Raw genomic sequence first — 47,274 nt, forward strand, 5'->3', positions numbered from 1 at the left:
ACAAAGGGTACATTTTAAATTGAGTCGCCCTTTTTAATTAAGCTAGAATATGATATCCGGAATCAACATGTAGGTTTTCACCAGTCATTCCTCTTGATAAGTCACTGAATAAGAATAGTGCTGTATCTCCCACTTCTTCTGGTGTTGTTGTACGACGAAGTGGTGAACGTTCTTCAATGTCTTTTAAGATTGAGTTGAAGTCACTGATTCCTTTGGCAGAAAGTGTACGTATTGGTCCAGCTGAGATTGAGTTAACACGAATCCCATCTTTTCCTAGGTCGCTTGCTAAATATCTAACACTTGCTTCAAGGGAAGCTTTTGCCACACCCATCACGTTATAGTTTGGTAGGACTCTTTCTCCACCTAGGTATGTTAATGTTACAATGCTTCCGCCTTCTGTTAGAAGACCTCTTGCCTCTTTAGCCACAGCTGTTAATGAATAAGAGCTGATGTTTTGCGATAGTAAGAAACCTTCACGAGTTGTGTTTAAATACTCACCTTGAAGCTCTTCTTTGTTCGCAAATGCGATACAATGAGCAATACCGTGAATCACACCAACTTGCTCTTTAATTGTTGAGAAACATGTTTTGATTTCTTCATCATTTGTAATATCACAAGGTATTACAAGGGATTCGCCTTCTAAAGACTCAGCAAGGTCACGAACTGACTTCTCTAGACGTTCACCAGCATATGTAAAAATTAATCTTGCTCCAGCATTATGTAAAGAACGGGCAATTCCCCATGCAATACTACGTTTATTTGCTACTCCCATTACGACGATATTACGTCCTTTAAGTGATAAATCCATGTACATCCTCCTTAAATTAATACATGTTATTAGTACCTGGTTATAATTATAGCATTGATATCACAAAAGCGCTATTTCATAATTTCCATTGTTAAGACTTTTTCTATTGTATCGAACAAAATGCTTGTGTGGCATCTTTTGGTGACATAGCCTGGCTGATCGCACTGATGATTGCCACCCCATTTGCACCTGAATGGTAAACCTCACTGGCATTTTCTAATGTAATTCCACCAATTCCTACAATCGGCAAATGAATAAAGCCAGCTTCTCTTATTTGCGTAATAAGGAATGGCCCTACTACATCATGTGCATCTTTTTTTGTTTTCGTTGAGAACATTGGGCCGACTCCGATATAATCGGCTCCTTCAGCTACTGCCTTTTTCGCCTCCTGAACAGAATGTGTTGAAATTCCAATCCATTTGGTTGATCCTATCCTTTTTCTTGTGTAGAAAGGATCACTATCATCTTGTCCAATATGAATTCCATCTGCATTAAGTTCCAATGCTAAGTCAATATCATCATTCACAATAAATGGAATTCTATTCTTTTCACATAGCATTTTTAATTTTTTTCCTAAATAAACTTGTCCTTCACCTACTAAAGCTCCTTCGCCCTTCTCTCTATATTGAAACATCGTAATGCCACCCTTTATGGCCTCAGACAATGTTTTTTCCGGATCAAAGTTAAGACAATTCACAGATCCCATTACAAAATATACTTTTAGCGCTTGAGATACGTTCATTTTTTGCGCTCCTTTTTTGGTGGTGCCTGGCACCACCCGAATTTTGTCGATTAAACCCAAAAGGACTGACTCGAGCTATAACAGTTGCTACCTGTCATTTCTCATCTGTGAGTCAGTCCATAATCTTCATTTATACGGTTGTTATGTTGTTTTTCTTGAAAGCCCAATGATTGGTTGGACCGTGTCCCCCACCAATGCCTAATTGATCTTCAATTGCGGCTTGAATAAAGGCTTTTGCGGTTTTCACAGCTTCACGTACACTCTTCCCTTTACTAATTTCAGCAGTGATTGCAGCTGCAAATGTACAGCCGGTACCATGAGTATGTTTTGTTTCTTTTCGTACACCTTCGAACGTATCAAAACTCTGTCCATCATATAACAGGTCAATAACCACTTCACCGTTAGGATCATGACCACCTTTAATCATGACGAACGTTGCACCAAGATCAAACAGCTTTTTAGCTGCCTCTTTTTTTTGCTCAAACGTTTCAATCTTCATACCTGTTAACACTTCCGCTTCAGGGATATTTGGGGTAATCACTTTAGCCAACGGCAATAAGGAGGTAATCAAAGCCTCTACAGCTTCTTCTTGTAATAATGATTGCCCGCCTTTTGCGATCATAACAGGATCAACAATGATATTTTCCCAATTATAATAACGAATTCGCTCAGCAACAAGCTGAATCATTTCAGCATTAAAAAGCATGCCAGTTTTGACAGCATTTGGTTGTAAATCTACGGCAACTGAATCAATTTGAGTTTTTAACGCTTCTATTGTTAAAGGATAAACTCCTTGGACACCAAGTGTATTTTGAGCTGTAACAGCAGTGATTGCTGTCATACCAAATACTCCAAGCTCTTGAAATGTTTTTAAGTCCGCTTGGATGCCTGCTCCTCCTCCAGAGTCCGATCCCGCAATTGTTAAAGCACGAGATACCGTCATTTTATATCCTCCTTGCTACCCTATGTAGCGATGATAAATCTTCTTCGCTTCAGAAATATCTTTTGTTCCGTGAATCAGGGCACGACCGTCCTTAAATAGAACGATTCTGTGTTCACCAAACGTAAATGACATAAGAAATGGATTTTCTAAAAAAGCATCTGCGATCGGCTTTATACGCTCGGCAATTTGCTCAAAAGAAAATTGTTTACCTGAACTCGGTCTAATTTGCACAGTATCTCTTCCGCAAAGCACAGCTGCCTTTGTTTCCATTTCAGCTGTTAAGTAAGGAAAGACTGGATCACTACCACAAGTTGGGCATGCATCATTTTTCAATCGATCCATATTAATCGAAGAATATTGATTTTTCCATAAATCAAATGATACAAGCTTACCGCGCAAGTTTTCCATATCAGCTACGAGTATTTTTAGTGCTTCTGCTGCTTGATGTGAAGCAACCATACTAACAATTGGTGAGATCACCCCGACTGTGTCACAGGTCATTCCATCAAATGGGATATGCTTTAGTAAGCAATGTAAACAAGGTGTTTCGTTAGGAATAATGGTGAAAGATAAACCATAGCTTCCAACACACCCACCGTAAACCCACGGAATATTATTTTTTATTGAAAGATCATTAATCAATAATCTTGTTTCAAAGTTATCTGTTGCATCAATGATTACATCTACACCTTCGGCAAATTCCTCTATGTTTGCAGATGTTACATCTTCTACATATGAAATAACCTCAACCTCTGAATTTATTTTTTCAAGATGCTGCTTTGCTGCAACAGCTTTAGGAATCCGATTTATCGCATCATCTTCTATATAAAGCTGTTGTCTTTGCAAATTGCTCCATTCAACATAATCTCGGTCAACAATTGTTAATTTTCCAATACCCGCACGTGCAATCATTTCAGCACTAGCCGTTCCTAATGCACCTGCTCCAACAATCAATACATGTTTTTTTCGTATATTATCTTGACCCTTTTCTCCAATTGGAGTAAATAGCATTTGTCTTGAATAGCGTTCCATTAAGTCGTAATCATTCCTTCTGTTGGACTACTTGCAATAGCATAGTCTTTTTTAGCTATTCTACCAGCTTCATACCCTAGTCTTCCAGCTTCAATCGCTAGCTTCATCGCAACCGCCATTTTCACTGGATCTTTAGCAGCCGAAACAGCTGTGTTTAATAGAACTCCATCTGCACCAAGCTCCATTGCTAATGCTGCATCCGCTGGTGAACCAATTCCTGCGTCAATAATGACAGGCACTTTAGATTGCTCAATAATAAATGATAAATTAAGAGGATTTAAAAGTCCCTGACCAGAGCCAATTGGAGATGCTCCCGGCATAATAGCGTGAACACCTAGCTCTTCTAATCTTCTAGCAAGCACAACATCATCTGATGTGTATGGTAAAACGATAAAGCCCTCTTCTAAAAGCATTTCACTTGCTTTTAATGTTTCAACTGGGTCAGGTAGTAATGAACGATCACAGCCAATAACCTCAACTTTAATCATGTCACATAAGCCTGATGCTTTTGCTAGCTTAGCAATTCTCACTGCTTCTTCAGCTGTTTTAGCTCCTGCTGTATTTGGTAGCAGTGTATATTTTGAAACATCTAATTGTTCTAAAAAGTTAGGCTGTGATTCTTCAAAAATATTCATACGGCGTACCGCAAACGTTAAGATCTCAGCTTCTGATTGTGCAACTGCTTCCTTTTGAACTTCAAATGAAGGGTATTTTCCTGTACCTAATAATAATCTTGATTGAAATGTTTTATCTGCAATTTTTAACATAACATCATCCTCCTCCTACAAAATGAACTAATTCAATTTCATCACCATTTGAAATGGTTGTGTTTTCGTATTGATCTTTTAAAACGATTTCGCGGTTATGCTCGACAATAACAAGTCGATCTTCTAGCTTGTAAAACGCCAGTAGATGTTGAATTGTTTTAACATCTTGCTTTAAATCAACAAGTTCACCATTCAATTTAATACTCATGAAATCACCTCGCTGTTTGAGTAAGCTTTCTCGTTAAAGAAAAAGCATGAACATACTCTTCGTTTTGCTTTCTTTTTAAAATAAGATCTCTAATCATTGTTCCTGTTTTAGGGGCAAGCAAAATTCCATTTCGATAATGTCCTGCTGCAAAGTAGATGTTCTCATCAAGAGGATGCTGTCCAATATAAGGCTTTCCATCATCTGATTGCGGCCTTAATCCAGCCCAAGTATCTATCAATTTAGCAGAAGTAATACTTGGCATCATCGGAGTAATTTTTTCGATTAAAGACTGAATTCCACCAAGAGATGGAGTTGTACTCCAATCATTCTCAACCATTGTGGCCCCTACCACAAACCTTCCATTACCCTTCGGAACGATGTAACAATGATCATAGAAAAGAGTCTTTTTCAGATCTAAGTGGTCTCCTTGAACAGAAAGACATTCACCCTTAACTGGCTTCATACTGACATCAAGTCCTAATTGTTTAAAAAAGTGACCACTCCATACTCCATTCGCTATGACTACTTTGCTACAAAGATAATCTCCTTGTGGTGTTGATAGCGTGTATTCATTCGTAGCTGTTTTCTTAATAGAATGAACAGGTGTATTTTCTTTAAAGGTTGCTCCTAGTAAACTAGCAGATTTCGTAAATGCCGCACATACATGTATAGGAGAAACATGACCATCTTCTGGTATATAGAGCGCTCCTACGATCGAATCAGAAACATGTGGTTCATTTTGTAAAACTGTTTCTTTCGTGTGCCATTCTAATGTTTCGTAGGTATCAACAGCTTTCTTCAAAACTTTCGCTTCATTTTCTGTCATTGCTAGCTTATACATTCCTTTGTCAACTAGCTGAATATCTATCTGTGACAATTCTGAAAGTTCATCACGCAAAATGTGATAGTGTCTTTGGCTTTCTTTCGCAAACTGAAAAAAAGCATCATTGTTTTCCAATTCAGAATTTGCACCAAGCATGCCTGCAGCTGCACATGTAGCACCTGTACCACCTTTATGGCTATCTAATACAAGAACGGAGATTCCCTCTTTTGCAAGCTGATAAGCAATTGACTGTCCAATAATACCACCGCCAACAATTCCTACATCATATTGTTTTTGCATGGTAACCCCCCTCTTTTAAAGTGGTTAAAGCTCCGATTGGATCACTGGTCCCCATAACATAGGACATAACAGCAACACCATCAACGCTTACGTTGTTAAGCAACTTAATTGTATTAGGAGTAATGCCTCCAATCGCAATAACTGGAATGGTAATGTGCTCACAAATTTCAGCTAATTGTTCTACACCCCTTGGAGGTAATGCTGCTTTTGAATTTGTTTCAAAGATGTGACCAAATAACAGGTAATCAGCTCCCGCTTCCTCACATCGTAAAGCTTCTTCTAGCGAATGGACGGACCTTCCAATTCTTACGTGTGAATCAAAAGCTCTTACTACTTCAACAGGAAGGCCGTGTCCTGGTAAATGAACATTAGGGATATTATGTAATAAAGCAACATCAAGTCGATCATTGATCACAAGTTTTTCCTTCGGTACACCCCGCTGAAGCAAATTTGACACAAGTAACATGATGTCTGAAGCCGTTTTTTGTTTTTCCCGGATATGAATATAATCCACATCTTGATGGAGCATCGTAAGTTTCACTGTTAATTCATTTACCGTTTGCTTGCCATCTGTAATGACATGAAATTCCACTTTTTTCACCTTAATTCTTAGATAGTAAAGTTTTATAAGACGCAAAAAACCACTTTCCAATAGGGAAAGTGGTTTACATACACAAATAACCATGCTGTAGCCACTTCCCTACGCTGGTATCATCCAGATCAGGTTATAAGGGTCTTAAAGTCACACTTTAATCTCAGCCTCTATTTAAGGCTCCCCTAGCGGTTGTTTTGTTTCTCTCGTATTTACTTATTTCTATCATACCAAATGTTTGGAAACTTTCAAGAGTAAGATACCCTGATGTTTTTTAATTGATAAAAATTATATCAATTCCAACTCATGTTTAAGTTCATTTACATATTCTCTAGAGCCCGTCACAATTAGACGGTCTCCTAATTTCAGGTCTGTATCTCCATGTGGAACAATCGAATCTTTGCCTCTGAAAATACGGACAAAAATAATGTCTCCTGTAAACGGAAAGTTTCGTAGCAGGATGTTATCGTATTTTGCATTATTTAAGTTAATTTGATATAGAGTTGTTTCCTGATTTGTTAAGATTCTCATGACACTTGGCGCTTCAATTAAAGCACGAAGCATCGTTTTTGTTGAAAGAAGTGTAGAGAAAATATCAATACCTTCATCCTTTAATTGACTTGCTAAATCAGGTGAAGCCACACTGGCAATCACTCGGTCAACTTGCTCATTTTTTGCAGATAAGGCTATATCGGCATTTCGTTGTTCATCACCAGTAGCCACAACGATTAAGTCTACATCAAATGCGTTTTGTTCTTTTAATGTTTCAACCTGAAAATTATCAATTTCTCTAATTTCAAACAATGATTCAGAGATTTGTTTATCAATTTTATCTTGTTGAATATGATAAACCGTTGTTTCATAAAGATCTTGGTTTAGCTCTCTCGTAACAGGCAGTGACATTTGATTGGCACCAATAAAGGCAACCTTGATTTTTGTTGGCTTGCCATCGCTTTTTGGGAAGAGCTTTTTAAAGAAAATCGGAGTTACTATACTTGTAATAACAGCAACTAAAATAAGTGCACCTGACATTTCAGCTGTGATAATCTCCATTCTTTCCCCAATCGTAGCAGCAGCAATCACTAGAGAAAGCGTTGATGTTAAGAGAAAACCAGCTGCAAGTGTTGTTTTGCCATCATACCATCTTTTCAAATAATAAACAGGCAAAACCTTAGAAATCAGAAGTGCGATAAATAATAATGGAATAAGCAGGAAGATTTTAGGGTCTTTAAACAATGCCCAAATATCTAAATCAACTCCAACCATTACAAAGAAAATCGGAATAAGAAATCCATATCCGAAAGAATCAAGCTTTTGAACCATTTCTTTGTTAGGAGATAATAGCGAAACTAGCACACCTGCTAAAAAAGCTCCTAAAATATTTTCGGCACCAATTGTTTCGGAAATGGCCACTAATAAAATAATTAAGGTAAAAACAGCTCGTGTTCCAATTTGAATCGTCCCTTTTGACATTGTTTCGATGAATGAACGATTCATAAATGTTTTTCCTAAGAAATAGAGCCCAACACCTGCTCCAAATAGAACTAATAACAACCAGGTATTGTTGTCTCCACCACCATAAATGGAAGCAAAAACAGCAAGAAGCACCATTGTGACTAAGTCAGCTATAACAGCCACAAGTAAAATAATTTGACCAATATTTGATTTCATAATTCCTGCATCTTTTAATGTAGGAACTACTACCCCTAGAGAAATAGTCGAAATAATTAAGGTCATTAAAAACGCGTTATCCATTAACCCAATCCATACAAAGATGTAGGATAATAATAAGGATAGAGCAAAGATCCCTACAAATATGATGAGTGATACGAAAAACGCATTAGGTGCACCCTTACCCGAAGGAAGCTTTTCCTTTTTCTTTCCTCCTGCAAAAGCTGTAAAGTCTATTTCAAGACCACTAAGGAACATCAAGAAAATAAATCCAAGCATTGATAATGTCTCAAGCCACATATCCTGGTGGACAACATCAAAACCACTTTTTCCAATAATTAACCCAACGATAATTTCGGCTACGACGACTGGCATAAAGTTTAGCTTTAGTCGATGTAGCAAAATAGGGGTTAGAAATGCTGCGAGAATAACAATAACTAATGAAGTTACAGATGCTCCATGCATCGTATCCCTCCTTTATCTTAAATTCATGAACATATAAAAGTTAGTAATTCCAGCGAAGAATGTATACCTTCTATCATATACAACCTAGAACATAACTTGTAACAATATGCTCTAAAGCTGGAAACTAGTTAAATTAAATATTGCATAAACAATGTCGCCATACCAAAATAAATTAAAATACTAATAATATCATTTATAGTTGTAATAAAAGGACCAGATGCAACAGCCGGATCCACCTTCAATTTATGCATAATTAATGGAATAAAGGCACCAGAAATCGTCGCTACAGTTAGTGTAGCCAAAATTGAGATACCTACTAGTGCACCTAAAAATAGATCCCCTTGCCATACAAAAACAACAACAGTCACAACCGCACCACAAATGGCCCCTGTTATTAAACCTGTACCTGCCTCCCGAACGATCATCTTACTAAGATTTTGATCTTCAGTATCACCAAGTGAAATTCTTCTAACAGCAACGGCTAAAGCCTGTGTTCCTGTGTTTCCTGCCATACCGGCAATTAAAGGGATAAACACGGCTAAAATAGCAACTTTCTCTAATGTTGCTTCAAATCGACCAATTAAACTTGCTGTAAACATTCCAAGAAATAATAATATAATTAACCATGGCAATCTTTTTTTGGCAGCAGAAAACGGTCCTCTATCAGTGGAGTCAACGTCAGATACCGCAGCAAGCTTTGAATAGTCATCACTTGCTTCTTCATCAATAACATCGACGATATCATCAACAGTGATAATTCCTAGCAGATGTCCTTGAAAATCAACGACTGGGAGTGCAAGGAAGTTATAGTCTTTCATTTTTCTTGCAACTTCTTCTTGATCTTCCGCAACACTTACCGAGTAAACACGTTCATTCATAATATCTGAAATCATCGTGTCAGGCTCACTAATAATTAAATCTCTTAACGAAATAACACCAGCAAGCTTCTCATCTTCACCAACAACGAATACATAATAAATCGTTTCAGCATTAGGAGCTTCTTTCTTTAGTATTTGCATGGCAGAGTGCACCGTTTGATGAGCGTGAATGGAGATATACTCCGTTGTCATGATACTTCCAGCTGTATATTCTTCATAATGAAGCAATTCTCGAATTTCTTCAGCTGCTTCATCATCCATAATCGTTAAATAGCTTGCTACCTGATCTTTATCAAGCTCATTTAAAACGTCAACAGCATCATCTGCATACATCTGTGCAAGCATTTGTGCAGCAAACGTTGGATCCATTTCTGATAAGTAAGTTTGATACAGACCATCTTCATCTTCAATATTTTCAAAGACCGCTGCCATTTCTTCTGGAGAAAGAAAATGATAAACAGTCTGGCGATCTTCTGGGTCAAGCTTAATAAAAAAGCTGGCCTGGTCGTAAGGATGCTGCTCTAAAAACACGGAACGAAAATCATCCATATTTTTCTGAGTAAGTGCTGTAAGCAGCGTTCCTTCTTCAAGCTCAACTTGTTCTCTTTCTTCTGACAAAGTCTGTTCCTCCTCTCTTTGCCAAATATATTAAGGAAAACAAACGAATTTCCGACAAATACTTGAGTATTTCTACATATTGCGATTCATATTATAATAACTATAATATTCTATATGCATTTATTGAAGCAATAAGATGAACATTATTTACAAAAATAAAACATTTCCTTTTAGAGAGTTTTCTTCCATCAATTGTTTTATATTCTGGACCAGAAGTTAACTATCATCTAAAATTCACCCTAAGAATACAGCCATTATGAAATGGATCCTTTGCAAATCGTTCACAATCCATTAAGATGGTTAATGATACAATGACTATATAGAAAATTTCAAGTTTAACGATTTAGAAAGGGATCGACTATGACAAACGAAAAATCCCCACAACAACAAATAGATTACACATTAATTTTTATCATGTTTTTATTAGCTATCGTGAGTTCATTTGCGATAAACAGTGCTGAATCCACCCTTCCAGAAACACTAAAGGGTATAAATTTTTCAATGAAACAAATTCAATGGTATATTATCGGAGCATTTGCTGTTGTCGTTACTATGCTGATTGATTATGACCGATTTAAGCAGCTAGCCTGGTATTTATACGGCTTTGGTTTACTCCTTTTACTAGGTCTAGAAGTTTTACCACAAGGTATTGTTCAAACAATTAAAGGAGCAACAAGCTGGTATAGAATTGGTCCATTAGGAAATTTTCAGCCTTCGGAATTAATGAAAATTATTATTATCATTGTCTTGAGTAAGATTATTACAGATCATCGTGAAAAATACCCTAAAAATACATTAGCAGATGATTTTCTCTTAATTGGAAAAATTGCTGCAGCTGCAGCTCCGCCTGTCCTTCTTTTAATAAGACAGCCGGATATGGGAATGACAATGGTCTTTTGTGCGATAATCGGATCGCTTATTCTAATCTCAGGAATTCAATGGCGAATTATTGTTACAGCAGCCTCTACTTTTTTAATCGGAGCCGGAACGTTTATTTTCATCTTTATTAAATATCCTGATTTTTTCTTAAAATATATTTTACGCGGAGAAGAATATCAGCTAGATCGATTTTACGGATGGCTTAATCCTTGGGAATATTCTGGTGAGCAAGGATTTCAGCTTGTTAAATCTTTGCTAGCTATTGGATCGGGTGAATTACGTGGAAAAGGCTATCAAAATCTAGAAGTTTATTTACCTGAGGCACATACCGACTTTATCTTTGCGATTATTTCAGAGCAATTTGGATTTATTGGCGGTAGTATTGTTGTTTCATTGTTTTTCTTACTTATTTATCGCATGATTCATATCTCTCTAGAAAGCAATGATCCGTTTGGCAGCTTCTTATGCACAGGTGTTATTGGTATGATTACATTTCAGGTTTTCCAAAATGTAGGCATGACGATTGGGCTACTCCCAATTACAGGTCTGCCATTGCCATTTGTTAGCTATGGTGGAAGCTCTCTTGCCACTTATATGGTTGCTATCGGAATTGTTCTAAATGTCCGTTCACGAACAAGAAAATACATGTTTGACTAATCGAAGTGGTACCCTTATAAATAGGGTACTTTTTTTTACACTTTGACAAAGAGGCGATACATATGAAAATTGATGTTATTGGCGATATACATGGATGTTTTCGTGAATTTGAGGAGCTAACAAAAAAAATGGGCTATAACTGGACAACTGGAATTCCCATTCATCCTAATGATAGAAAGCTTGCATTTGTTGGGGATTTGACCGATCGCGGGCCTGAATCTATAAAAGTAATTGAGGTTGTCTACCAGCTTGTTCAAAAAGAAGGCGCACATTATTCTCCTGGCAATCACTGCAATAAGCTGTACCGTTACTTTCTTGGAAACAAAGTTCAAATTACTCACGGTCTTGAAACAACAGTAGCAGAATACGAGGAATTACCACCTAAAAAGAAAGCTGAAGTGAAAAATCAGTTTAAGTTTCTATATGAAGCAGCACCTCTTTATCAAATTCTTGATAACGGGAAGCTAATTGTTGCTCACGCTGGAATTAGGGAAGATTATATCGGAAAAAATTCAAATGCCGTTAAAACCTTTGTTTTATATGGAGATATTACTGGTAAAAAGAACCCTGATGGAACACCTGAACGTCGTGATTGGGCTCAACATTATCAAGGAAAGGCAATGATTGTTTATGGTCATACTCCTATTAAAGAGCCTAAACGAGCCAATCGAACGATTAATATTGATACTGGAGCGGTGTTTGGTAACAAGCTTACAGCATATCGTTACCCGGAAGATGAAGTGATCTCTGTTGAATCAAGCCTTCCTTATGATGAGTCACGGTTTCGGGAAAAGTAAAACGGATGAATGGCACAAAATTTTAATACCTATTTTTTATAGAAAAAAAGCTTCATCAATTAAGGGAAGTAATCCGATACTGTTGATAAAACCTAAAATATCAGTTGAATGATCATATAGCATGACAAATAACATATGTAAAACGCTTGGGTGTAATACCCAAGCGTTCTGTTTTTGATATCGTCTTGTTCAACTAAAACATATCATAAACGATTTGAAAAAGGGAAAGATGATAAATGGAGGTGTAAACATTGAGTAAAGAAAGGAATATCCCATACTATCTATTAAACAACAGCACTATAATTGGGTTAGTTCTATTACCCTTTGCCATCGTAAAACGTTCATTTAAAGATTGGGTAATTGTTTATCTAGTAAGCATTATAGGTAATTACTTTGCTGATAGTTATTTGGTATCAAAAGGGTATATAAAATACAAAAATAAGCTTTTTAAAAATGTTAAAATCCATTTACCTTTTGACTATATTCATTATCCCTTGTTGTTACTTTACTACAACCAATGGACACTTAACAGCAGACCAATTGGTATTTTTTTAAAAGCAATCATATTAATAACCCCTCAAATCATCTTAGAAACTTTAGCCGAAAGAAAAACAAAATTAATAAGATGGAAAAAAGGGTGGAGTTGGTATCACTCATTTCTAAGCATGATATTAAAACTGTTACTCTGCAGAAGTATCATTGCAATTATTAGAATAATAAACAAAGGGAAGATTTCTGTTTAATAAATAGAGAACCACTTTATTTTCTCCTTTGTTTTTTCAAACATGGACAAGGACAACCTATTCCCCTTCTTTCACTAACCTGCCGTTAGTTCAAGAACATTCCTTCATAAGCTCTAAAATTAATTTAACATAAAATCACAATGACAAAACTGATACAATAAAAATTCAACGTTGCAAATGGCAAAGCTATTAGCAAGTGACAACAGCTATTGTCGCGTTATATCGGTTGTGATTTTGTGTATGCAAATTCGAGTGTGTATATCTTATATCGTTGTTATATAGGTAAAAACGACTACAGACCAAATCTACGCGATTTGGTCTGTTAACTATTTTATGCTTCTTTCAACCGAAAAACGGACCTACTTACGCTTAAGATGAATCCTTTTCGCTAATTTCTCCATATCTTCCGGAAGTTTCGCTTGAAAACAAAGATCTTTTTCTAACAAGGGATGCCAAAATGATAGCTCTGAGCTATGTAAGGCTTGCCTATTAATATCTAGTTGATTTCCACCGTATAACGTGTCTCCACATAAGGGATGTCCTATTGATGAAAGGTGAACCCGAATTTGATGAGTTCTCCCCGTTTCTAACACTAACTTTACATGTGTTCTATCTTTGTAGGAGCGAAGCACTTGAAAATGTGTGACAGCACTCTGGCCATCGTCACATACCTCTCTCTCAATAATACTGTCTTTTTTTCGTCCAATAGGACTTGATATCGTTCCTTTTTGCTCCTCCATCACCCCATGCACAAAAGCTTCATACGAACGATGAATACTTTTACTTCTTTGCATATCTGAAAACAACGAATGAGCAAAACGATGCTTCGCAATTAACATCAACCCAGAGGTATCCTTATCCAAACGATTTACGATATGAATGGTGGAAGGAATATGATGCTCCTCATAATAATGAATTAACCCATTTGCTAATGTTCCCCTTACATGATCTCTCGATGGAATTGATGGTACAAAAGGAGGTTTATTAATAACCAAACAATGCGAATCTTCATATGCGATGCTAAAGGGAACTTGATCTGCCACAAGTCCTGACCCCTTTTCTTCCTTTGGAAAAATCACGGTTAAAAAATCATCTTTTTTTAACTGATATCGAACTGTAACATGACGATCATTCACGAGGATCTCTCCGCCATGAAATTTTATATCCGTTAAAGCTCGCTTTGATATTTTTTTCTCTTTCACAAAATCTAAAACGAGCTTCCCATCATCTTTTGATGTTATTTTCCACTCTAATTGAAATGTTGACTCCATTAACGATCTGTATCTCCAACAAAAGAATCACGAACTCTTTTCCAGAAAGGAAATGGCTTAAAGCGGGCAAAACGTACGTTTTCATTTGCCACACGACATTGAATTGATTTCACATCTTTATGTAACAGAGTAAGATGATCGATTGTAATCTGAAAGTCAACATCATTAACAGGTTTCAGCATACATGTATGATGTTCAGGCAAAATTAACGGCGATCCGATTGTACGGAAAACACGATTGTTGATAGAAGCCATTTCCGCCAACTGAATGGCACGTAAAGAAGGATGTAAAATTGCCCCACCTAATGCTTTATTGTAGGCTGTACTGCCTGATGGTGTAGAAATGCATAAGCCATCACCACGGAATGTTTCAAACATTTGCCCTTTAATCTCAACGTTCATGACAAGTGTTCCTTCAATACTTTTCACTGTACATTCATTTAGCGCTAGATACCTAGCCTCTCTTCCCCCGTCATTATGACGAATAATCACCTCTAAAATCGGGTATTCAACAATTTGATACGGAGTTTTAGCAATAGCAATCACAAGCTTTTCAATTTCTTCTGGAACCCAATCAGCATAAAACCCAAGATGCCCTGTATGCACCCCAATAAAGGCAGTTTTGTCTAATCTGCTTCGATAGCGATGAAAGGCGTATAAAAGGGTACCATCACCACCTACAGAAATAACAATATCCGGCTGATCTTCATCGTAATCCAGTTGAAAATCCAATAAGTAGGTTTTCATTTTTTGCATGATTGAATTAGAAACCGGATCTCCCTTGGATGATATGGCAAATTTCATAAAAATTACCCCTTTATCGTTTAAATTTAAAATCTCTGATCGATTTTATTTTTTGTCCGTCTTTCGTGAGAAAATAGCTTGGGCTTCTTGAATTTCCCCTCTAATTTGGGACATCTCCTCATCAAGTGAATATGCTGCTTCTGCTGCCCTTTTTAATCTTACTTTAATATTATCAGGAATATTTCCGCTATATTTATAATTTAACGAGTGTTCGATTGTCGCCCAAAAATTCATTGATAATGTTCTAATTTGAATTTCAACAAGTAATTTCTTTTCCCCAGATATTGTTTGTACCGGGTATTTTGCAACTAGATGATAAGAACGATATCCACTATCTTTTTGTGAGGTAATATAATCTCGTTCCTCAATGATCTCCAAATCATTTCTGCTTTTTAACATATTTACAACAAAACGAATATCATCAACAAATTGACACATCATTCGAATTCCCGCGATATCTTGTAGACCTTCCTCTATGTTCTCAAGGCTAATGTTTTTCCGCTTCGCTTTATCTAAAATACTGGCAATCGGCTTCACGCGACCAGTTACAAATTCAATTGGTGAATGTGAATGTTCAAGTTCATATTGCGAGCGTATTCCTCGTAATTTCACCTTTAATTCCTCAACTGCTTGGTTATAAGGAGCCAAAAATGACTTCCATTGTTCACCTTCCATATGCATCCCCCTAACACGACCACCTGTTGCTGTTCCAATAGACATGTTCCTATCATTAAAGCACTGTGAAACTAAGTTATTGAAATAAAGCCTAAGAGCCTCACCAACGTGTAAACGCTAGACTATGCTAAAGCAAAAATCTCAACAACTTTGTTTTCCATTTCTTCACCATAGTTTGCATTATCTTTGATGTTCTCTAACAAATAACTTAATTCATCTATAAGGTTAACTAGCTCAATCTGCTCATTGCTTAATTTTAGTTCTATCTTTATCTCTTTATCCAATGCTTCCTTTAAGTGTGGCCAAATACTGTCAGGTAAACTAGCATAGACAAATTCATCACCAGACTCTAATATGTAAATAAACGCTAAATGATCCGAATCAACAAGCATTTGTCCTTTCGCTTCTACATCCTGTAGTGAAGTTGGAGTTTCTGTTGCTTCTAATATAAGTATGTTGTTTTCTAATGTTGCTTTATTTAATTCGATTCTAGTATTCATAACTATCTCCTTCCATTACAATCCAAGATTATTTTACCATATTAAAAAGTCACTTGATAACATTGCGGTCTATTTAAATTCAAGAGATAATAGAAAGAGATCGTTTTTTGTCTTACGCTAAACTATTTGATAAGAGAGGTCTATCCTAAAATGTCACAAGAAATTGAAATAGAATTTAAGAATCTTCTAACAAAAGATGAATATTACAAAATAAAAGAAACATTTAAAATAGAGGAACATGATTTTTTCGAGCAAGAAAATCATTATTTTGATACACCTGAATTTTCGTTAAAAGCAATCGGAGCAGCTTTGCGAATAAGAAGAAAGCAAAATAAATTTGTTATGACTTTAAAAGAACCTGCTACAGTTGGCTTACTCGAAACACATCAAACGTTATCAGACGAAATGGCTGATAGCATGATGAAAACTGGTGAACTCGTAAATGGCGAAGTTGTTGATCGTCTGCTTCAATTAGACATCGATGTTAACAAAATAACTTATTTTGGCTCTTTATCAACACGCCGTGCAGAAAAAAATTATCAAAACGGTTTAATAGTTTTAGATCATAGCCGATATTTAACAGTAGAGGATTATGAGCTTGAATATGAAGCAAAAGATGAAGAAATCGGAAAAAAGGTCTTCCATCAACTTCTACATGACCTTCACATTCCAATTAGACTAACAAAAAATAAGATTCGCCGTTTTTATGAACAAAAATATAGTGAGATGGGGTAAGAATCTTGGATATTAAAGCAAGATATTATAAAACAATGCTTGAACTACAGGCATTGCAAAATTTCAATACAACACCAACCCAAACAAAAGATTCAACCTTTGATACAACTTTTCAGGATTTATTAAAATCTTTTATTAATCCCTCAACTTCAAGTGCAACAACAAATAATTCATCTGTTTTAGCAGATTTACCTAGAATGATCTTAAACTCACCAGTTGTAACAAAAACAACTTCTGTTAAAGAAACATCAGGGCCGATTGCATCTGGCTCTATCGACGAGATTATTCGTCAGGCTGCCACCAAGTACGGAGTAGATGAGAAATTAATTCGTGCAGTTATCAAGCAGGAATCCGGATTTAATCCTACTGCCAAAAGCTACGCTGGTGCAATGGGACTTATGCAATTAATGCCGGCTACTGCCCGCTCTCTTGGTGTAAACGATCCTTACGATGCGGCGCAAAACGTTGAAGGTGGAACAAAATATTTAAAACAGATGCTATCGAGATATAACGGAGATGTAAAACTTGCACTAGCTGCCTATAACGCAGGACCTGGCAACGTTGATAAGTATGGCGGTATACCTCCTTTTAAAGAAACACAAAATTATGTGCGTAAAATCACTTCTACTTTTCATGTATAATGAATTATTTAAAAGAGGCTCTGTTGAGTCTCTTTTTTTGTTTTTAGAACTGTTCTAGACCCCTTTAAATAAACACATACAATAACTCCAATAACATACAATAATGGTAAATATCCCATTATGAGAGCGGTTTGTTTGAGATATATAGAAGTGCTTGTTAAAATGAATTTACATAACGCAAGCTGAAATAGTCATATTATCCTAATAGCTGTGACATTCTTTACTATCTAATTATTCTTCTATTCCAAAAACAAACTTTGCGTTTATTACAATAACATTAGCAATTTGAAAAGGAGATATCAACGTGACGAATCAAAATCTAACACCCTATGAGGCGATAGGAGCAGAAACTCTTTCGCAGCTTGTTGATGCCTTTTATGGACACGTACAAAAACATCCGTTATTGTCTCCCATTTTTCCAGATGATTTAACTGAAACAGCACGAAAGCAAAAGCAATTTCTCACACAGTACTTAGGTGGCCCTCAAGAATACACCGAGGAACATGGCCATCCGATGCTCAGAGCAAGACATCTTCCTTTTGAAATCACACCTTCAAGAGCAAAAGCATGGATTGCTTGTATGGAGAAAGCAATGAAGGAAGTTCAACTCGAGGGGGAAGTAAAGGACTTTCTATTGCACCGCTTAAAACTTACTGCTGAACATATGGTGAACTCACCAGACAGTAAAGAGGGACATCTTGATGGGACATCATGAGAATAAAAACATCTCCCTCTTTTTCTCACATTGTAGTGGTCACCCTGATAAGCCATTGGAAATTTATATGTTTGTTGACCCTTTATGCCCTGAATGCTGGGCATTGGAACCAATCATAAAAAAGTTACAAATAGAATACGGACGCCTTTTCACGCTAAAATATATTATTAGTGGCCGTCTTGCAACACTAAACGTTTCAAAAAGAAAAAAACCTGAAAAGCTTGCACAGGCTTGGGAAAAAACAGGCAGTCGTACAGGAATGTCATGTGATGGAAATGTGTGGCTGAAAAATCCATTATCAAGTCCATACACAGCTTCACTAGCGATAAAATCAGCTGAACTTCAAGGACGAAAAGCAGGTCTTAAATTTATGAGGAAGCTGCAGGAAGTACTATTTATTGAAAGTCAAAATGTCTCAGATGAAGAAATTTTAATTGGAATCGCAAAAGATGTCGGACTTGACGTCAATGAATTCAGAAAAGATCTTCATTCAGAAAGCTCAGCAAAGGCTTTGCAATGTGACTTGAAAATCACTTCTGAAATGGATGTCCAGGAAATCCCTACACTTGCTTTTTTCAGTGAAGAGGTAGAAAGAGAAGGCTTAAAAATAACAGGCATTTATACGTATGATTTATATGTTCAAGTCTTAAAAGAAATGGTGGGCGATGATATTAAGCCTTCCCACACCCCTCCATTAGAAGCATTCCTAGCTCACTACCAATTTGTTGCCACTGCTGAAATAGCATCGGTATATAATATGACAATAGCTGATGTTGAAAAAACATTAAAAAAATTAGTTCTATCTCAAACTGTTGAAAAGGTACAAGCAAAACACGGTACTTTCTGGAGATATATAGGGTAATAATAAAAAGGAATGGTATGACGCCATTCCTTTTTTTGCGTCTGTTGTTGATGGAGCTGAACTTTTACAGGGGCAAACAATTGGTGAAATGACGCTTCTGCGTAAGAGAATTGAGCCCGGGATTATCTAATGAATGCAGCCTCCTGTTTTTCCAGAGCATCTATTAACCAGTTAGGGTGCATATTTAGTAATTCGTTTGGCAAATTAGAAGGTGGAAAGAACTTTATTTCTAAGGATTCTGACTCGTTTACTTCAAGCTCACCACCAGATATAGCCGCTGAAAAATAGGTGGTGATAAAATGAACCACTCGCCCATCTGGATAGTGAAAAACCTGTGAAGCTGGATCAGAATAAACGCCAATGAGCTTATCAACTTCAATATGTAAGCCTGTTTCCTCAAGTACTTCGCGTTTCGCAGCAGCCTCCACCGTCTCACCAGGCTCTACATGACCCGAAGGAATTCCCCATAACCCAACATCTCGTCGTTTTTGCAAAAGCACTCGACCTTCTTCGTCAAAAATAATCACAGCAACTGCAGGATGTATACTTGTTACTTCCATTGTTACGAGCTCCCTTCCCTCTTAAAACCTGATTTGATTTGATACTACTAGAATAGCAGAGTTATAAGAGAGCTGGCGAGGATGAAATGAGGGGGAGGGTGTGCAAGGAGGCCGTTACTTTATAAGGAGAATGCTCATGTTTTTATGTATTTCATGGATTTGTTTACGATATAGGGTTTATTTCTATTAAAATATAAGTGATTTCCCTCTAATTAGTTGATTGTTTTGGGTCTTAACCGCAATTTTAATAGGTTTATCCGCGGGTCTTGAGGTCTTATCTTCGGTTTCGAGTGGTTTATCTTCGATTTCGAGTGGTTTATCTTCGATTCTTGAACTTTTATCTTCGATTTGGGACGGTTTATCTCCGATTCTTAGACTTTTATCTTCGATTGCGAATGTTATCTCCGATTCTTGAACCTTTATCTTCGATTTTGGACGGTTTATCTTCGATTCTTAGACTTTTATCTTCGATTGTGAATGTTATCTCCGATTCTTGAACCGCTATCTTCGATTTTAAACGGTTTATCTTCGATTCCTGAACCTTTATCTTCGATTTTAAACGGTTTATCTCCGATTCCTGAAACTTTATCTACGATTTTAAACAATTTATCTTCGATTCCTGAACCTTTATCTTCGATTTCAAACGGTTTATCTCCGATTCTTATTTTCGAGGCAAAATAAAAAGACCCCATACAAAGTAAAGGGTCTTCTTTTTATGTCTTAACGACAACAAAGGGGATGGGAGAAATTTTTCACGGTCAAACAAAGGGGTAAATGTTTGTTTGTGATTAATTTCACATCTATAATATATCAAAATATGTCGACTATTGACAAGTGCGATACTTCTTTTTCACAAAAATGTCACAAAACCTATTATCTTAGAATAATTTCTACTTATATTGTTTTGTGCTTAAAAAGAACTCGTCTCAACTTAATGGATAATGTAGAAGATAAAAACATATACAATAATAAATAGAAAATAGACAAGGAGGATATATGTGAAGCTAAGATGGATTGTATTGCTCACAGTGCTTACGATTGTGTTATTCTTCATTAATGTATTAGGGTTCATGAATCTTGTCCCTCTTTATATCACATCTCCATTATTATTGATCTCAATTTTTGTTACACTTTATTTTATTAATCATAGGAAAACGTTTAGAGGCTTTTAATGGAAAAAGGAATGTGCACATAAATGGCACATTCCTTTTTCATGTAGCTTAATTATTGTTTAACCTTAGCCAATAGCTCTTCCATTTCATTTAATTTCTCTTCAAACACTTTACATGCTTCTTCAATTGGTGCTGAAGATGTCATATCAACACCGGCTTTCTTTAAAACTTCAATCGGGTAATCTGAGCTTCCTGCTTTTAGGAATTCTAAGTAACGATCAACTGCAGGTTGACCTTCTTCTAAAATCTGGTTACTTAGAGCTGTTGCAGCACTGTAGCCTGTAGCATATTGATACACATAATAATTGTAGTAGAAATGTGGAATTCTAGCCCACTCTAAGCCGATTTCTTCATCTACAACAATGTCATCACCAAAATACTTTTTGTTAAGATCATAATATGTTTTAGTTAGTAATTCAGGTGTTAACGACTCACCTTCTTGTGCCTTTTGATGAATAATATGCTCAAACTCAGCAAACATTGTTTGACGGAAAACAGTTCCTCTAAATCCTTCAAGGAAGTGGTTTAGTAAGTACAAACGTTTTTTCTCATCATCAATTGTATTTAAAAGGTAGTGATTTAATAAAGCTTCATTAGCCGTTGATGCAACCTCCGCTACGAAAATGGAGTAATTTCCATATGTATATGGTTGCTCTTTGCGCGTATAGTAGCTGTGAACAGAATGTCCAAACTCATGCGCAAGTGTAAATAAATTATTTACATTGTCCTGCCAATTCATGAGGATGTATGGATTTGTTCCATATGCTCCTGATGAGTAGGCACCGCTTCTTTTTCCTTTATTTTCATGAACATCAACCCAGCGGTTTTCAAAGCCTTCTTCTAAAATCGAGATATATTCATCACCAAGTGGCTGAAGTCCTTTTAGAATATAATCTTTTGCTTCATCATAGGTAACGTCCATTTTGACGTCCTTAATAAGAGGTGTATAAAGATCATACATATGAACTTCATCAAGGTTTAGTACCTCTTTACGAAGCTTCACATAGCGCTGAAGAAGATCTAAATGATCATGAATAGTACTAACTAGGTTTTCATAAACAGATTCAGGTATGTTATCACTGCTTAATGCAGCTTGTCTTGCAGATTCATAATTTCTTACCTTTGCACTGAAATTATCTTTCTTAACGGTTCCACTTAATGTACTAGCAAATGTATTCTTAAAATCACCATACGTTTTATATACGGCTTTAAATGCCTCTTCACGTACTCTACGGTCTTCGCTTTCTAAAAAGCGGATATAGCGGCCATGAGTAATTTCAACCTCTTCTCCGTTTTCATCTTTAATTGTCGGGAATGTTAAATCGGCATTGTTCAGCATTCCGAATGTATTACTTGCAGCGCCTAAGACATCTGATGCTTCTGCTAATAGCTCTTCTTTTTCAGCAGAAAGAACATGTGGACGTTGGCGATTGATTTCATCAAGAGCATGTTCATACAGCTTCAGTTCTTCTTTTTCTTCTAAAAATTGCTTTATCTTCTCTTCATCAATTGAAAGAATTTCAGGAACAATGTAAGAGCTTAAACTAGAAGCCTGTGTATATAAGCTTTTTGCACGATCATCTAGTGCCTGGTATTTGGAGTTTGTTGTGTCCTGGTCGTATCTCATATGTGCGTATGTATAAAGCTTTCCTAAACGCTCCATTACACCATCTTGATAAGAAAGTGCTTCATAGAGTGTATTGGCACTTTCACTTAGTTTTCCTTTGAATTCAGCCAACTTAGGTAAAGCTGCTTGTATTTCTTTGTACTCTTTTTCCCAAGCTTCATCTGTTTCAAAAATGTCCTCAAGTCTCCACGTGTCTTCTGTTTTTATTTCATTTCTAGAAGGTAATTTTTTCACTGCCGCTTGTTCTGACATACCATTTCCCCCTTTTAAATTAATGGCGTATGCGGAGCTTGTATTCATTGAGCTCATGAGTGTTAATGCCGTCATAATTGATAGCATTTTTTTCTTGTTCATACCCATCCCTCCCGAAGTTTTTTCTCCGCATGAGCCAATTAAAAATCTTTCCCAATATAATCGAAAGGATTTTCAGATGGATATGTTTGATTGTTACTACCTCTATCTTCACCCTGTGTAGCTTCTTTTGTCAAATAGTAAGCAGCTGCACCTACTCCAAGCATAGATGCCATAAATAAAACTGGATTACGTTTACGCTTTTTATTAAACATATGATCACCTCTTGTTGTTAATATCTCCCTTTTAATGTGTTCAAAAAAATAATTGCTATACATCATCCTCGTTTTAGCTCTTTCATTAACTCTTCATCCTGGTTTAGTAATTCATCAATAGTTATTACCCAATTAGTTGTCTGCTGTTTTATATATATATGGTGTTCTACCTTAGTGATAAAAGATAACTCTGAGAGCTTTTCAAGGTATTCATAAATAACTTGGGAATAGTGTACATTTATTTGTGGCAGAACCCGAACCGAGAGTAATCGATCTTTTACCTTTTTTTTGGTTCTTTCATAAATATAATGAAAGGTAAAGGTAGAGTTTAAAGGTACTTCATCAATAAACGTCATCACCCATCCTTGCCATACAAAGACAGGTGATTCTATTAAGTAGTTGAATTTAAGGGGTAGAAATGCGTGTGATGGAAGATAAAGAAGAGAAGTGTGCTTTGTTTGATATAGGAATTGATTTAGAGTACTGGCTTGCTTCGTAGTAAATGGAAAAGGCTTTAAGCGAAAAGTTCTAACTTTATGAAACCAATTTTCATAAAAATTTATGGGACAAAACTGCGGTTTTATTAACTGCGTAAACGATATTGTTTCTTTAGGAATAATTGACTGGTTGGCAAAAACAACTTGAGAAGAAAATGGGATGATAGTTCTTATAATGATAAACGCTTTTATATTAGAACAATAGGCATAGATCATAAGTGAGCCATCTTCCATTTTACTTGTAAAACGCCATTGAAACTGTGAGAGTTGAAATGATCTTTCTCCTGTTCTTTTGAGTAACTTCCCACCTAGAATCCATAGAAAAGGAATATTTGCTTTTTTATACATAACAGATCTCTTTTGAAGTATGTTTAAGTCAATTGGTGAGCATTGATACTCTATTGCTAGGGTTTGTTGATGATCGTTGATTAAAAGGTCTGGACGCTGCTTAATATCCGTTATAAAAGGTTCTAGTTCCACATGTATAACATTTTCATCTATTTGAAGCCAATCATATAATTCAAGCTTTCCTCTCATATGATACTGACTTTCAGGTCCTCCCTTACTAGACGGACAGTCAGAGTGCTTTTTATGAGCAAAGTGTGCTGATATGATTGAACCAATTTTTAAATCTAATTCGTTCTGACATTGAGGGCAAATAAAAGTGCTGTTTTCTCTTATCTTTCTTAACCTTTCAATTGTCCACTTTTTCTCTGCTACATTAAGTTGATTACCTCTTTGATCATTTGCTACAAACAAAAGCTTCCTCTCCTTTTTCTTTTTATTATCCACATAAAGAGAAATAGGACAAATCGTGAAAATTAAATTTTAGATCATAAAAAAAGAAAAAGCGCTGACCAATTAGGCAGCACTTCTTTCTAACTATAATAATGGCGACATAAGGCGTGCCGCTGATTCAAAAAGCTTTATAGCAAAAGACCGCTTCGCAAACTCTTCCATAATGATTTCTCTCGATAGATCAATATCATTCATATAGGCATCTACAAGTTTTTGTGTACTTCCAGTTCTATATAGAAATGCATTTACCTCGAAATTCAAGTGAAAGCTTCTCATGTCCATGTTCGCTGTTCCAATGGATGCAAGTTCATAGTCAACAATAACAATTTTACTGTGTAAAAATCCTTTTTTATACTCGTATACTTTAACACCTGCATCTAGTAGCTCTGGGAAATAAGATCTTGAAGCATGGTAAACAATCTTTTTATCGGGACGTTCAGGTACTAGCAGTCTTACGTCAATTCCGCTCAGTGCAGCCACCTTTAAAGCCGTTAGAATATCTTCATCAGGAATAAAATATGGAGATGCGATCCAGATTGACTCTTTGGCAGAAATAATCATCGAGAAGAATAAATTTTTAATAACATCCCACTTATTATCAGGACCACCGGCAATTAACTGAACTCCACCCGTTTCTTCCAAATCATCAGAGTTAGAGCTTAAGTAAGATTGAAACAACAGCTTTTTGTCTGTCATATAATACCAATCCTGCAAAAAGATCATTTGTAGAGTTCGAACAGCTTCACCCTTAATTAAAAGGTGGGTGTCACGCCAATATCCAAAGTAAGTATCCTTACCTAAGTATTCATCGCCAACATTTAAACCACCGACAAAACCCACTTCCCCATCTATAACAATAATTTTTCGATGGTTACGAAAATTAATTTTATTATTCAAAAAAGGAATCCGAACAGGCAGAAACGGAACCATTTCAATCCCAGCTTTCCCCATACTTCTAATGTATTCCTTGGAAAGCTTCCAACTTCCAACCGCATCATATAAAAACCTAACTTCAACACCCTCTCGAGCTTTTTCAATTAAAAGGTTTTTCAATTCATTTCCGACCTGATCATGACGGACAATATAATACTCAAGATGAATATGATGCTTGGCTTTTTTCAACTCACGAAAGATATGATCAAATGTTTCAATACCATCTGTTAAAGCCTTTGTTTTTGTAGCAAATGATATAGGACTATGTCCTAAACGATGGGCTAGTTTAAACAATAATTGCTGATGATTACCCATTCGATTGATTTTATCTTGATATGAATGATGGTTACCCTCAATTTCTAAAAATGCTTTTTCATCCAACAGCGCTTTTTTATCAAATAGACGTCTTTTCCTTATATTTCTTCCAAAAAATAAATAAAAGAAAAATCCAACTAATGGAAAACCACCTAAAACAACCAACCATGTAATAGTATGAGACGGATGTCTATTTTCAAGGAAGATCACAACACATATAAAGATAATTGAGAGTGTAAAAAGAACACTTACAGAACCAACAATCCAATCTCCCCAAAGACTTTTCGTTATTAAGATAATGGAAGCAATTAATGTGACAAATAATAGTATTCTGAATGTAAACTTCATTAGTTTCACCTGACTTATTTTTAGTCTTACTTCCCTTCATTCAAAAAAACGAAACATTGAGTCATCCTTTTGTCTTCACATGTCTCACTATTTTGTTACTTCGGCCTTGTTTTTACCCAAGAAAAGAACATATTTTTTACAATGAATAAAAAAAACCGATTTACATGAAATCGGTCTCTCCCAACTTTGATCTATTATGAAAAATGTTTTCTTATCACATTTAATGCATAGTCTTTTGCAATTAAGTTACCATATTCCTCAAGTCGATGAATGGTTACTCTTGATTCTTGTCCATATTCAAGTAGAATACTCAATGTATTCTCAATTTCCTCATCACTCACTTCGTCTTCAAACTCAACAAATAAATAGTAATTTTGGTCGAGTGAGAATAAGTGATTCGTCATTCCTGAAAGAGATGAATACTTAGACAAAGAAATAATATTTTCTAAATCATTAAACTTTAAGACAAACTGAAGCTGTTGTTCCAATTCTTCAATTTGATCTTCCTGTGAATCATTCGACTTATTAAAATGATGATCTAACAATGATTCTATATTTTCATCCACCGGGATTTCTTTAAGTTTATCGTCAGAAATAGGAAGCTCTAGCTTTTGTCCGTCTTTAGACACTTGAGCTTTCGTTACGATTACCTCAAGCCCTTTATCTAGTGCTTGAACTTGGATCCAAAGTGGACCTTCAACCATAAATTCTTCTTCTTCATGAACTTCATCCATCATTTCCCAGAAAAGTTCCTCACTTCGATCACGGTTATACCAGATTTCATCGCGATCAAAACCACGCTCTTCTATATCTAAATATGAGATATAAAACTTTACAGTATTCTCGTTTATACGTTCAATCTCCATTACTCAACCTTCCCTTCTATATAAGATGTTGAAGGGACAACCCCCCTCAGGGTAGTTGTACTTTACTACACTTTACCCAAATTTTCAACTATTTAACCGTGGGTAAAGGGAAAGTGTAAATATCCTCCAAAAAAAGCTAGAAAATCTTCACACTAGTGCTTTAGAACCTTCAATTATGAAAGAATCTTGTACTCCTATTTTATGATAAAAAGTACTTAAATGAAATAAAAAAACTCCGAATTTTCAAAAACAGTTATTTTACCTATATGATTCTACAAGCATATCTTATGAATGTTTTCATATAATTGTACGAGCATTAGAAAAGCGAAAGGCGCTAAGTTTTCGGCGACAAGCATAAGGGGAATAGGAATGGAAGGTGTTCTCTGCCTTCAATTCCTATTTGACTTATGACCTCGAGGCAGTCAAAAACGCGATGTCAATCGCAATGACTGCACTTGCACGTCCTGTGCTTCGACGATGGCGCCTGAAGCTAGACACCAAAAAAAATTACAAACTTCTATACTTTTTCTGCTGAAAAGAGGGTATTAACTATGGAACAAGATTTTCTTTTATCACTTCTCATGATCATAGGTATCGATCTAGTACTTGGTGCTGACAACGCTGTAGTCATTGCTTTAGCCTGTCGTAACTTACCCGTTTTGCAACGAAATAAAGCAATCATTTTAGGAACCATGCTCGCAATTGTATTTCGAATTTTCATTACTTTAATAGCTGTTTATTTGTTGAAAATACCTTTTTTACAACTGGTTGGCGGGGTTTTCCTACTTTATATTGCCTACAATTTGATTGCAGGTAAAGAAGATGACACAAGCAAAATCAAAAGTCATCCGTCACTATGGAGAGCCATCAAAACAATCGTTATTGCTGATTTATTAATGGGATTTGATAATGTTTTAGCAGTTGCTGGAGCAGCACAGGGTCATATGTTACTAGTAGCAATGGGGTTATTTATTTCAATACCTATTATTATTTGGGGAAGTAAAATAATCCTCGTCCTATTAACAAAGTATCCATTCCTTGTTTATATTGGTGGCGGTCTGCTTGCCTTTACTTCAGGGAAAATGATTGTAGAAGAACCGAAACTACAGGGAATCTTCTATTCACACCCAATGCTTGAAATGAGCATACCTTATATGACAGCCTCATTTATTATATTAGCAGGTGTTCTGTACCACCAAATGATCAACTTTCAGACTGCTCGCAAGGATTAACAAAGATTCACTAAATAATATAACAAACAAAGAGGCAAATGATTTGCCTCTTCAGTTTTCATATTTAATTAACTAAGCGCTGTGCTTCTTGTAGTTGATATGTGCGAACACGGCGTGGAAGAAAACGACGGATTTCATCTTCATTATATCCAACTTGTAATCTCTTCTCATCGATTATAATCGGACGGCGAAGAAGTCCTGGATTTTCTTGAATTAAATTATATAAATCTTGTAAAGGCATAGTTTCTAAGTTGATATTTAGCTTTTGAAAGATTTTAGAACGAGTAGAAATAATTTCATCCGTTCCATCCTCTGTCATTCTTAAAATTTCTTTAATTTCTTGAATGCTTAAAGGCTCAGAAAAAATATTTCTTTCAACATATGCAATTTCGTGCTCTTCTAACCATGCTTTTGCTTTTCTACATGAAGTACAACTAGGTGATGTATACAATGTAACCATGAACATTCACTCCTCTAAATATAGAATGAGTTAAAACTAAAACGTCTATATAATTAAAATTACTTTAAATAAGAATTACTAAATTGATTATACTATAAAAAAGTAAGTATGGATATAGATATTACGTTAAAAGTATGACAAAACGATTACAATCCTTAAAAAAGCTAGGAAAACTCTTGATATGTAGTGACTTAATATGGATAAGTTGTAATTATATCCATCCATATAAGTCAGAAAACCCATTCTCAATTAACTTAACTCATCGAAAATGTTATGTTTATTTTCCTCATCCATTGATAATACTTCATGAACAGGTTGATAAGATTCACCATATAATTCTTTATCTTTAAATGTATGAATAAGTTTATATGTTCTTTGCATTGCCTGAAATATTGTTTCCTCTGATTCATCATTTGGAGCCCAGTAAAGAATCTCTAATTTATTTACTTCATTTGTTGCAAGAGATCTTCTTTCATATCCGATTGTATTAGCATGTTTAAACCCTTGTCTTTGATAAAACTTAAGCCTTTTTGCTGTATCGGTATCTTCATAATTCACCGGTTCAACTTCGAGGATAATTGGTTTGTTTTTTTTCTTTAATTTATCAATTAGTTTGCTGCCTAGACCTTCTCCTCTTGCATCTTTTGATACAAATAGGTAATCAATGAAGATAAAATCATCTAGCTCAGCATACATCAAGACATGCTTTTTTCCTTCATCTTTATGGTAAATGTCACCTTTTTCTTCTAGTAAGGCCTCTATGTGATCTTTAGACTTCATCTCTTCGATGGGAAAATACTGATTTAACTTTTCATACCAGTTCATTTTTCTGCTCCTATCACCATTTAATAAATTCTCCCATAATTATCTATACCCTTCTTTTTTTTTATTAAACATATAAATTGTAGAACCTAACCTTCTGTACCCCTTTGTTAGTGTATGCATTTATGTAGATGTCGAATATAGGAAAAAATTTTTTAGCGAATGATGGTTGATTTGTACTTATTGAAGATTAAAGGACCAGCAAATCAATTCCATGTGGTTTAATTCAAGGACAAACCTACATATAAACAAAAAAAGACCATCAAACAGTCTACAATTTGATGGTCTTTTCATATTACATTATTGTGCCCTAGATAACGTAACCTATCTAGGCAGTCTCTCGATAATTATTTAGTACCATTTTCTTTTTGGTATTTTTCAAATTCAGCTTTTGAACACATAACAAAGTGTCCTGGCTTTACTTCTCTGAATTCAACCTCTTCGTCAGGTTTATAATTGTGCTGACTTGGGTCATAGGTTTTTCTCACACGAGTGCGTTCATAATCTGGATCCGGTAGAGGGATTGCAGATAATAAAGACTGTGTGTAAGGATGAATTGGGTTATTATATAGCTCATCAGCTGTTGCTAGCTCAACTAGTCTACCGAAATACATAACCCCAATACGGTCGCTTATATATTTAACCATTGATAAATCATGGGCAATAAATAAGTATGTTAATCCTTTATCCTTTTGAAGCTTTTTCATTAAGTTTACAACCTGAGCTTGAATAGATACGTCCAAAGCAGAGATCGGCTCATCGGCAATGATGAAATCAGGATCAACTGCTAGAGCGCGAGCAATTCCGATACGCTGACGTTGTCCACCACTGAATTCATGTGGATAACGGTTAGCATGCTCACGGTTTAAACCAACCGTTTCTAAAAGCTCGTAAACCTTTTCCATACGCTCTTTTTTCGTTTTAGCAAGACCATGAATGTCAATTCCTTCAGCAATAACATCAGAAACTTTCATACGTGGATTTAACGATGCATATGGATCTTGGAAAATCATCTGCATTTTACGGTTAAAAGCTTTTAATTCTTCTTTTGATTTCTTTCCATGAACGTTGACGCCATCATAAAGAACCTCTCCACCAGTCGCATCGTACAATCGAATAATTGTACGACCTGTTGTAGATTTTCCACAACCGGATTCCCCTACAAGACCAAGTGTTTCTCCTTTATAAATATCAAAAGAGATATTATCAACAGCCTTTACTTCATTCGGCTTATCAACATTAAAATATTGCTTCAAATTCTTAATTTCAAGTAATTTCTTTTCTGCCATTTATTTTCCCTCCTTGTTTCCAGGGAACTGACGTCTACGGCGTTGAACAGCTATAGGTGGCTCAACTTTAGGCGCATCTGGGTGCAACAACCATGTTGCAGCATAATGTGTAGGTGATACTTGATACATCGGTGGCTGTTGTTCTAAATCAATTTGCATAGCATATTCATTACGAGCAGCAAATGCATCACCAACAGGTGGATTTAAAAGGTCAGGTGGTGTACCTGGGATTGCATATAATTCTGCGTCTTCTGAATCAAGACTTGGCATTGAACTGATAAGTCCCCATGTGTATGGATGCTGTGGATTATAAAATACTTCATCCACTGTCCCAATCTCCACAATTTTTCCTCCATACATTACAGCCACTCGGTCAGCAACATTTGCTACTACACCAAGGTCATGAGTGATGAAAACTATGGACGTATCAATTTTCTTTTGAAGATCCTTCATTAATTCAAGTATTTGTGCTTGAATTGTAACATCTAGAGCAGTTGTCGGCTCATCGGCAATCAAAACCTTTGGATTACAAGCTAGAGCAATTGCAATTACTACCCTTTGTCTCATACCACCTGAAAATTGGTGAGGATATTGGTTGAAACGCTCTTCTGGTTGCGGAATTCCTACTAAACGTAATAAATCTATTGCACGTTCTCTTGCTGCCGATTTACTTAGGTTTTGGTGCTTTGTAATCGGCTCCACAATTTGTTTTCCAACCTTCATTGTTGGATTTAACGATGTCATTGGATCTTGAAAGATCATTGAAATATCTTTACCACGAATTTTTTGCATTGCTTTATTAGGAAGCTTTGCTAAATCTTTTCCATCAAATAAAATTTCACCTTTTTTAATTTCTGAATTAGATTCAGGTAAAAGGCGCATAATTGATTTTGTTGTAACTGATTTTCCTGATCCGGATTCACCAACGATTGCAAGAGTTTCCCCTTTGAATAGGTCAAAGTTTACACCTCGAATCGCCTGAACCTCTCCTCCAAATGTGTGGAAGGAAATGTGTAGATCCTTCACTTCTAATATTTTTTCCATGAACTATTCACCTACCTTTTAGTCGCGCATTTTTGGATCTAATGCATCACGTAGTCCGTCAGCAATCATGTTGAAACATACCATAATTAAACTGATGACAATCGCTGGGAACAACATTTGATAAGGATATAAACGTAATGTTCTAAAACCAGAATCAATTAATGTTCCTAAAGATGCTAAAGGATCTTGTAATCCCAATCCAATAAAGCTTAAGAATGCTTCGAAAAAGATTGCACTTGGAATCGTAAACATTGTATTGATAATAATGACTCCCACTAAGTTAGGAAGTAAATGTTTTAAAATGATTTTTGAATGACCGGCACCTAATGTACGTGATGCTAAAACGAACTCTTGGTTCTTAAACTTAAGAACTTGACCACGAACAACCCTCGCCATACCTACCCAACCTGTAATGGTCAAGGCAATTGTAATCGATACTATACCTGGTTCGAGCACTATGATCATCAAGATAACAACAACGAGGTTCGGAATACCTACTAATATCTCAATTATACGTTGCATAACAGTATCAACTTTGCCGCCAAAGTAACCCGAAATGGCACCATAAGCGACACCAATAATCATATCAATCACTGCAGCTAATACAGCAATATATAATGATACTTGAGTACCCTTCCAAACACGCGTGAAAATATCACGCCCAAGGCTATCTGTGCCAAACCAATAATATTCTTCTGTTGCATTCTTTAATTCATATGCGTTGTATTCTTCGCCATTCTTTTTTGTAAGTGTACCATCAAAAGGAAGCCAGCTAATATCTTCTAGGCCTTGTACTCTTGGTGGTAAGTTTGCATGTGTTGCAGTTTGAGTACTGTAATCATAATCATTTAAGAAAGGTCCAACTAAAGAAAGAATAGTTAACAAGATAAGTACAACCAAGCTTATAATAGCGGCAGTATTTTTTCTTACACGTAACCATGCATCCTGCCAATAAGTCAAACTGGGCTTTGAAATTTCTTCACTAGCTGAAGCATCAATATTAGCGGGTTGAAACAATTCTTTTGAAATTTCTTTTTCATGCTGTGACATTACTTCTTACCTCCCGCTAAACGAATTCGTGGATCAATTAGACCGTACAATAAGTCAACAACTAAGATAACGACAATAAACAATGCAGCGAATAAAATGGTTGTTCCCATAATAACTGGGTAGTCATTAACGTTAACTGATTTAACAAATTGTTCCCCTAATCCAGGAATACCAAAGATTTGTTCAATTACTAATGATCCTGTCATTAAACTTACTGTTAATGGCCCTAATACTGTAATAACAGGAATTAACGCATTACGTAAACCATGTTTAAAGGCAACCTCGAAAGCGGAAGCTCCTTTTGCTTTAGCAAGGGTAATATAATCAGAACCTAAAACCTCAATCATTTCTGTTCTCATGAAACGAGCAGCAATTGAAATCGGGAACATGGATAAAGCAATCGTAGGTAGAACTGTATATTCTGGCCCACGCCAGAAAGCTACAGGAAACCACCCTAATTTAACTCCGATATAATATTGAAGTAAACCAGCAAATACGAAAGAAGGAATCGACTTACCTATAACGGCTATAAATGTAGCGCTATAATCAACCCATGTATTTTGGCGGAGCGCCCCAATTACTCCAAGAATAATACCAATAATTGTTCCAAATAGCATAGCCTGGAAACCTAATAAAGCAGATGGTCCAATACGATCCATTAAAATATCTGTTACATTGGCATTATTGAATTGGAAAGATACACCTAAATCACCTTTTGCTAAATTTGCCATATACGTTAAGTACTGTACCGGCACAGGCTCATCCAATCCATACTTGTCTTTCATGATTGTTAACTGTGCTTCTGATAACTTACCTGCATTAGTAAAGGGAGTACCAGGGATTAATTTCATGAGGAAAAAAGTAAATGTGGCAATTAAAATCAGGGTAACGAGCATATAAAATACACGCTGGGAAATATACTTAACCATCAATAAGCACCTCCTAAGAAAACTAAATTTTCAACATTTTTCGACAATTCTTATACAGGGAAAAAGAGAGTATATCACCTATACTCTCTTCAACCCGTTAAATTATACCGACTTTAGGCCTTTTCGTAAACTATAAGACACCGACTCCCCAGGTGGTATTTTCACCCATTAAGAAAGAAGTATAGTATTACTGGATAAAATTATTTAATTTTAACCCACTTATAGCTGTACTCAGGACCAATAAAGTGATATGTGAAGCCTTCTACTTTATCTGCTACAAGAACGTTTGATGAACGTTGGTAAACCGGTGCAAGTGCTGCATCTTCTTCAAGAAGAATTTTCTCTGCTTGTTGAAGTGCTTCAAAGCGCTTAGCAGGCTCAGTAGCATAAGTGTATTGAGCATCTTCTAACAATTTGTCATATTGCTCGTTAGAATACGCCATTTTGTTGTTTCCACCTTCAGTGATCCATAAATCAGAGAAAGAAATCGCATCTTGATAGTCTGGACCCCATCCAGCAAATTGTAAATCATAATCCATTTTCACGTCACGGTCTAAACGTACGCTGAATGGAACAGATTGAACATCAACAGTTAAACCTGGAAGGTTTTTCTCTAATTGATCTTTAATATAAGCATCTGTTTTCTTAGAAGTTTCAGTGTCTCCACCAAGGTATACTAATTCAACAGAGTCAGTACCAAGTTCTTTTAAACCTTGCTCCCAAAGCTTTTTAGCTTCTTCAACATTGTAAGTTAAAAGATCGCCATTTGCTTCACGGAAATCTTCACCAGTGTCAGGGTGGTTAACGAAACCAGCTGGAACTGCATAGTTTGCAGGTACAGAACCGTTATTTAAAATGCTTGTTGCTAAATCTTCTTTGTTAAACGCAGTTGCAATCGCACGACGAATGTTTTCGTTTGCTAATGCTTCATTTTGTTGATTCATTTTGATCCAGAAGATTGTTGGCTCTAACCATTTAACAAGGTTAGGGTCACCTTCATATTGTGGTACGATATCTGATGCTAATTTACCAGTGATATCTGCTTCGCCAGTTTCGTAAGCGTTAGCAGAAGCTTGTGGATCTTTTAATACGTTGTATTGAATTGTTTCTAAAGATACTGTTTCAGCATCCCAATACTCAGTATTTTTTTCCATTGTCCATTCTGTAGCAGTTGTTCCACCCCAGTTTGTCATAACAAATGGACCATTATAAACTAATGTATCTTGAGAAGTTGCATATTTATCGCCTTGCTCCTCAACAAACTTTCTGTTTTGAGGATAGAAAGTACCAAATGCCATTAAAGATTCGAAATATGGTACTGGTTTTTCTAGAGTAATTTCAAGAGTTTTTTCGTCAATAGCTTTAACACCTAAAGTGTTAAGATCTACTTCTTTACCTGCCGCAGCAGCTTCAGTAATTTCTTTTGCTCCTTTGATTTTTCCTTCCATCATGTAAGGACCATAAGGAGAAGCAGTTGCTGGGTCAATCGCACGTTGCCATGCAAATACGAAGTCATCTGCCGTAACAGCATCTCCGTTTGACCATTTAGCATCTTTTAATTTAACAGTGTAAACAAGTCCATCTTCACTAACTTCCGGCTCACCATCAGCCATACCAGGAACAGGATTTTGATCTTGGTCTAAACGGTATAACCCTTCCATAGTATTAGCTAAAGCTGTAAAACTCGCAGAGTCTTGTGCCATAACGCTATCCATAGATGGAATTTCAGATGTTTCTAAAACCTTTAGTTCTTGCGCTACTGTTTCTTCAGCCGTATCTTTGTCGCCTTCAGTCTCAGTAGTTGTGTCACCACCGCCGTTACATGCTGCTAAGAACATGCTAAGTACTAGCGATAATGCTAAAAGTAGAAAAAATTTCGACTTTTTCACAAATTTGACCTCCCTTTTTTTAATACAAGTTTGCTTTACAGAGATTATTATACAAGTATTCAAACAATTGTGCATTTACTTTTTTAATAAAATTTACAGAAATGCAATAATAGTAAAGAAAATCGAATAAAAAATAGGTACATATACCTATGTATTTCATAAGAATTTTCTTAATCTTTTTAACATTTTTTGTAACAACACTTTAACGCGTTGACTTGTAAAGGGTTACATTATCTCACACACTTTTTTGGAGAATGTGTAAATTTTTTAATTTAACTTTTAACATTTTTCATGAAAATTTCTACTAATACTTTGTCTACTATAATAATTTCTCGACTTTTTCCCTTCCCCCTTTCTTCTGATATAATAATCGTTATGAAATTGTAGAAAAGAGTGAAGAACATGCCCGATAAAAAATCGTTTACGCTTGTTATTGTGTCTTTAATTTTGTCAATCTTACTATCGTTTTTTATTTACCAGAAATTGACGTTGCTTTCATTTATTAATATTTCTTTTTTCTTTGGAGCTGGCTTGCTTTTTATTGCCTTCTTAACACTTACTGTTAAAGGGGGATTCTTTGATGGAATAACATATGGATTTAGAAGAATGTTTGTATCAAAAGGAAAAGAATTATCAAAGCAAGAGGTAGATGAAATGACTCCTGTTTCGGAGCTGCTCACATTTAACCACTCCCCGTTTTTAATTAGTGGGATTATCGTAACTGTGATTATGACCCTAGCAACAATCCTTTATTATTTATAGAAACCATTTGCAAAGAAGAAAATCTTTACTTATAATAAGGAAAAAATAATTGGCTTTGAAAAAGAGTAGTACATATTAGGAGCATTTAAAGAGAGCCTGTGGCTGGTGGAAACAGGTAATGACCGATATGGAATGGACTTTTGAGCTTCTGTACAGAAAGTTAGTACGTACAGACGTTTTCTGCGTTAAAGATTAAGTGATTTCTACTATAGAAATAAGTAGGGTGGCACCGCGGTCCATCGTCCCTATCAATGGGACGAGTGGGCCTTTTTGTATGTTCCAAAAGAAGTGTGGCCAGCTTATCAAATACATGTTCACTATTTAGGAGGAAAACAAATGAAAACAATTTTTTCAGGAATTCAGCCTAGCGGCTCAGTAACGTTAGGAAATTACATTGGGGCATTACGACAATTTGTTGATTTACAGGATGAATACAATTGTTATTTTTGTATAGTCGATCAACATGCAATTACTGTTCCTCAGGATCGATTAGCTCTTCGTAAAAACATTCGTAGTCTCGCAGCCCTTTACCTTGCTGTTGGGCTTGACCCAGAAAAAGTAACATTATTTATTCAATCAGAGGTTCCTGCCCATGCCCAAGCTGGATGGATGTTACAATGTGTTGCCTATATCGGCGAACTTGAAAGAATGACTCAATTCAAGGACAAATCTCATGGGAAAGAAGCAGTTGTTGCTGGATTGCTCACATATCCACCACTAATGGCAGGAGATATTCTTTTATATAATACAGACCTAGTCCCAGTTGGTGAGGATCAAAAGCAGCATCTGGAATTAACAAGAGATATAGCGGAGCGCTTTAATAAGAAATACAACGATATTTTCACCGTTCCGGAAGTTCGTATTCCAAAAGTAGGTGCCCGTGTAATGTCACTCGCCGATCCTACAAAAAAAATGAGTAAATCAGATCCGAATCAAAAAGCATTTATTACTTTATTAGACGACCCAAAACAAATTGAGAAAAAGATTAAAAGTGCAGTAACGGATTCAGAAGGTATCGTCAAATATGATAAAGAAAATAAACCAGGTATCTCTAACTTATTATCAATTTATTGCATCTTTACGAATGAATCAATTGAAGAAATTGAAGCTCGTTACGAAGGAAAAGGATACGGAGACTTTAAAGCGGATGTTGCAAATGTAGTAGTTAATACACTTACACCTATTCAGGAAAAATACCATCAATTAATGGAATCAGAAGAATTAGATCAGATATTAGACAGAGGTGCGGAAAAGGCAAATGCCGTTGCAAGCAAAATGATTAAGAAAATGGAGAATGCAATGGGACTTGGTCGTAAGCGAAAATAAACATAAATGAAAAAACGATGTGTAAATGTTTTGGTTACATTCTCACATCGTTTTTTTATATGTAGCTCGTCCACTTTAATTAACTTTTGATTCATGTTCCATATCCCAGAGCTTCTCAAAGAAAGGTTGTCCTTTAATTAATCGCTCACATAACTGGATATGCTTTGGAGACCATCCATGTATCGTTTCTTCATATAATTGTCTCCATACTTCATCAAACTCTCGTTGCTGGATATCCTCATATTTCGTTGGATTCCATTCAGTATACCAATACTTTACCTCTGCGGCATTTTTAGTTGCTTGTAACTGATCAAGTGCCATAAATAATAATTGCTTTAATTGGCGCTCTTTTCTTGTTAACCCTCTCATATGTTGAGGTGCTAACGATAAAATGTGATATTCTTTTTCATCTTCTTCACTTAACATTTCAATTGAATACTCTTCAGGCTCAATATCCTTTACCATTTCAAATACTAGTTGTTCCTGTCTTGGAATGATTCGGCTTTTGCGAATAGGAATTGTATAACCAATTGTGTCAACTGCAAGAATACCAATTCCATCTGTAACAACAAAACAATAATCCAACTGTATTCTTTCATGATTTTTACGAATATAAGCCTTTTGGAAAATATCTTTTAGTAGACCAGGTGGTAACTCCGCTAAGTTGTTTTCTATGTAGTCAAAAAGTAAGGAATTAACCTTTAATAGGGGAACCTGATCAAGAAGTTCAACACTGTCATCCTTTCTCCATTCATGAAAATGACAGACGTTGTACCCGTTCTCTTCACCTTCAAACCAATTTACCCAAACATCATGAAGAAATAACATTTTTTGACCCCTCACTTCAGTACCATTTGTCAAACAGTATAGGCAAATTTTAGATAAATTATTCCAATCATTGAAGAATATGCTTGATTTTATTATGCAAGGTTGTCCTACTTAAAATATATGTTGTGAATTGTAAGAGAATGTTACTTTTCACAACATTAAAGGGTTTTTTATTCAATAAAATCCTCAGCTTTAATCCCTAAAAGTGCTTTTGTCGCCTTGTTCGTTTTCTCCATATAATTCTTCACTAGATGATAACCTACTGCATACCCTAGCATTTTGGGATAAAAACCAGTTCCAAACATAAGCTGTGTAAACTTTTGATCTTGCCGAGTCGTTTTTTTCTGGGGCAAAATTATTCTTTCTAAGAAACGATCGCATTGATCAGGATGATAAAGCTTCGTCCATTCTGCTACCGCCTCTTCACCGAGTTTTTCACGAACGGCATTTTCTGCTAATCCTTCCATTATCATTGTATCTATAATCGTAAAATCCTTTTCAGGTTTTGTAATAGCTGCCAAACGACAAACATGATGATATTCATGAGTTAGCAATGACTTTATATCTTCTTTTTTCACATCTTGTGATAAAAATAAAAATAACTTATCATGAAAAGCTAATCCAGATCGGCCTCTATACTCCATCTCTATTTTCCTGTTATGAACATCAACTGGAAACACAAAAATAGGGACACTAGGTCCGTTCCATTCGCTTTTTAACTTCTTTTTTTCATCATTGATGAAATGTAATAGTCGTTTATCCTTTATAACATCAATCCAATCCTGGCTAGCTGGAGATCTTTTATACATACCAAAAGAATGGAGATAGTTTGAAATGTCCCGTGCATTTATTTTAGAGAAGTAAGGTGTTAGTTTCTCACAAATTTCATATTGGTTTGGGGTTGTTTCTAACCACTCTGTAGTATTAATAACACTCATTTTGTTTCATCACTCCTTCCCTCTTTAGTTTATGAATTGAAGGAAGGACTGTTCTTACTTTTGGAGATTACGGGGATATCAATATGCAAAAAGCCAAATCAAATTTGATTTGGCTTTTTTATGTTATGCTTGATATTTTTTAAAGATAATCGTAGCATTGTGGCCACCGAAACCTAATGAGTTGCTCAATGCTGTATTGATTTCTTGTTTACGTGCTTCGTTTGGAACATAGTCCAGGTCACAATCAGGATCTGGAGTTTGTAAATTGATTGTTGGTGGTAGAATTCCTTCTTTAATAGCGAGAATACTAAAAATAGCTTCTACACCACCAGCAGCACCTAATAGATGTCCAGTCATTGACTTAGTTGAACTGATTGCAAGCTTATTCGCGTGTTCACCGAATACTTCCTTAATAGCTAATGTTTCAAACTTATCATTATAAGGAGTACTTGTACCATGTGCATTAATATAATCAATTTCATTTGCGTTTAGGCCACTGCGTTCAATTGCCATTTTCATTGCTCTTGAACCACCTTCACCGTTTGGAGCAGGTGCTGTAATATGATAAGCATCACCCGTTGCGCCATACCCAACAATTTCAGCATAAATAGTTGCACCACGTGCTAGCGCATGCTCTAATTCTTCAAGAACAATAATCCCAGCACCTTCCCCCATAACAAAGCCATCGCGATCTTTATCAAATGGACGGCTTGCTGTTTTAGGATCTGGATTTGTAGATAATGCCTTGTTCGCAGTAAAGCCTGCAAATGACATTTCAGTTAAAGGAGCCTCTGCCCCACCAGTGATCATCACATCCGCTTCTCCACGCTCGATAACACGGTAAGCATCTCCAATAGAATTTGTTCCGGTTGCACAAGCTGTTACTGTACAAGAGTTAAATCCTTTGGCACCTAATGCGATTGAAACCTGACCTGTAGCCATATCAGGTATTAGCATCGGTACGAAAAATGGACTAACACGTCTTGGTCCCTTTTCTAATAACGTTCTATATTGCTGTTCAAATGTTTCCATTCCGCCAATACCAGAACCAATCCAAACTCCAACACGTGGAGCGATTTCGTCTGTTATTTCTAAATTCGCATCCTTTACAGCCATAAATGATGCTGCAACAGCATATTGTGTGAAACGATCCATTTTACGCGCTTCTTTTTTATCCATAAATTGCTCAACATCAAAATCCTTCAATTCTGCAGCAACTTTAGCTGGATATGGTTCAGAATCAATTCTTGTTATTGGACCAACTCCTGATACTCCATTGATCGCATTTTGCCACGATGTTTGCACATCATTCCCAATTGGAGTTAAAGCTCCTAACCCAGTTACCACTACTCGCTTTTTTTCCATAATGATGACACCTCACCTTTGAGAGAATTTATTTATTTAATTGTTTCTATTGTTGTTCGACATATTTCGGGGAGTGACAGGCACTCCAACACCCGTCCCGGGCACCTACTTACCCCAACGAAGAGCAATTGCTCCCCATGTTAGTCCGCCGCCGAAGCCTACCATAACAATTAGGTCTCCGTCTTTAATCTTTCCTGCTTCTAGTTCTTCTACTAGAGAAATAGGGATAGATGCAGCAGAAGTGTTGCCATATTTGTTAACTGTTTTAGACATTTTTTCTTCAGGTAACTCAAGACGTTCACGAGCTGCTTCCATGATACGGATATTTGCTTGGTGTGGGATTAAGAAATCAACATCTTCTTTTGTTAATCCTGCTTTTTCCAAAACGTTAACACTAGACTCGCCCATTTGCCTTACAGCAAACTTAAACACTTCACGGCCATTCATGATGATATATTCATCTTGATATAAGTGCTTTCCACCTGTTCCATCAGCCCCTAGCTCAAAGGATAATATCCCTTTTCCTTCACTAACAGGTCCAATGACAGCCGCTCCAGCTCCATCCCCGAAAAGTACCGCTGTATTACGATCATCCCAATCTGTAATTTTCGAAAGCTTCTCAACACCTACAACTAATACATGCTTATAAGCTCCGGATTCAATAAACTGTTTAGCTGTAACCATCCCATACATAAAACCAGCACATGCTGCACTAATATCCATTGCCGCAGCTTTCTTTGCTCCTAATGATTCCTGTAGCATACATGCTACAGATGGAAAGGGCTGATCTGGTGTTACTGTCGCAACCAAAATTAAATCTAAATCTTCAGCTGCAATACCAGCATCCTTTAATGCTTTCTCTGCAGCAAATTTAGCCATATGAGAAGTATCAACTGAATCATCAGCAATGCGACGTTCCTCAATTCCCGTTCTCGTTCTTATCCATTCATCTGATGTATCCATGATTTTCTCTAAATCAGCATTTGTAACAACTTTTTCAGGTGTGTATCGTCCGATACCAATAATCCCTGCGTTCATTTGTGCAGCCCCTTTATCTTTTAATAAATAGTAAAAAAGTGAATTTATTTTATTTAAATTTATATCAAATGTTATGACTTGGTACTAATTTTATCTTATTCAAAAATTTTTTTCAATATGAATGTTTTGGTTCACGAGTCTAGAACCCGTCTTGATCACATTCATAAAATATTACTACCTGGACCCGACACTAAACTTTCTAAGGAGGTGTTAAGATGGAATATAATGAAACATTTTCTGAAGAAACCTCTCATGATTTAGATGATCAAATAACCAAAGCCGATGAAAACAAAGAGAAGAACACCGTTTCAACAGATAAATTCACTCAACTCATGTTCGGAAATAGAGTTCCAAAAAGACTTCAACATTCCTTGCATCAAGAAGAAGAACAAGAAAACAAAAAAGAAGATGTAAACTATTTTACTTTAATGGGGCAAATAGATGATATTATGGTTTCTCTTGAAAACCTTAAACCAGTTTTAAAGGAATTATCCCCTATTATGGATTTTTTAAAAAAGAAGAAATGATTTTCTAAACAAGAAAAAGCTGCCAATGGCAGCTTTTATTGTGCATCCTTCTTTCCTAATTCGTACGCTTCTCCCATAACCTTCGTAAATAACTCAAGCATAGGTTGAATTGTTTCCATCGATAAGTCAATCCCTGAACCTTCTAATTTTTGCTTAGCCTCAGGTAAATATTTCATTGCAATCTGCATAAATTCCATCGTTTTTGGATGCTGTTCCATTCTTACTCACTCCTTCTTATTCTCTAGTATTATCATATAATGCATGATCTTGTATGTATAGAAACATGCTTACAATTGATTAGGTAAGAGCCCACTTTCCTTGTATTCCTCAATAGATTCTTGAAGATCTGTTTGAAAGCTTTTTTCCACTAAGGGGCTAAATTTCCCCATTGAGATAACACCATCTTGGAAATCATAAAATAATTCTCCACTTTCTAGTTCTCCGCTATCAAAACTTTTTGCAACAAGCTCATATAAAACATCCACATGTTGAACTGTACTTGTGAGAACTGTTCCTTTCCCTAAATCAGATTGATCGGATACAAATCCAATTGCATACAAGCCCTCTTCCTTTAGACGCTCAATGACGGAAATATTATAACCATCTCCTGCAACATAAACAATGTCTACTCCTTCAGCAATCATTGCATCCAACAGGGTCATAGCTGTCGTGACATCATTCCAATCTTGTACATATTGAATATCAATATTTACATTTTCATTTTGGAAATATGCCCCTTCAAAAAAACCATCAATTTCAGGCTGCCATTCAAATGCGGCTAATACACCAACCTTATCATTATTCGTCATTTCACCAGCAACCATTCCACCAAAAAAGCCCATTGCATGTGATTCAAAGTTTAAGCTTGTGACATTTTCTCCAGAAGCTTCCCCATTGAATAGAACGAAATGAATATCAGGATAATCTTTACAAATCGTATTGAAAAAAGCCGCATATTCACTACCATGACCAAAAATCAGATTAACATCCTTTTCTTGAAATTCGTCAATAGCAGAACGAATACTAACTTCATCATTCATTCCTTCTTTATAAAAAACATCCACGCCTAGTTCAGACTGAATCTTCAGCAGCCCCTTGTACCCTTTTGTTCCCCATACTTTATCATCTATTGTATCGGGTACAAGTAAACCTACTTTCTCCAGTTTTCCTGAAGCTACGGGTTGTCCACAACCAAAAAGCGAAAAAAGAAGGATAAAGACAAAACCAAACTTTATGTACATGGCAACCCCTCCCTTATTTCTAGTTTACTGCCTTTATTTTATATCTTCCATATTTAATTGTACAATAAGATTCTACTTCAGTTTATAAATATCTTGGAATCTTATAATAGTATCAAGCTGTTGCTCTAAGCCTTTTTCAATTGAAGTAGAAGAATGTAAAACTTGTTTCTCAAATACTTCATCCATCTTTGAAGAGGTTTCATTCATTTTTATCTCAACTGAAAAAGAGTTAGTTTCAACATCATTCAGCTCACTTACAAAGGAATACATCTTTCCCTGTTGAAGTTCATCCATATATGTCCAAACTGCATTTGTTGCATCTTCTATATACATAATGGGCTCCTCAATATTTAATGACGTTTGTTTATTGTCTATATAAGCTAACAAGTGCTGATGAATTTTTTCTTCCTCAGGCTGAAAAGGGCCATAAAGACTTGGAAATAACAAAACAGAATAATGATCAAGCTCCTCAGAAAGGTAGCCTAGCCCTGTTTCAATGAAAGGGTTTTTATCTTTATTAGGATGAATGACATTTGACCCTATTAGAAGAAACTGGGTTTTATGTTTCTTAGCTAATTGTATGGCGTGTATAAATTCTTCCTTTTCAAAATCCTTTTCTACCATGTCAAAGCAAAACAGAATAACATCTGCCTGATCTTCTTCAGTTAAATGACGTGAGGAAAACTTCGCTTGAAAAAAAGCGTTTCTTCCTATTAACATAAGTCGTTCATTTAGTAAGTTTTTTTGGTCATCTCTATTTGGTTCAGTAAATATTCCTGTTACTTCTACCCCTTCTTCAAGAAACTTTTCAATAAGTGAAAAACCAATATAAGAATGTGCTCCAAATACCATAACAGAATTAACCATAACATTACCTCCTTAGTAGGCGTTATAACCAAAATATGCGGGAGAACAGGTTAATAGAACTTTAAATCAAATTAAGGTGCCTTCTCTCTCACGAAAAAAGCGCCTCTTAAGATAAAGACGCCTTAAAGATTTCATCATAATATCTTCTCATTTTCTTTGTAAAACCGAATGATCGATTGATTCGTTCGATAAGGATTATCACCTAAATGGTAAATTAATTGAATTGGAGAACCTGCCTCTTTCCTTAATTCTTCAAACCGTTTACTATGATGATGATGAACATAAGTACTGCTATTCATTCTTTGCCAAATTCTTACTGGAACTTGTGAATTTATAGTAGTAAGATTTGGTAAATCAAGTCTAGGGACCTTCTTCTGGTCAGCCCCATAAGCTTCAGCAATTTCTTTTATTAATCTTTTATAAAAAAACTTATGCTCTTTTTCATTTTCTAAATGGGCTTGGAGGTCAAGGCAAGGATTCATCATGGCTACAGAGCGAATCTTATCTGGTATTTCATTCATTAATTGCAATCCAGTTAACCCACCCATACCGTCGACTAACAGATGGATACGTTGATTTAAAATTTCTTTCTTCATTACAAGATGATAAAGCTGTTTTGCCATAGTAACTGACCTAGGACTTCCCCAATGGTTTCCAAATAAATTAGAGTGAAAAAGGGTATATCCTTTGTTCATCAACTCGGAAATTAATTGATTACGTCCATAATGCTGATGCCAAAAACTCGATGTTCCATCAACAAAATCTGATCGATCACCGATGATAAATATTCCAAACCCATTCGGCTTTGTTGGTAAATGGATTACATTCCATTCCGTTTCAATTTGAAAAAAACGCTCCGATATACTCATCACTTGCCCACCACCTTTCTCTTTTGTGACTTTTCTATTCTTTATAATGTATGTCTTAACATACAAAAAGAATGGGACTGTATCACTATTCGTGTAAATATAGACGATTCCAACCCTCTTCAACCTTTTTATAAGTAATTTGTTTTATTATTTCATGCAGGATTTGTAGAGTTTATGAACAATTAAAAAAGGTTCTTTTATTATTGAAAGATATTGTGATAATATATAGTAAGAATTCGTCTGGAAATAGAGGTGAACGATATGCGTTTCTTTTGGACATTTTTTTGGACTTTTTTATTAATACATATGGCGTCATATGTAGTTAACTCTATGACAGGTGGTCATTATGACTTTATGGTTGCAACGGTACTTGCTGTGATTGCAACCGTTGTCATCTTTGTCATTGCGGAATTAATTCCTAGCGAGCCAGTTCCAAACCATGACCATCATTAAATGATTCGACTAAAAGACAAAAAACCCTACTTAGAAGTAGGGTTTTTTGTTTCATTGAAAGCTAAATCCTTAAGGCTTTCTTTTATATGTCCATTGACGATTATGGTTGGCTGTTTCTGGGAAACGATCTCCCGCTTTTAATTTAATTTGACCAGGGTTTTTTACGTTGTCCCCTGATTCACCTATTTCTACATACATTCCATTGTTAGGTGCTTTTTGACCAGCTCTAAAACGATGTTGTTGGCCCATTTTAACTCCTCCTCCCTTGCTTACTCATAGTATCTCCACTAGGACCAAATTTCATGAGTTCAGAAAAGTTCTTTACAGGATTCCAAACCTGTAGTTAAATGGTAAAGGATTGTAAATCTTATGAACGGAGGATGTTAAATTGGATCTATTTTTAATCATAAAATACTTCTTATTAGGGGTATTTCAAGGTTTTACGGAACCAATCCCCATTTCTTCAAGTGGACATTTAGTCTTTGCCCAGCATTTTCTTGGCCTTGAAATTGAAGGATTATCATTTGAATTGTTAGTTAACGCAGCTTCTTTAATAGCTGTTTTAATGATATACCGTGAAGATTTAGTAAGATTAACTGTAAATGGGTTAAAATACATATCAACAAAAGACAAGCATAGCAAAAATGACTTTCAATTTATCATTTATCTTATAATCGCAACGATCCCAGCAGGAGTCATTGGTATCCTATTTGATGATGTGATTTCAAAGCACCTAAAACACATTCAAATAACAGCCATTACCCTGATTATCACAGGAATTGCATTATGGACAATTCGTAACCTACGCGGGAGAAAAAATGATGGAGATCTTACTTTTAAAGATGCTCTTATTGTGGGATTTGCTCAAGCAATTGCGCTAATTCCTGGAATTAGTCGATCAGGTGCTACAATTGTTGCAGCGATGGCTTTGGGTATGAAGCAGGAAACAGCTTTAAAGTTTTCTTTCCTACTTTTTATCCCAGTTAGCTTCGGGGGAATGATTTTAAGTATCACGGATTTAATGGATGATCCAAATTTAGACACCTTACTTATCCCTTATATTATTGCGTTTATTGCAGCGCTTATTACTTCTTATTTCTCACTGAAATGGTTTATGAATATTATGGCTAAAGGAAATTTAAAATACTTTTCTTTTTATTGTTTTGTGGTTGGGATTGCGGTTTTATTGTTTGCATAGAGAGATTTAAAAGCGTGGAGGGCGACCTTGCGCTTTTTTTGTTTTCATTATAGGAGTTGTAATTATAGTTGTACCGAACCTGGACAAGGCGGCATTTAAAGCGAGTTGGGATAGTCTTTGCTTGTGAGGCCCGATTTTGTGCAGTATCGAGACTCATTTCTCTGCTTTCTTCCTTTTTCTGTCCCGATTCTCGCAGTATCGAGACTCATTTCTCTGCTCCCTACCTGTTTCTGTCCCGATTCTCGCAGTATTGAGACTCATTCCTCTGCCCCTACCTGTTTCTGTCCCGCTTCTCGCAGTATCGAGACTTATTTCTCTGCTCCCTACCTGTTTCTGTCCC

52 protein-coding genes, 1 pseudogene, 1 riboswitch and 1 other annotated feature are annotated in these 47,274 nt (G+C 35.9%); of the genes and pseudogenes, 14 read left to right on the forward strand and 39 right to left on the reverse strand.

Translation table 11 applies throughout. The features are described 5' to 3' along the window. Positions 1 to 37: 37 nt before the first annotated feature. From fabI to mgtE, 10 genes are all read right to left on the reverse strand, one after another. A complete protein-coding gene (gene fabI, locus COD11_RS20195; RefSeq protein ID WP_098798671.1) occupies positions 38 to 808 on the reverse strand; it encodes an enoyl-ACP reductase FabI in 771 nt (256 codons plus the stop codon). A gap of 103 nt (positions 809 to 911) precedes the next feature. After that, positions 912 to 1,550 carry a thiamine phosphate synthase gene (thiE, locus tag COD11_RS20200; protein WP_098798672.1) on the reverse strand — a complete coding sequence of 213 codons (639 nt, stop codon included), beginning with the start codon at positions 1,548 to 1,550 and terminating at the stop codon, positions 912 to 914. Positions 1,551 to 1,680: 130 nt separating this feature from the next. Continuing rightward, the gene (gene thiD / locus COD11_RS20205; RefSeq protein WP_098798673.1) at positions 1,681 to 2,493 is read right to left on the reverse strand and encodes a bifunctional hydroxymethylpyrimidine kinase/phosphomethylpyrimidine kinase; all 813 of its coding nucleotides are present in this window, start codon (positions 2,491 to 2,493) and stop codon (positions 1,681 to 1,683) included. Positions 2,494 to 2,508: 15 nt separating this feature from the next. Continuing rightward, positions 2,509 to 3,525 (reverse strand): thiazole biosynthesis adenylyltransferase ThiF, encoded by a 1,017-nt coding sequence (locus tag COD11_RS20210; protein ID WP_098798674.1) that lies wholly within the window; start codon positions 3,523 to 3,525, stop codon positions 2,509 to 2,511. After that, positions 3,525 to 4,292, reverse strand: coding sequence for a thiazole synthase (locus COD11_RS20215; RefSeq protein WP_098798675.1), 768 nt, complete (start codon positions 4,290 to 4,292; stop codon positions 3,525 to 3,527). Before COD11_RS20215 ends, COD11_RS20210 begins: the two co-directional genes overlap by 1 nt. Before the next feature lie 4 nt (positions 4,293 to 4,296). Continuing rightward, a complete protein-coding gene (thiS, locus tag COD11_RS20220) occupies positions 4,297 to 4,500 on the reverse strand; it encodes a sulfur carrier protein ThiS (protein ID WP_098798676.1) in 204 nt (67 codons plus the stop codon). Between the two features lie 4 nt (positions 4,501 to 4,504). Further along, the gene (gene thiO, locus COD11_RS20225; RefSeq protein WP_098798677.1) at positions 4,505 to 5,623 is read right to left on the reverse strand and encodes a glycine oxidase ThiO; all 1,119 of its coding nucleotides are present in this window, start codon (positions 5,621 to 5,623) and stop codon (positions 4,505 to 4,507) included. Beyond that, positions 5,607 to 6,215, reverse strand: a complete 609-nt coding sequence (locus COD11_RS20230) for a thiamine phosphate synthase (RefSeq protein WP_098798718.1) — start codon at positions 6,213 to 6,215, stop codon at positions 5,607 to 5,609. Before COD11_RS20230 ends, thiO begins: the two co-directional genes overlap by 17 nt. An 88-nt stretch (positions 6,216 to 6,303) precedes the next feature. Beyond that, positions 6,304 to 6,412: riboswitch (TPP riboswitch) on the reverse strand. Positions 6,413 to 6,503: 91 nt separating this feature from the next. Beyond that, positions 6,504 to 8,351 carry a monovalent cation:proton antiporter family protein gene (locus COD11_RS20235; RefSeq protein ID WP_098798678.1) on the reverse strand — a complete coding sequence of 616 codons (1,848 nt, stop codon included), beginning with the start codon at positions 8,349 to 8,351 and terminating at the stop codon, positions 6,504 to 6,506. A 128-nt stretch (positions 8,352 to 8,479) separates the two neighbouring features. Then, positions 8,480 to 9,847: a magnesium transporter gene (gene mgtE, locus COD11_RS20240; protein WP_098798679.1), complete on the reverse strand. Its 1,368-nt coding sequence runs from the start codon at positions 9,845 to 9,847 to the stop codon at positions 8,480 to 8,482. A gap of 360 nt (positions 9,848 to 10,207) precedes the next feature. On the opposite strand from mgtE, the gene COD11_RS20245 reads away from it, so the two are divergent. The 3 genes from COD11_RS20245 (at position 10,208) to COD11_RS20255 (ending at position 12,923) form a co-directional block, all read left to right on the forward strand. Beyond that, entirely contained in the window at positions 10,208 to 11,383 is a 1,176-nt protein-coding gene (locus COD11_RS20245; RefSeq protein WP_098798680.1) for an FtsW/RodA/SpoVE family cell cycle protein, read from the forward strand. 62 nt (positions 11,384 to 11,445) lie between these two features. Beyond that, positions 11,446 to 12,180: a bis(5'-nucleosyl)-tetraphosphatase PrpE gene (gene prpE / locus COD11_RS20250; protein ID WP_098798681.1), complete on the forward strand. Its 735-nt coding sequence runs from the start codon at positions 11,446 to 11,448 to the stop codon at positions 12,178 to 12,180. Between the two features lie 251 nt (positions 12,181 to 12,431). After that, positions 12,432 to 12,923, forward strand: coding sequence for a CBO0543 family protein (locus COD11_RS20255; protein WP_098798682.1), 492 nt, complete (start codon positions 12,432 to 12,434; stop codon positions 12,921 to 12,923). A gap of 359 nt (positions 12,924 to 13,282) precedes the next feature. Here COD11_RS20255 and COD11_RS20260 read toward each other — a convergent pair whose 3' ends face one another. The 4 genes from COD11_RS20260 to COD11_RS20275 form a co-directional block, all read right to left on the reverse strand. Then, complete coding sequence (locus COD11_RS20260) at positions 13,283 to 14,194, reverse strand: RluA family pseudouridine synthase (protein WP_098798683.1); 912 nt, start codon at positions 14,192 to 14,194, stop codon at positions 13,283 to 13,285. Continuing rightward, positions 14,194 to 14,997, reverse strand: a complete 804-nt coding sequence (locus COD11_RS20265) for an NAD kinase (RefSeq protein ID WP_098798684.1) — start codon at positions 14,995 to 14,997, stop codon at positions 14,194 to 14,196. The genes COD11_RS20260 and COD11_RS20265 overlap by 1 nt, the downstream gene beginning before the upstream one ends. 45 nt (positions 14,998 to 15,042) lie before the next feature. Next, complete coding sequence (gene yjbM, locus COD11_RS20270; protein ID WP_098798685.1) at positions 15,043 to 15,672, reverse strand: GTP diphosphokinase; 630 nt, start codon at positions 15,670 to 15,672, stop codon at positions 15,043 to 15,045. Between the two features lie 122 nt (positions 15,673 to 15,794). Then, positions 15,795 to 16,172, reverse strand: a complete 378-nt coding sequence (locus COD11_RS20275; RefSeq protein ID WP_098798686.1) for a UPF0738 family protein — start codon at positions 16,170 to 16,172, stop codon at positions 15,795 to 15,797. A gap of 150 nt (positions 16,173 to 16,322) precedes the next feature. On the opposite strand from COD11_RS20275, the gene COD11_RS20280 reads away from it, so the two are divergent. From COD11_RS20280 to COD11_RS20295, 4 genes are all read left to right on the forward strand, one after another. Continuing rightward, positions 16,323 to 16,907 (forward strand): CYTH domain-containing protein, encoded by a 585-nt coding sequence (locus tag COD11_RS20280; RefSeq protein WP_098798687.1) that lies wholly within the window; start codon positions 16,323 to 16,325, stop codon positions 16,905 to 16,907. A gap of 11 nt (positions 16,908 to 16,918) precedes the next feature. Then, entirely contained in the window at positions 16,919 to 17,548 is a 630-nt protein-coding gene (locus tag COD11_RS20285; RefSeq protein ID WP_416635768.1) for a lytic transglycosylase domain-containing protein, read from the forward strand. A gap of 304 nt (positions 17,549 to 17,852) precedes the next feature. Further along, positions 17,853 to 18,263 carry a globin domain-containing protein gene (locus COD11_RS20290; RefSeq protein WP_098798688.1) on the forward strand — a complete coding sequence of 137 codons (411 nt, stop codon included), beginning with the start codon at positions 17,853 to 17,855 and terminating at the stop codon, positions 18,261 to 18,263. Further along, entirely contained in the window at positions 18,250 to 19,125 is an 876-nt protein-coding gene (locus tag COD11_RS20295; RefSeq protein WP_098798689.1) for a ClpXP adapter SpxH family protein, read from the forward strand. The genes COD11_RS20290 and COD11_RS20295 overlap by 14 nt, the downstream gene beginning before the upstream one ends. A gap of 122 nt (positions 19,126 to 19,247) precedes the next feature. On the opposite strand, the gene COD11_RS20300 is transcribed toward COD11_RS20295, so the two are convergent. Together COD11_RS20300 and COD11_RS20305 are read right to left on the reverse strand one after the other, a co-directional pair. After that, positions 19,248 to 19,685: an NUDIX domain-containing protein gene (locus tag COD11_RS20300; protein WP_098798690.1), complete on the reverse strand. Its 438-nt coding sequence runs from the start codon at positions 19,683 to 19,685 to the stop codon at positions 19,248 to 19,250. A 461-nt stretch (positions 19,686 to 20,146) separates the two neighbouring features. Continuing rightward, entirely contained in the window at positions 20,147 to 20,377 is a 231-nt protein-coding gene (locus COD11_RS20305; protein ID WP_098798691.1) for a hypothetical protein, read from the reverse strand. A gap of 321 nt (positions 20,378 to 20,698) precedes the next feature. On the opposite strand from COD11_RS20305, the gene COD11_RS27035 reads away from it, so the two are divergent. Further along, entirely contained in the window at positions 20,699 to 20,857 is a 159-nt protein-coding gene (locus COD11_RS27035) for a hypothetical protein (protein ID WP_098798720.1), read from the forward strand. Between the two features lie 52 nt (positions 20,858 to 20,909). On the opposite strand, the gene pepF is transcribed toward COD11_RS27035, so the two are convergent. The 6 genes and pseudogenes from pepF to COD11_RS28240 all read right to left on the reverse strand — a co-directional run. Next, a complete protein-coding gene (gene pepF, locus COD11_RS20315; protein WP_098798721.1) occupies positions 20,910 to 22,736 on the reverse strand; it encodes an oligoendopeptidase F in 1,827 nt (608 codons plus the stop codon). Positions 22,737 to 22,876: 140 nt separating this feature from the next. Then, positions 22,877 to 23,050, reverse strand: a complete 174-nt coding sequence (locus COD11_RS27040; RefSeq protein WP_162987558.1) for a hypothetical protein — start codon at positions 23,048 to 23,050, stop codon at positions 22,877 to 22,879. Positions 23,051 to 23,112: 62 nt separating this feature from the next. After that, a complete protein-coding gene (locus COD11_RS20325; RefSeq protein WP_176551168.1) occupies positions 23,113 to 24,306 on the reverse strand; it encodes a competence protein CoiA in 1,194 nt (397 codons plus the stop codon). 123 nt (positions 24,307 to 24,429) lie between these two features. Further along, on the reverse strand, positions 24,430 to 25,941 hold the full coding sequence (cls, locus tag COD11_RS20330; protein ID WP_098798694.1) for a cardiolipin synthase: 1,512 nt from the start codon (positions 25,939 to 25,941) through the stop codon (positions 24,430 to 24,432). Between the two features lie 194 nt (positions 25,942 to 26,135). After that, on the reverse strand, positions 26,136 to 26,807 hold the full coding sequence (gene mecA, locus COD11_RS20335) for an adaptor protein MecA (protein WP_098798695.1): 672 nt from the start codon (positions 26,805 to 26,807) through the stop codon (positions 26,136 to 26,138). Between the two features lie 5 nt (positions 26,808 to 26,812). Continuing rightward, positions 26,813 to 26,895: pseudogene (locus COD11_RS28240) on the reverse strand (hypothetical protein); the annotation flags it as partial. Between the two features lie 463 nt (positions 26,896 to 27,358). Between COD11_RS28240 and COD11_RS20340 the strand changes: the two are divergent. After that, on the forward strand, positions 27,359 to 28,039 hold the full coding sequence (locus tag COD11_RS20340; RefSeq protein ID WP_098798696.1) for a TerC family protein: 681 nt from the start codon (positions 27,359 to 27,361) through the stop codon (positions 28,037 to 28,039). A 64-nt stretch (positions 28,040 to 28,103) separates the two neighbouring features. Here the strand turns inward: COD11_RS20340 and spxA are convergent, their stop codons facing one another. The 7 genes from spxA to COD11_RS20375 all read right to left on the reverse strand — a co-directional run bounded on the left by spxA (position 28,104) and on the right by COD11_RS20375 (position 35,522). Then, positions 28,104 to 28,499 carry a transcriptional regulator SpxA gene (spxA, locus tag COD11_RS20345; protein WP_098798697.1) on the reverse strand — a complete coding sequence of 132 codons (396 nt, stop codon included), beginning with the start codon at positions 28,497 to 28,499 and terminating at the stop codon, positions 28,104 to 28,106. 249 nt (positions 28,500 to 28,748) lie between these two features. Continuing rightward, positions 28,749 to 29,324: a GNAT family N-acetyltransferase gene (locus COD11_RS20350; RefSeq protein ID WP_098798698.1), complete on the reverse strand. Its 576-nt coding sequence runs from the start codon at positions 29,322 to 29,324 to the stop codon at positions 28,749 to 28,751. A gap of 344 nt (positions 29,325 to 29,668) precedes the next feature. Beyond that, the gene (locus COD11_RS20355) at positions 29,669 to 30,610 is read right to left on the reverse strand and encodes an ABC transporter ATP-binding protein (protein WP_098798699.1); all 942 of its coding nucleotides are present in this window, start codon (positions 30,608 to 30,610) and stop codon (positions 29,669 to 29,671) included. Further along, a complete protein-coding gene (locus COD11_RS20360) occupies positions 30,611 to 31,654 on the reverse strand; it encodes an ABC transporter ATP-binding protein (protein ID WP_098798700.1) in 1,044 nt (347 codons plus the stop codon). A gap of 18 nt (positions 31,655 to 31,672) precedes the next feature. Next, positions 31,673 to 32,704 carry an oligopeptide ABC transporter permease gene (gene opp3C / locus COD11_RS20365; protein WP_098798701.1) on the reverse strand — a complete coding sequence of 344 codons (1,032 nt, stop codon included), beginning with the start codon at positions 32,702 to 32,704 and terminating at the stop codon, positions 31,673 to 31,675. Continuing rightward, positions 32,704 to 33,633, reverse strand: coding sequence for an oligopeptide ABC transporter permease (opp3b, locus tag COD11_RS20370; protein ID WP_098798702.1), 930 nt, complete (start codon positions 33,631 to 33,633; stop codon positions 32,704 to 32,706). The genes opp3C and opp3b overlap by 1 nt, the downstream gene beginning before the upstream one ends. A 200-nt stretch (positions 33,634 to 33,833) precedes the next feature. After that, entirely contained in the window at positions 33,834 to 35,522 is a 1,689-nt protein-coding gene (locus tag COD11_RS20375; RefSeq protein WP_098798703.1) for a peptide ABC transporter substrate-binding protein, read from the reverse strand. A 402-nt stretch (positions 35,523 to 35,924) separates the two neighbouring features. On the opposite strand from COD11_RS20375, the gene COD11_RS20380 reads away from it, so the two are divergent. Continuing rightward, positions 35,925 to 36,284: a DUF3899 domain-containing protein gene (locus COD11_RS20380; protein ID WP_098798704.1), complete on the forward strand. Its 360-nt coding sequence runs from the start codon at positions 35,925 to 35,927 to the stop codon at positions 36,282 to 36,284. A gap of 46 nt (positions 36,285 to 36,330) precedes the next feature. Next, positions 36,331 to 36,534 (forward strand) — a binding site (T-box leader). 86 nt (positions 36,535 to 36,620) lie between these two features. Then, complete coding sequence (trpS, locus tag COD11_RS20385) at positions 36,621 to 37,610, forward strand: tryptophan--tRNA ligase (RefSeq protein WP_098798705.1); 990 nt, start codon at positions 36,621 to 36,623, stop codon at positions 37,608 to 37,610. A 75-nt stretch (positions 37,611 to 37,685) separates the two neighbouring features. Here trpS and COD11_RS20390 read toward each other — a convergent pair whose 3' ends face one another. From COD11_RS20390 to COD11_RS20405, 4 genes are all read right to left on the reverse strand, one after another. Beyond that, a complete protein-coding gene (locus tag COD11_RS20390) occupies positions 37,686 to 38,438 on the reverse strand; it encodes a YjbA family protein (protein ID WP_098798706.1) in 753 nt (250 codons plus the stop codon). Between the two features lie 170 nt (positions 38,439 to 38,608). Further along, entirely contained in the window at positions 38,609 to 39,376 is a 768-nt protein-coding gene (locus tag COD11_RS20395) for a DUF2268 domain-containing putative Zn-dependent protease (protein ID WP_098798707.1), read from the reverse strand. 123 nt (positions 39,377 to 39,499) lie between these two features. Further along, positions 39,500 to 40,741, reverse strand: a complete 1,242-nt coding sequence (gene fabF, locus COD11_RS20400; RefSeq protein ID WP_098798708.1) for a beta-ketoacyl-ACP synthase II — start codon at positions 40,739 to 40,741, stop codon at positions 39,500 to 39,502. Between the two features lie 105 nt (positions 40,742 to 40,846). After that, positions 40,847 to 41,779, reverse strand: coding sequence for a beta-ketoacyl-ACP synthase III (locus COD11_RS20405; RefSeq protein ID WP_098798709.1), 933 nt, complete (start codon positions 41,777 to 41,779; stop codon positions 40,847 to 40,849). A 215-nt stretch (positions 41,780 to 41,994) separates the two neighbouring features. On the opposite strand from COD11_RS20405, the gene COD11_RS20410 reads away from it, so the two are divergent. Further along, on the forward strand, positions 41,995 to 42,306 hold the full coding sequence (locus COD11_RS20410; protein ID WP_098798710.1) for a hypothetical protein: 312 nt from the start codon (positions 41,995 to 41,997) through the stop codon (positions 42,304 to 42,306). Between the two features lie 35 nt (positions 42,307 to 42,341). Here COD11_RS20410 and COD11_RS20415 read toward each other — a convergent pair whose 3' ends face one another. From COD11_RS20415 to COD11_RS20430, 4 genes are all read right to left on the reverse strand, one after another. Next, entirely contained in the window at positions 42,342 to 42,524 is a 183-nt protein-coding gene (locus tag COD11_RS20415; RefSeq protein ID WP_098798711.1) for a ComZ family protein, read from the reverse strand. A gap of 69 nt (positions 42,525 to 42,593) precedes the next feature. Further along, positions 42,594 to 43,547: a BMP family ABC transporter substrate-binding protein gene (locus tag COD11_RS20420; RefSeq protein WP_098798712.1), complete on the reverse strand. Its 954-nt coding sequence runs from the start codon at positions 43,545 to 43,547 to the stop codon at positions 42,594 to 42,596. 72 nt (positions 43,548 to 43,619) lie between these two features. Beyond that, positions 43,620 to 44,414 carry an NAD(P)-dependent oxidoreductase gene (locus COD11_RS20425; RefSeq protein WP_098798713.1) on the reverse strand — a complete coding sequence of 265 codons (795 nt, stop codon included), beginning with the start codon at positions 44,412 to 44,414 and terminating at the stop codon, positions 43,620 to 43,622. Positions 44,415 to 44,548: 134 nt separating this feature from the next. Beyond that, the gene (locus COD11_RS20430; protein ID WP_098798714.1) at positions 44,549 to 45,283 is read right to left on the reverse strand and encodes a hypothetical protein; all 735 of its coding nucleotides are present in this window, start codon (positions 45,281 to 45,283) and stop codon (positions 44,549 to 44,551) included. A gap of 261 nt (positions 45,284 to 45,544) precedes the next feature. Here COD11_RS20430 and COD11_RS20435 point away from each other — a divergent pair, with 261 nt between their 5' ends. Continuing rightward, positions 45,545 to 45,736, forward strand: a complete 192-nt coding sequence (locus COD11_RS20435; protein ID WP_098798715.1) for a DUF2929 family protein — start codon at positions 45,545 to 45,547, stop codon at positions 45,734 to 45,736. A 69-nt stretch (positions 45,737 to 45,805) separates the two neighbouring features. On the opposite strand, the gene COD11_RS20440 is transcribed toward COD11_RS20435, so the two are convergent. Beyond that, positions 45,806 to 45,985, reverse strand: a complete 180-nt coding sequence (locus tag COD11_RS20440; RefSeq protein ID WP_098798716.1) for a YjzC family protein — start codon at positions 45,983 to 45,985, stop codon at positions 45,806 to 45,808. A gap of 139 nt (positions 45,986 to 46,124) precedes the next feature. Between COD11_RS20440 and COD11_RS20445 the strand changes: the two genes are divergently transcribed. Beyond that, positions 46,125 to 46,934, forward strand: coding sequence for an undecaprenyl-diphosphate phosphatase (locus COD11_RS20445; protein WP_098798717.1), 810 nt, complete (start codon positions 46,125 to 46,127; stop codon positions 46,932 to 46,934). 153 nt (positions 46,935 to 47,087) lie between these two features. Here COD11_RS20445 and COD11_RS27275 read toward each other — a convergent pair. Then, positions 47,088 to 47,274, reverse strand: a 187-nt coding sequence (locus tag COD11_RS27275; protein ID WP_218012748.1) for a hypothetical protein, incomplete at its 5' end; no start/stop codon positions are given.

It is taken from the genome of Bacillus sp. AFS040349 (genome assembly GCF_002577655.1).
In the GTDB taxonomy this organism is placed as follows: Bacteria; Bacillota; Bacilli; order Bacillales; family Bacillaceae; genus Metabacillus.

Bases quoted from the DNA above. Each gene is read 5' to 3' on its own strand.
- COD11_RS20295 (WP_098798689.1), top strand. From the start codon at position 18,250: ATGGGACATCATGAGAATAAAAACATCTCCCTCTTTTTCTCACATTGT.
- COD11_RS20440 (WP_098798716.1), bottom strand. From the start codon at position 45,985: ATGGGCCAACAACATCGTTTTAGAGCTGGTCAAAAAGCACCTAACAAT.
- COD11_RS20260 (WP_098798683.1), bottom strand. From the start codon at position 14,194: ATGGAGTCAACATTTCAATTAGAGTGGAAAATAACATCAAAAGATGAT.
- COD11_RS20355 (WP_098798699.1), bottom strand. From the start codon at position 30,610: ATGGCAGAAAAGAAATTACTTGAAATTAAGAATTTGAAGCAATATTTT.
- COD11_RS20415 (WP_098798711.1), bottom strand. From the start codon at position 42,524: ATGGAACAGCATCCAAAAACGATGGAATTTATGCAGATTGCAATGAAA.
- COD11_RS20280 (WP_098798687.1), top strand. From the start codon at position 16,323: ATGTCACAAGAAATTGAAATAGAATTTAAGAATCTTCTAACAAAAGAT.
- COD11_RS20305 (WP_098798691.1), bottom strand. From the start codon at position 20,377: ATGGGGTCTTTTTATTTTGCCTCGAAAATAAGAATCGGAGATAAACCG.
- mecA (WP_098798695.1), bottom strand. From the start codon at position 26,807: ATGGAGATTGAACGTATAAACGAGAATACTGTAAAGTTTTATATCTCA.
- COD11_RS20360 (WP_098798700.1), bottom strand. From the start codon at position 31,654: ATGGAAAAAATATTAGAAGTGAAGGATCTACACATTTCCTTCCACACA.
- thiS (WP_098798676.1), bottom strand. From the start codon at position 4,500: ATGAGTATTAAATTGAATGGTGAACTTGTTGATTTAAAGCAAGATGTT.
- COD11_RS27040 (WP_162987558.1), bottom strand. From the start codon at position 23,050: ATGTTTAATAAAAAGCGTAAACGTAATCCAGTTTTATTTATGGCATCT.
- COD11_RS20350 (WP_098798698.1), bottom strand. From the start codon at position 29,324: ATGAACTGGTATGAAAAGTTAAATCAGTATTTTCCCATCGAAGAGATG.
- COD11_RS20380 (WP_098798704.1), top strand. From the start codon at position 35,925: ATGCCCGATAAAAAATCGTTTACGCTTGTTATTGTGTCTTTAATTTTG.
- opp3C (WP_098798701.1), bottom strand. From the start codon at position 32,704: ATGTCACAGCATGAAAAAGAAATTTCAAAAGAATTGTTTCAACCCGCT.
- COD11_RS20420 (WP_098798712.1), bottom strand. From the start codon at position 43,547: ATGTACATAAAGTTTGGTTTTGTCTTTATCCTTCTTTTTTCGCTTTTT.
- COD11_RS20395 (WP_098798707.1), bottom strand. From the start codon at position 39,376: ATGAGTGTTATTAATACTACAGAGTGGTTAGAAACAACCCCAAACCAA.
- COD11_RS20245 (WP_098798680.1), top strand. From the start codon at position 10,208: ATGACAAACGAAAAATCCCCACAACAACAAATAGATTACACATTAATT.
- COD11_RS20340 (WP_098798696.1), top strand. From the start codon at position 27,359: ATGGAACAAGATTTTCTTTTATCACTTCTCATGATCATAGGTATCGAT.
- fabI (WP_098798671.1), bottom strand. From the start codon at position 808: ATGGATTTATCACTTAAAGGACGTAATATCGTCGTAATGGGAGTAGCA.
- prpE (WP_098798681.1), top strand. From the start codon at position 11,446: ATGAAAATTGATGTTATTGGCGATATACATGGATGTTTTCGTGAATTT.
- COD11_RS20275 (WP_098798686.1), bottom strand. From the start codon at position 16,172: ATGAATACTAGAATCGAATTAAATAAAGCAACATTAGAAAACAACATA.
- COD11_RS20430 (WP_098798714.1), bottom strand. From the start codon at position 45,283: ATGAGTATATCGGAGCGTTTTTTTCAAATTGAAACGGAATGGAATGTA.
- COD11_RS20265 (WP_098798684.1), bottom strand. From the start codon at position 14,997: ATGAAATTTGCCATATCATCCAAGGGAGATCCGGTTTCTAATTCAATC.
- thiD (WP_098798673.1), bottom strand. From the start codon at position 2,493: ATGACGGTATCTCGTGCTTTAACAATTGCGGGATCGGACTCTGGAGGA.
- thiO (WP_098798677.1), bottom strand. From the start codon at position 5,623: ATGCAAAAACAATATGATGTAGGAATTGTTGGCGGTGGTATTATTGGA.
- COD11_RS20435 (WP_098798715.1), top strand. From the start codon at position 45,545: ATGCGTTTCTTTTGGACATTTTTTTGGACTTTTTTATTAATACATATG.
- COD11_RS20410 (WP_098798710.1), top strand. From the start codon at position 41,995: ATGGAATATAATGAAACATTTTCTGAAGAAACCTCTCATGATTTAGAT.
- COD11_RS20215 (WP_098798675.1), bottom strand. From the start codon at position 4,292: ATGTTAAAAATTGCAGATAAAACATTTCAATCAAGATTATTATTAGGT.
- cls (WP_098798694.1), bottom strand. From the start codon at position 25,941: ATGAAGTTTACATTCAGAATACTATTATTTGTCACATTAATTGCTTCC.
- pepF (WP_098798721.1), bottom strand. From the start codon at position 22,736: ATGTCAGAACAAGCGGCAGTGAAAAAATTACCTTCTAGAAATGAAATA.
- COD11_RS20210 (WP_098798674.1), bottom strand. From the start codon at position 3,525: ATGGAACGCTATTCAAGACAAATGCTATTTACTCCAATTGGAGAAAAG.
- trpS (WP_098798705.1), top strand. From the start codon at position 36,621: ATGAAAACAATTTTTTCAGGAATTCAGCCTAGCGGCTCAGTAACGTTA.
- COD11_RS20390 (WP_098798706.1), bottom strand. From the start codon at position 38,438: ATGTTATTTCTTCATGATGTTTGGGTAAATTGGTTTGAAGGTGAAGAG.
- COD11_RS20235 (WP_098798678.1), bottom strand. From the start codon at position 8,351: ATGCATGGAGCATCTGTAACTTCATTAGTTATTGTTATTCTCGCAGCA.
- yjbM (WP_098798685.1), bottom strand. From the start codon at position 15,672: ATGGAAGGTGAACAATGGAAGTCATTTTTGGCTCCTTATAACCAAGCA.
- opp3b (WP_098798702.1), bottom strand. From the start codon at position 33,633: ATGGTTAAGTATATTTCCCAGCGTGTATTTTATATGCTCGTTACCCTG.
- thiE (WP_098798672.1), bottom strand. From the start codon at position 1,550: ATGAACGTATCTCAAGCGCTAAAAGTATATTTTGTAATGGGATCTGTG.
- COD11_RS20425 (WP_098798713.1), bottom strand. From the start codon at position 44,414: ATGGTTAATTCTGTTATGGTATTTGGAGCACATTCTTATATTGGTTTT.
- fabF (WP_098798708.1), bottom strand. From the start codon at position 40,741: ATGGAAAAAAAGCGAGTAGTGGTAACTGGGTTAGGAGCTTTAACTCCA.
- COD11_RS20405 (WP_098798709.1), bottom strand. From the start codon at position 41,779: ATGAACGCAGGGATTATTGGTATCGGACGATACACACCTGAAAAAGTT.
- COD11_RS20300 (WP_098798690.1), bottom strand. From the start codon at position 19,685: ATGGAAGTAACAAGTATACATCCTGCAGTTGCTGTGATTATTTTTGAC.
- spxA (WP_098798697.1), bottom strand. From the start codon at position 28,499: ATGGTTACATTGTATACATCACCTAGTTGTACTTCATGTAGAAAAGCA.